At 73.3% G+C, this 45,941-nt stretch carries 32 protein-coding genes and 6 pseudogenes; 16 read left to right on the top strand and 22 right to left on the bottom strand.

Going from position 1 to position 45,941, the window contains the following annotated elements; genetic code table 11:
* Positions 1-149: 149 nt before the first annotated feature.
* The 3 genes from BJF77_RS09170 to BJF77_RS09165 form a co-directional block, all read right to left on the bottom strand.
* Positions 150-581 carry a hypothetical protein gene (locus tag BJF77_RS09170; RefSeq protein WP_075871953.1) on the bottom strand — a complete coding sequence of 144 codons (432 nt, stop codon included), beginning with the start codon at positions 579-581 and terminating at the stop codon, positions 150-152.
* Between the two features lie 6 nt (positions 582-587).
* Positions 588-683 carry an LPXTG cell wall anchor domain-containing protein gene (locus tag BJF77_RS19995; RefSeq protein WP_139318497.1) on the bottom strand — a complete coding sequence of 32 codons (96 nt, stop codon included), beginning with the start codon at positions 681-683 and terminating at the stop codon, positions 588-590.
* 406 nt (positions 684-1,089) lie between these two features.
* Complete coding sequence (locus tag BJF77_RS09165; protein ID WP_075871952.1) at positions 1,090-1,881, bottom strand: ZIP family metal transporter; 792 nt, start codon at positions 1,879-1,881, stop codon at positions 1,090-1,092.
* 700 nt (positions 1,882-2,581) lie between these two features.
* Here BJF77_RS09165 and BJF77_RS19440 point away from each other — a divergent pair.
* Positions 2,582-3,214, top strand: a complete 633-nt coding sequence (locus BJF77_RS19440) for a calcium-binding protein (protein ID WP_255396196.1) — start codon at positions 2,582-2,584, stop codon at positions 3,212-3,214.
* An 82-nt stretch (positions 3,215-3,296) separates the two neighbouring features.
* Here the strand turns inward: BJF77_RS19440 and BJF77_RS09155 are convergent, their stop codons facing one another.
* The 5 genes and pseudogenes from BJF77_RS09155 to BJF77_RS09135 form a co-directional block, all read right to left on the bottom strand.
* On the bottom strand, positions 3,297-3,659 hold the full coding sequence (locus BJF77_RS09155) for a metal-sulfur cluster assembly factor (protein WP_047802736.1): 363 nt from the start codon (positions 3,657-3,659) through the stop codon (positions 3,297-3,299).
* A 35-nt stretch (positions 3,660-3,694) separates the two neighbouring features.
* Positions 3,695-4,455 (bottom strand): annotated as a pseudogene (gene sufC / locus BJF77_RS09150) (Fe-S cluster assembly ATPase SufC).
* A gap of 41 nt (positions 4,456-4,496) precedes the next feature.
* On the bottom strand, positions 4,497-5,696 hold the full coding sequence (sufD, locus tag BJF77_RS09145; RefSeq protein WP_047802769.1) for a Fe-S cluster assembly protein SufD: 1,200 nt from the start codon (positions 5,694-5,696) through the stop codon (positions 4,497-4,499).
* A gap of 166 nt (positions 5,697-5,862) precedes the next feature.
* Complete coding sequence (gene sufB / locus BJF77_RS09140; RefSeq protein ID WP_047802738.1) at positions 5,863-7,317, bottom strand: Fe-S cluster assembly protein SufB; 1,455 nt, start codon at positions 7,315-7,317, stop codon at positions 5,863-5,865.
* Positions 7,310-8,101 (bottom strand): metalloregulator ArsR/SmtB family transcription factor, encoded by a 792-nt coding sequence (locus BJF77_RS09135; protein WP_075871950.1) that lies wholly within the window; start codon positions 8,099-8,101, stop codon positions 7,310-7,312. Before BJF77_RS09135 ends, sufB begins: the two co-directional genes overlap by 8 nt.
* 237 nt (positions 8,102-8,338) lie before the next feature.
* Here BJF77_RS09135 and BJF77_RS22600 point away from each other — a divergent pair.
* The 4 genes and pseudogenes from BJF77_RS22600 to BJF77_RS09120 form a co-directional block, all read left to right on the top strand.
* Positions 8,339-8,823: pseudogene (locus BJF77_RS22600) on the top strand (ATP-binding cassette domain-containing protein); the annotation flags it as partial.
* Positions 8,821-9,336 carry an AAA family ATPase gene (locus tag BJF77_RS22595; RefSeq protein WP_369821382.1) on the top strand — a complete coding sequence of 172 codons (516 nt, stop codon included), beginning with the start codon at positions 8,821-8,823 and terminating at the stop codon, positions 9,334-9,336. The pseudogene BJF77_RS22600 and the gene BJF77_RS22595, both read left to right, overlap by 3 nt.
* A complete protein-coding gene (locus tag BJF77_RS09125; RefSeq protein ID WP_075871949.1) occupies positions 9,333-10,121 on the top strand; it encodes an ABC transporter permease in 789 nt (262 codons plus the stop codon). Before BJF77_RS22595 ends, BJF77_RS09125 begins: the two co-directional genes overlap by 4 nt.
* Before the next feature lie 235 nt (positions 10,122-10,356).
* Complete coding sequence (locus BJF77_RS09120) at positions 10,357-11,382, top strand: heme A synthase (RefSeq protein WP_075871948.1); 1,026 nt, start codon at positions 10,357-10,359, stop codon at positions 11,380-11,382.
* 6 nt (positions 11,383-11,388) lie between these two features.
* On the opposite strand, the gene BJF77_RS09115 is transcribed toward BJF77_RS09120, so the two are convergent.
* Together BJF77_RS09115 and BJF77_RS09110 are read right to left on the bottom strand one after the other, a co-directional pair.
* Entirely contained in the window at positions 11,389-12,306 is a 918-nt protein-coding gene (locus tag BJF77_RS09115) for a dihydrodipicolinate synthase family protein (RefSeq protein WP_075871947.1), read from the bottom strand.
* A 64-nt stretch (positions 12,307-12,370) separates the two neighbouring features.
* Entirely contained in the window at positions 12,371-13,267 is an 897-nt protein-coding gene (locus BJF77_RS09110; protein ID WP_075871946.1) for a heme o synthase, read from the bottom strand.
* A gap of 406 nt (positions 13,268-13,673) precedes the next feature.
* Between BJF77_RS09110 and tkt the strand changes: the two are divergent.
* The 6 genes and pseudogenes from tkt (at position 13,674) to pgl (ending at position 22,352) form a co-directional block, all read left to right on the top strand.
* Positions 13,674-15,805 (top strand): annotated as a pseudogene (gene tkt / locus BJF77_RS09105) (transketolase).
* A gap of 80 nt (positions 15,806-15,885) precedes the next feature.
* Complete coding sequence (tal, locus tag BJF77_RS09100; RefSeq protein WP_075871945.1) at positions 15,886-16,992, top strand: transaldolase; 1,107 nt, start codon at positions 15,886-15,888, stop codon at positions 16,990-16,992.
* 52 nt (positions 16,993-17,044) lie between these two features.
* Positions 17,045-18,655 carry a hypothetical protein gene (locus tag BJF77_RS09095; protein WP_075871944.1) on the top strand — a complete coding sequence of 537 codons (1,611 nt, stop codon included), beginning with the start codon at positions 17,045-17,047 and terminating at the stop codon, positions 18,653-18,655.
* Between the two features lie 141 nt (positions 18,656-18,796).
* Positions 18,797-20,335 carry a glucose-6-phosphate dehydrogenase gene (zwf, locus tag BJF77_RS09090; RefSeq protein WP_075871943.1) on the top strand — a complete coding sequence of 513 codons (1,539 nt, stop codon included), beginning with the start codon at positions 18,797-18,799 and terminating at the stop codon, positions 20,333-20,335.
* Positions 20,332-21,234: pseudogene (locus BJF77_RS09085) on the top strand (glucose-6-phosphate dehydrogenase assembly protein OpcA); the annotation flags it as partial. The gene zwf and the pseudogene BJF77_RS09085, both read left to right, overlap by 4 nt.
* A gap of 209 nt (positions 21,235-21,443) precedes the next feature.
* On the top strand, positions 21,444-22,352 hold the full coding sequence (gene pgl / locus BJF77_RS09080) for a 6-phosphogluconolactonase (protein ID WP_083665051.1): 909 nt from the start codon (positions 21,444-21,446) through the stop codon (positions 22,350-22,352).
* On the opposite strand, the gene secG is transcribed toward pgl, so the two are convergent.
* The 12 genes and pseudogenes from secG to BJF77_RS09020 all read right to left on the bottom strand — a co-directional run bounded on the left by secG (position 22,324) and on the right by BJF77_RS09020 (position 37,471).
* The gene (secG, locus tag BJF77_RS09075; protein ID WP_047805031.1) at positions 22,324-22,578 is read right to left on the bottom strand and encodes a preprotein translocase subunit SecG; all 255 of its coding nucleotides are present in this window, start codon (positions 22,576-22,578) and stop codon (positions 22,324-22,326) included. The genes pgl and secG overlap by 29 nt on opposite strands.
* Before the next feature lie 70 nt (positions 22,579-22,648).
* Positions 22,649-23,464 (bottom strand): triose-phosphate isomerase, encoded by an 816-nt coding sequence (gene tpiA / locus BJF77_RS09070; protein WP_075871942.1) that lies wholly within the window; start codon positions 23,462-23,464, stop codon positions 22,649-22,651.
* Between the two features lie 121 nt (positions 23,465-23,585).
* Positions 23,586-24,808, bottom strand: a pseudogene (pgk, locus tag BJF77_RS09065) (phosphoglycerate kinase).
* Between the two features lie 39 nt (positions 24,809-24,847).
* A complete protein-coding gene (gap, locus tag BJF77_RS09060) occupies positions 24,848-25,852 on the bottom strand; it encodes a type I glyceraldehyde-3-phosphate dehydrogenase (RefSeq protein WP_075871941.1) in 1,005 nt (334 codons plus the stop codon).
* Positions 25,853-26,097: 245 nt separating this feature from the next.
* A complete protein-coding gene (whiA, locus tag BJF77_RS09055; RefSeq protein WP_047805027.1) occupies positions 26,098-27,078 on the bottom strand; it encodes a DNA-binding protein WhiA in 981 nt (326 codons plus the stop codon).
* Between the two features lie 46 nt (positions 27,079-27,124).
* Positions 27,125-28,192: a uridine diphosphate-N-acetylglucosamine-binding protein YvcK gene (gene yvcK, locus BJF77_RS09050; protein ID WP_075871940.1), complete on the bottom strand. Its 1,068-nt coding sequence runs from the start codon at positions 28,190-28,192 to the stop codon at positions 27,125-27,127.
* Between the two features lie 31 nt (positions 28,193-28,223).
* The gene (gene rapZ, locus BJF77_RS09045; protein ID WP_075871939.1) at positions 28,224-29,147 is read right to left on the bottom strand and encodes an RNase adapter RapZ; all 924 of its coding nucleotides are present in this window, start codon (positions 29,145-29,147) and stop codon (positions 28,224-28,226) included.
* 191 nt (positions 29,148-29,338) lie between these two features.
* Positions 29,339-31,396 (bottom strand): excinuclease ABC subunit UvrC, encoded by a 2,058-nt coding sequence (uvrC, locus tag BJF77_RS09040; protein ID WP_047805024.1) that lies wholly within the window; start codon positions 31,394-31,396, stop codon positions 29,339-29,341.
* 192 nt (positions 31,397-31,588) lie between these two features.
* Positions 31,589-32,104: pseudogene (locus BJF77_RS21615) on the bottom strand (HAD hydrolase-like protein); the annotation flags it as partial.
* Positions 32,101-35,100: an excinuclease ABC subunit UvrA gene (gene uvrA, locus BJF77_RS09030; protein WP_238986132.1), complete on the bottom strand. Its 3,000-nt coding sequence runs from the start codon at positions 35,098-35,100 to the stop codon at positions 32,101-32,103. The gene uvrA and the pseudogene BJF77_RS21615, both read right to left, overlap by 4 nt.
* A gap of 44 nt (positions 35,101-35,144) precedes the next feature.
* A complete protein-coding gene (locus BJF77_RS09025; protein ID WP_075871938.1) occupies positions 35,145-36,881 on the bottom strand; it encodes an MDR family MFS transporter in 1,737 nt (578 codons plus the stop codon).
* The gene (locus BJF77_RS09020; protein WP_053005189.1) at positions 36,878-37,471 is read right to left on the bottom strand and encodes a MarR family winged helix-turn-helix transcriptional regulator; all 594 of its coding nucleotides are present in this window, start codon (positions 37,469-37,471) and stop codon (positions 36,878-36,880) included. Before BJF77_RS09020 ends, BJF77_RS09025 begins: the two co-directional genes overlap by 4 nt.
* Before the next feature lie 282 nt (positions 37,472-37,753).
* On the opposite strand from BJF77_RS09020, the gene BJF77_RS09015 reads away from it, so the two are divergent.
* The 5 genes from BJF77_RS09015 to BJF77_RS08995 all read left to right on the top strand — a co-directional run.
* Entirely contained in the window at positions 37,754-38,413 is a 660-nt protein-coding gene (locus BJF77_RS09015; protein WP_047805021.1) for an MBL fold metallo-hydrolase, read from the top strand.
* Positions 38,407-39,393, top strand: a complete 987-nt coding sequence (locus BJF77_RS09010; protein WP_369821381.1) for a bile acid:sodium symporter family protein — start codon at positions 38,407-38,409, stop codon at positions 39,391-39,393. Before BJF77_RS09015 ends, BJF77_RS09010 begins: the two co-directional genes overlap by 7 nt.
* A 52-nt stretch (positions 39,394-39,445) precedes the next feature.
* Entirely contained in the window at positions 39,446-41,644 is a 2,199-nt protein-coding gene (locus BJF77_RS09005; protein WP_083665048.1) for a glycosyltransferase, read from the top strand.
* Positions 41,641-42,939: a glycosyltransferase gene (locus tag BJF77_RS22325; protein ID WP_075871937.1), complete on the top strand. Its 1,299-nt coding sequence runs from the start codon at positions 41,641-41,643 to the stop codon at positions 42,937-42,939. The genes BJF77_RS09005 and BJF77_RS22325 overlap by 4 nt, the downstream gene beginning before the upstream one ends.
* A gap of 7 nt (positions 42,940-42,946) precedes the next feature.
* A partial coding sequence (locus tag BJF77_RS08995) for a DUF3376 domain-containing protein (protein WP_075871936.1) occupies positions 42,947-45,941 on the top strand: 2,995 nt, incomplete at its 3' end.

Here is a 45,941-nt window from a genome sequence, read left to right as displayed (position 1 = left end):
CGACTTCATGGGGGACTCGGCGTTTTGGAGGGACGGTCCAGTGGTGAACTGGGTGGCAGTACACCCGGACCGGGTTGCCGAACTGCGTGGACCGGCGGCCGGCGTCGGGTCCGACGTCGGCTGCCGGTGTGCGGGTCTCGACGAGCCGGTCAGGTCCGGGGACGCTCATCGGCGTCGGTGCTGCTCCCGGGCGCGACGGATCGCTGGTCCCGGAGGCTGTCGTCGAGGCGGGAGTCGTCCTGCCCGGGCGCCTCGCGCTCCCGGCGGCCGGCACCCTCGTGCGACCCCTGGGACCACTCGTCGCGTTCGGCGCGGTCGGTGTGGTCGGCCTGGTCGGTGCGCTCCCCGTCCGGGTCCAGTGTGGCGGCCTCCCGCCGGTGGGCCTCCGCCTCCTCGCGTGCGCGGTCGGCCTCCTCGGCCCGCCGCCGGGCCTCCTGCTCGATCCGGTCCGCCTCGATCCGGGCCTTCTCGGCCTCGGCCCGAGCCGCCTCCGCGTCCGCCTTCTGCTCCCGGGCGGCCAGGCTCTCCTCCTCGCTGCGGGCCCGCAGGTCGGCGGCGCGCTCCCGGTTCCGGCGCTCCACGGCGGTCTAGTGGTCCCGCTTCTTCTTGCCGACCCCCACCAGCGCGAGCACGACGAGTGCCAGCACCACGATCGCCAGCACGATCCAGATCCACGGTTCCATCGGACGGTCCTCCTCGGTCGACGCGGGATGTCCCCGGATGCGGGATCCTCACGCTCACGTGCCAGCCCGGCGGGCCTGCTACCCGTCAGTTCAGCACCGGTGCCCTGTCCTGTCCACGACCGCGGAGGCCCGCCACACCGCCTGATGCAGGCTTGCCCGGACGATCAGGAGTTCCCCGCGTGAGGGGCGGACATCGTCCCAGGTCGGAGGCGGCAGTTCCAGAGATAACGCACGGCCCCGGCCGCTGAGCCCAGCGTGTGCACCGACGCACGGACTCCGCGCACCCGGCGCGAGTCGGATTGTGTCGACTTCCTGCCCGGCAGTCGATCGGCCGCCGGCGCCGTGCACCGTCCGCCGCGCCCGGACGGGTGGAGGAGGTGTTTCGGGTGGCGGTAAGCGTGGCGGCTCAGGCCAGCGAGAGCGCGAAGGACAGTGCGAAGCCGGCCGCCGTGCTCAGCGCCACCGCGGGACCGCCGTGCTCGTAGGCCTCGGGCATGAGGGTGTCGGCCAGGGAGGCGATCACGGCGCCGGCGGCGAAGGCCAGCGGCAGGGAGATGGTCTGGGGATCGCTCCCGGCCAGGGGCCCCGCGCCGAGCAGCACGGCCAGCACGAGCAGCACCCCGCAGACCGTCCAGAGCAGCACGGCCCGGCCTCTCGACATGCCCTGCTCCCGCATCGAGGCGGCTCCCACGAGGGACTCGGGCAGATTGGAGACAAAGATCGCGGCGAGCAGGGCCAGCCCCCCGGTGCCCTCGGTGAGGGAGACGCCCAGGGCCACGTTCTCGGGCACCCCGTCCAGGGTGACGGCGGCGAGCAGGGCCAGGCCGGCCGCACCGCCGGCCGACGCCGCCGTGGGCGCCTCGTCGTCGGCGGCGGCGTCCGGGTCCAGTTTGGCGCTGCCCTGCTGCCGCTCCGCATCCCGGGACCGGGGCCCGGGCTGGGCCCAACGGTCCAGCAGGGCGCTGAGCACGGTGAAGACCACGGCCCCGGCGAACAGCCCGCCCACCGCCAGACCGATGCCCCCGCGCTCGTAGGCGTCCTCGAACAGCTCGAAGGCCAGGGCGGTGATCAGCGCCCCGGCGGCGAAGGAGAGCAGGATGGCGAGAAGACGCTTCGGCAGCTCGAACCGCACCCCGACCAGCGCGCCGATCACCAGGGCGCTGGAGGCGACGAGCCCGAACATCAGGGTCTGGACCATGACCGCAGTGTAGGAGCAGGCCGCGCCGGAGGGGCGGTATGCCGCAACGTTTCCCCGCCCGCGCCCGCGGGACGCCGGAATCGACGCCCGAGGCGGTGGCCCCGCGTGCCCTCGCGGACGGAGCGGGGACCGCAGCCGCTGCACGGCGCTGCGGGCGTCGGCCCTGGTGGGAGACTGTTTCGACCTTGATCTGTGACAGAAGCTTTACTTTTCATGGGTTGGAACCGAGCTAGCCTGTAAGCACCGAATTGCGGAACCGAGGCCCCTTCGGAAAAGCTTTCGACGCCGACGCGCACACGATATTCCGGAGAATACGAGCGGCTCGGCCTTGTTGATGCGGCGATGTGGACCCATCGACCACACTGACACCCTTATCCCTTGTCAGACCCGCATTCGTATTTCCCTGTCCCAATACGGACATCACCCTCGGACCGGGTGATCAAGGCAATCCAGCACGCCCCGCAATGCGGAAGGAGAAGCCAGCAGGAATAGTCCCGGACGGCGTCGGTCATCGACGTCGGTCCTTTTCTTACCAAGAGCACGGAGAATTGTCATGAGCAGCATTCTTGACTCGCATGCGCACGCCCCCACGCAGGGAAGCCGGCCTCCTCGCGGGGTCGGAGCTCGGCGGATCGTCCGGCGGAGGTCGGCGAGCATCCTCTCGGCCGGCGCACTGGCCGGGGCCTCCCTCTTCGTGGGCGTGGCACCGGCACACGCCGACACCGGCGTGCGGATCGACAACGGGGTCCTGGAAGTCACTGGCGACGCACAGTCCAACGACGTGAGAGTCACGGTGGTCCTGAGGCAGGGCGTCGAGCGCTACAGGATTGCGGTGCCGGGAAGCACCGTGAACCCGGGATCAGGGTGCAGGTCCGACGGTACGGCTGCCGTGACCTGTCGGACCTCCGGTGTGTCCTCGATCGATGTGAATGCGGGCAACGGCAACGACAGTGTCACCCTGGACGTGACGGTTCCGACCACGGTGCGGGGAGGCAACGGCAACGACACCGTCAACGGCAACGACCGGTTCGACGGCGGCGCCGGCAACGACCGCCTGAACGGGGCCAGCGGCAACGACACGCTCAACGGCGGCAACGGCAACGACGTCCTGACCGGGGGCGCCGGCGCCGACACCTTCAACGGAGGCAACGGCAACGACACCGTCAACGGAGGCAACGGCAACGACTCCGCCAACGGCGGCAACGGCAACGACACCCTCAACGGCCAGAACGGCAACGACCGTCTGATCGGCGGTCCCGGCACCGACACCGCGAACGGCGGCAACGGCACGGATCGGTGTGAGGCCGAGACGGAGGTGAACTGCGAGAACTGATCCGGCGTGGCCGGACGGACGACGGCGCCCCGCCCACCTCGTGCGAGGTGGGCGGGGCGCCGTGGTCGTGCCCGGAGGCCGATCAGATGTTGAAGCCCAGGGCCCGCATCTGGTCGCGGCCGTCCTCGGTGATCCGGTCGGGACCCCACGGCGGCATCCAGACCCAGTTGACCCGCCACTCGTCCAGCAGCGGGCCGAGGTTCTGCTCGACCTGCTCCTCGATGACGTCCTGCAGCGGGCAGGCCGCGGTCGTGAGGGTCATGTCGAGGATCAGGGCGCCGTCCTCGGCCCACCGGGAGCCGTAGAGCAGGCCCAGGTCGACGATGTTGACGCCGAGCTCGGGGTCGATGACGTTCTTGAGCGCCTCCTCGACCTCCTCCGTGGAGAGCCGGCCCGCGGGAGCCTCGGAGGTGTCGACGGGGGTCTCAGCAGGGGTGTCGGCCATCGCTGGCCTCCTTTCGGTGCTGGTCGGCGCGGCGCTTACTTGGCGGGAGCGAGGTAGCGGTCGTAGCCTCGTTCTCGAGCCGCTCGGCGAGCTCGGGACCGCCCTCGTCGACGACGCGGCCGTCGGCGAACACGTGCACGAACTGCGGCTTGATGTAGCGCAGGATCCGCGTGTAGTGGGTGATCAGCATGACGCCCATGTCGTTGGTCTCCAGGGCGCGGTTGACGCCCTCGGAGACGACCTTCAGCGCGTCGACGTCGAGGCCGGAGTCGGTCTCGTCGAGCAGGGCCATCCGGGGCTTGAGCAGCTCGAGCTGGAGGATCTCGTGGCGCTTCTTCTCACCGCCGGAGAAGCCCTCGTTGACGTTGCGCTGGATCATGTCCGGGCTGATCTTCAGCTGCTCCATGGCGGCCTTGACGTCCTTCGTCCACGTGCGCAGGGAAGGGGCCTCGCCGTCGATCGCGGTCTTGGCGGTGCGCAGGAAGTTGGAGGTCGTCACGCCCGGGATCTCCACGGGGTACTGCATGGCCAGGAAGAGCCCGGCACGGGCGCGCTCGTCCACGGACATCTCCAGGACGTCCTCGCCGTCCAGGAGGACCTGGCCGGAGTCGACGACGTACTTGGGGTGCCCGGCGATGGTCGAGGCCAGCGTGGACTTGCCGGACCCGTTGGGGCCCATGATCGCGTGCACCTCACCGGAGTTGATGGTGAGGTTCACGCCCTTGAGGATCGGCTTGGTGGTCTCGTCGTCGAGCACGACGGACGCGTGCAGGTCCTTGATCTCGAGAGTTGCCATGGATGGTTCTCCTGTGGTCGGGAAGAGTGTGGGAAAAGAGCTCAGTGGTTGGCGGAGGCGAGCTCGTCCTGGACGGCCTCGCGCAGCCGCTCCTCGATGTCCGGGACACCGATCTGCTGGAGGATCTCGAACAGGAAGCCGCGCACCACGAGCCGGCGCGCCTCGTCCTCGGGGATGCCCCGGGACATGAGGTAGTACAGGTGCTCGTCGTCCAGCTGCCCGGTGGTGGAGGCGTGGCCGGCCCCGGCGATCAGGCCGGTCTCGATCTCCAGGTTGGGCACGGAGTCCATGCGCGGCCCGTCGCCCAGGATCAGGTTCCGGTTCAGCTCGTAGGTGTCGGTGCCCTCCGCGGTGGCGCGGATCAGGACGTCGCCGACCCACACGCCGTGCGCGTTCTCGCCCTGCAGCGCGGACTTGTAGGTCACCCGCGAGGTGCAGTGCGGCTGGGAGTGGTCCACGAACAGCCGGGACTCCAGGTGCTGGCCGGCGTCCACGAACGTGAGGCCGTACATCTCCACGGAGCCGCCGGGGGCGTCGAAGCGGGTGGACGGGGTCACGCGCACCAGGTCACCGCCGAGGGAGACGAGCACGTGCTTGAAGGAGGCCGACCGGCCCAGGCGCGCCTGCTGGGAGGAGGCGTGCACGGCCTCGTCGTCCCACTCCTGGAGGGTCACCACGGTGAGGTTGGCCGAGTCGGCCACGCGGAACTCGACGTTCTGCGAGAGCACCGCGCTGCCGTGGTGGCGCAGCACCACGAGCGCCTTGGAGAAGGGCTGGGCGTCGATCACCAGGTGCTGGGCCGCCGGGGTGGCGTCCGTGCCGTGGATGTCCACGAGGACGGGCGCGGCGATCTCGGCCTCCTGCGGCACCGTGAGCACGGTGGCCTCGGTGACGCTGCTCCACGCGTTGGCGGAGACCCGGTCCTCGGGGATGCCGGCGCTGCCGATCCGGGCGTCGTCGCGGCCGACGGTCTCCACGCGCACGGCGTCGGAGTCCACGGTCACCGCCGGCGCCGGGCCGGTGAGGGCGTCGGCGTGCAGGCCCTTGAGGCGCTTGACCGGGGTGAACCGGAAGTCCTCCTCCTTGCCCGTGATCTTCGGGAAGTCCGCGACGTCGTAGGACGTCTGCCGCCCGGCACGGGAGGAGTCCGGGCCCTCGGCGCTGCCGCCGCGGGCGGACTCCCGCACGAGGGTGTCGTTCTCGACCTTGTCGCGGGCGAGCCGCTCGCCCTCCTGGTCCATGCCCGGGATGGCGACGCGCCCGTCCCCGGTGGGGACCCCGTCGACCTTCTCGCCCAGGTTGTCGTAGACGTCCTTGGCCGTGCCGACGGCCTTGTCGGCCACCGCGGTGGCGGCGGAGGCGGCGGCCTCCGCCGCGTTGCGAATCGTTTCGTTCAGCTTGGACATGTCAGCCAACGGATCCTTCCATCTGCAGTTCGATGAGGCGGTTGAGTTCGAGCGCGTACTCCATGGGGAGCTCACGGGCGATCGGCTCCACGAAGCCGCGCACGATCATCGCCATGGCCTCGTCTTCGGCCAGGCCTCGCTGCATGAGGTAGAACAGCTGCTCCTCGGAGACCCGCGAGACGGTCGCCTCGTGGCCCATGGACACGTCGTCCTCGCGGATGTCGACGTAGGGGTAGGTGTCCGAGCGGGAGATCGTGTCGACCAGCAGGGCGTCGCAGACCACGTTGGACCTCGAGCCCTTGGCGCCCTCGCGGACCTGCACGAGACCGCGGTAGGCGGCGCGGCCGCCGTTGCGGGCCACGGACTTCGAGACGATCGACGAGGAGGTGTTCGGCGCGATGTGCACCATCTTCGAGCCGGTGTCCTGGTGCTGGCCCTCGCCGGCGAAGGCGATCGAGAGGGTCTCGCCGCGGGCGTGCTCCCCGGTCATGTAGACGGCCGGGTACTTCTGGGTCACCTTCGAGCCGATGTTGCCGTCGATCCACTCCATGGTGGCGCCCTCGTGGGCGATCGCGCGCTTGGTCACCAGGTTGTACACGTTGTTCGACCAGTTCTGGATGGTCGTGTAGCGCACCCGGGCGTTCTTCTTGACGATGATCTCGACCACGGCGGAGTGCAGCGAGTCGGAGTTGTAGATCGGCGCCGTGCAGCCCTCGATGTAGTGGACGTAGGAGTCCTCGTCCGCGATGATCAGCGTCCGCTCGAACTGGCCCATGTTCTCGGTGTTGATGCGGAAGTAGGCCTGCAGCGGGATCTCCACGTGCACGCCCTTGGGGACGTAGACGAAGGAGCCGCCGGACCACACGGCGGTGTTCAGCGAGGCGAACTTGTTGTCGCCCACCGGGATGACCGTGCCGAAGTACTCCTCGAAGAACTCCGGGTGCTCCTTGAGGGCGGTGTCGGTGTCCATGAAGATGACACCCTGCTCCTCGAGGTCCTCGCGGATCTGGTGGTAGACCACCTCGGACTCGTACTGGGCGGCGACGCCGGCCACGAGCCGGCCGCGCTCGGCCTCGGGGATGCCGAGCTTCTCGTAGGTGTTGCGGATGTCCTCGGGCAGGTCCTCCCAGGTCTGGGCCTGCTTCTCCGTGGAGCGCACGAAGTACTTGATGTTGTCGAAGTCGATGCCGGAGAGGTCCGCGCCCCAGGCGGGCATGGGCTTGCGGTCGAAGAACTTCAAGCCCTTCAGCCGCAGGTCGGTCATCCACTGCGGCTCGCTCTTCTTGGCCGAGATGTCCCGGACGACCTCCTCGTTGACGCCGCGGCGCGCGGAGGCGCCGGCGACGTCGGAGTCCGCCCAGCCGTACTCGTAGGTGCCGATGCCCTCGAGCTCCGGGTTCTTCTCCAGGATGTCGGCGATGACAGTGTCGTTGCCGCTGGCGATCTGTTCAGTCATGACGGCCTTCCTCTGTTGTCTGGTCTGTGGGGTGGTCCGTGGTCGTCCGGGCCGCGGCGGGTCCGGGCCGTGCGAGGGGCACGTGCGTGGTGCACACGTGCGCGCCGGCGGCCTGCGTGGAGAGCCGGCGGACGTCCGTGCCGAGCAGCCGGGCGATGAGCTCGGTCTCCAGCTCGCAGAACTGCGGGTAGCGGGCGGCCAGCTCCCGGACGGGGCAGTGGCCCTGGCACAGCTGCGCGGAGACGATGGTGCGCTGGTCCCCGCGCCCCACGGCGACCTCGTTCGTGGAGGCGGCGAAGCCGTCCTGGCTCAGCAGGCGCACGAGCACGGGCAGGCGGTCGGCGACCTCCGGCCCGGCGGCCTCGACCTCGGGGCGGTAGGCGGCCTCGAGCCGGTCCACGCGCTCCTGGATGAACTCGCGCACGGCATCGGGACCGGCGACGCGCCGGATGGCCTCCAGGGCGTCGGTGGCGATCTCGAGGTAGTCGTCGCCGAGCTTCGCGTGACCCTCGGGAGCCACGACGTAGCGGCGGGCGGGGCGGCCGGCGCCGCCGGTGCGGCGGCGGACCATGGTGACCTCGATGTAGTGCTGCTGCTCGAGGGCGTCGAGGTGGCGCCGCACGGCCGCCGGGGTGAGCTCGAGCATGTCGCCGAGGTCGGCGGCCGAGACCGGTCCGTGCTCCAGGACGGCCCCCAGCACGCGGGAGCGGGTGTTCTCCTCCTGCTCCGCCCGCGGTCCGCCGGAGGAGCGGGACAGGCTCCGGGCGTCCGTGGTGTGGGTCATGGGTGAACCGTGCGCTCCTGATCGGAGGTGGGGTGGAAGGTGGTGTGCTGCGCGGTGCGCCCCGCGCGGGGGCTCACTGAATACACAACCTCAGTATGTCGTTATTCATTCCGGTGCGGCCAGTAAGTTCAGCCTTACCCGGACCCGCCCCGGAAATCCCGACCTATTCATAATAACCCGCCGGGGCGGCGGGACCAAGGGGAACGGGGCGGCGGCGCGCCCCACTACACTGGTCCGGTGCCCGCCCACAGTCCCCCCGCGTCCTCGCCCGCGCTGGCGATCGAGCGCCTCGTCAAACAGTTCCCCGCCCGCCGACGACGCCCCCGCCGGGGTCCGGAGCAGGGGGCGGACGCGGTGCACGCCGTCGACGGCCTCTCCCTGACCGCCCGGCACGGCGAGATCACGGCGCTGCTCGGGCCCAACGGCGCGGGCAAGACCACCACCCTGGAGTGCGCCCAGGGCCTGCAGCGGCCCTCGGCGGGCGCGTCCGGCTGCTCGGGCAGGACCCGTGGCAGGCCGGTCCGGAACTGCGCGCCCGGGTGGGCGTCATGCTCCAGGAGGGCGGACTGCCGCAGGCGGTGCGCCCGCTGGAGCTGCTGCGGCACGTCGCCTCCCTCTACCGCAGCCCGCGGGACATGGACGCGCTCTTGGAGCGGCTCGGCATCAACGGCTTCGACCGCACGGTGGTCCGCCGCCTCTCCGGCGGCCAGCGCCAGCGGGTGGCCCTGGCGGCCGCTCTGGCGGGCAATCCGGAGGTCCTGTTCCTGGACGAGCCCTCGGCCGGGATGGACCCGCAGTCCCGCAACATCGTCTTCGACCTCGTGCAGCAGCTGCGCCGCGAAGGCGTGTGCATCATCCTGACCACGCACCTGCTCGACGACGCCCAGCGGCTGGCCGACCAGGTCTACATCGTCGACCACGGCCGGGTCATGGCCCAGGGCTCCGTGGCCGAGCTGGTGGCCCCCGGCGCGGACGCCCCGGCCGTGCTGGCCCTGACCCTGACCCCCGAACAGTCCGGGGCCGGTCCCTTCCCGTGGGAGGGACCCGGGTTCGAGGACGTGCACGCGAACCGCTCCGACCGCACGGTCACGCTCACCGGCCGGCTCACCCCGGGACAGCTCGAGACGGTGACCCGCTGGTTCACGGCCACCGGGACCCTGCCCGAGTCCCTGTCCCTGCAGCCCCGCACCCTCGAGGACGTCTTCCTCGACATCTCCGGACGGGAGATCCGATGACCGCACCCGCCCAGCCCCGCGCCACGCCCCCGCGCTCGGACCCAGCCCCCCTGGCCCGGCGGGTCGCCGCGCAGTCCCGCTACGAGGCCCTGACCATGCTGCGCAACGGCGAACAGCTGCTGCTGCTGGTGATCCTGCCGCTGATGGCGCTCGTGGCGCTGACCCTCACCGACCTGCTGGACGCCGACGTCCCGCGGGGGCTCACCCGCGTGGACGTGGCGGTGCCGGGCGTGCTCACCCTGTGCGTGCTCTCCAACGCGTTCTCCGGCCAGGGCATCCAGACCGGCTTCGACCGCCGCTACGGCGTGCTGCGCTTCCTCTCGACCACGCCCCTGGGCCGCGGCGGGCTGATCACCGGCAAGCTGGTGGCGATCGTGGCCGTGCTGGCGGTGCAGTACGTGCTCGTCGGGGCCCTCGGCGCCGCCCTGGGGTGGCGCCCGGACCCGGTGGCGGTGCTCGTCTCCGTGCCGGTGCTGCTGCTCGGCGCCGCCGCCTTCACCGGGCTGGGCCTGCTGCTGGCCGGCACCGTACGCGCCGAGGCGACCCTGGCCGTGACCAACCTCGTCTGGGTGGTGCTCGCGGCGGTCGGCGGGACCCTGTTCCCCTCCCGCACGCTGCCGCCGGCGCTGTCCTGGCTGGTGGACCTGCTGCCCTCCGGGGCGCTGGGCACCGCGATGCGGGAGATCTTCCTCACGGGTGGGCCCACGCTGCTGCCGCTGCTGGTGCTCGCCGTCTGGGCCGCCGCCGCGTGGGTCGCCGCGGTGCGCTGGTTCCGCTGGAGCTGACCGCCGGTCCGGTCCCGGACGGGACGGCGCGCCGCCCAGCGGCGCGGAAGGCCCGGCGAGCGGGACGGCCGGGGTGCCGCCGGGCTGCCGCCCGGGATGCCGGGGAGCCGCCGCCCCGTTGCCCGGGGGCGCCGCTCCCCCGTCCGTGCGCTTCCCGCCCGTGCGCGGAGCGGGGCGAAGGCGGATAAACTGGGACGGCAATCGCGCCCGCCGCCCTCCGTCCGGAAGTGAAGCCATGACCCCCGCCAGCGACCCCACCGACGCCGACGTCCGAGCGGACGGCAGGTTCCTGATGCCGACCCGGATCACCCCGTGGGTGCGGTGGATGGCGGTGGCCTCCCTGCTGGCCAACTCGCTGCTGATCCTCACCGGCGGGCTGGTGCGGCTCACCGGCTCCGGCCTGGGCTGCCCCACCTGGCCCCGCTGCACGGACGAGTCCTGGACGAACACCGCCGAGATGGGCCTGCACGGGGTGATCGAGTTCGGCAACCGGCTGCTCACCTTCGTGCTCGCGCTCGTGGCGGTCCTGACGTTCCTGGCCGTGCTGCGGCTGGGCCACCGGCACTGGGACCTGATGCTCATCGCCCTGGTGCTCGGTCTGGCCATCCCGCTGCAGGCCGTGGTCGGAGGAGTGGTCGTCCACACCGGCCTGAACCCGTGGCTCGTGGGCATCCACTACCTGATCTCCAGCGCGATGATCGCCCTGTCCGCCGTTCTGGTGAACCGGACCCGCAGACGCTCCCTGCCGGCCGTCCGCGACGCCGAGCGCCCCGGCCAGGCCCTGAGCCAGCGGCGCCTGATCCGCGCCCTCGTGGTGACCCTCGGTGTGCTCACCGCCCTGATCCTCTACCTGGGGACCCTGGTCACCGGCACCGGTCCGCACAGCGGGGACGACTCCAGCGCCCGGCACGCCTTCGACGCGTACCTGATCACCCGGGCCCACGCGGTGCCGGTGTACCTGATCGTCGTCACCGTGGTCGCGGGGCTGATGCTGGCGCGGCGCCGGCGGTGGCCCGTGCCCGTGGCATCGGCGCTGCACGTGATGCTGGCCGTGCTCGTGCTGCAGGCGCTGATCGGCTACTACCAGTACTTCAACGGCCTGCCGATCGTGGCGGTGGCCCTGCACCTGGTGGGCTCCGCGGCGCTGGTCTGGGCCGCGGCCCGGACCGTGGAGAAGGGCTTCGCGCTCACCCGCACCCCGGACGCGGTCGTGCGCGCCGCCCCGGACCAGCCGGTCGCCGAGGCTCCCGTCCGCGGCTGAGCGGGCTCAGGCCCGCTCGTCGGGGGCCTCGTCGAGCAGCTCCTCGACCGCCTGCGCCAGCCGCTGACGGCTGGCCGAGGGAATGGGCAGCAGCGGCCGCCGGGGCGGGGCCGTGCTCACCCCGCAGACCTCCGCGAGGGCGTAGAGGGAGCTGAGCGGGCGTTCCTGGCGCAGGATCTCCAGCAGCGGGGCCAGAGCGGCCTGCCACATGCGCACGGCCTCCTCGTCGCCCTCGACCACCGCGGCGCGGAAGGCGGCGTACTGGCGCGGCAGCACCGCCGCGATCCCCGAGTGCCACCCGGCGGCGTCCGGCGCCGCCTCGTGCAGCAGCCGCTCCCCGCTGACCCCGTGCGCGGTCCCCGGCTCGGCGAGCTCCGCGAACCGGGCCCGCCGCTCGGCGTACTCGCACGGGGTGCCGGCGGTGTCCTTGAAGGCGTTCACGTTCTCCAGCCAGGACAGCTCGGCCGCGAGCTCCACCGGGTAGCTGAAGCCCGTCGTCGTCGGGTTGTTGTAGACGCACAGCGGCAGGGACACGGCCGCGGCCACCGTCTCCACCTGGTCGGCGATCTCCTGGGACACGAGGGGGATGTAGGACAGGGGGTTGAGCACCAGCCCGTCCGCCCCGCCGTTCTCGGCGGCGTAGGCCATCTCGAGGACCTCGCGGGTGGTCATGGCCGAGATCCCCGCGCCCACCGGCACCCCGGAGCCGCGGGCGGCCTCCACCGCCACGCGCACGACCTCGGCCCGCTCGTCGCCGGAGAGGTACGCGAAGCTCCCCGAGCTGCCCAGCACCACCAGGGAGTCCACCCCGGAGCGGGACAGCCGGCGGACGTAGCGCTCGAGGGACTCCAGGTCCAGCCGGCCGCCCGGCTGGAAGGGGGTGATCGGATAGGCCACGAGCCCGGTGAAGGTCATGCTGAGCATGCGTCCATCCTAGGACCGCCCCGGGGACGGGCCGGTCCCGGGCGGCACGGGCGCAGCGCCGGGCTCAGAGGATGGGGCCGCCCACGAACGGGTCCACGGCCAGGGCGAGGAAGACGAACGTGATGTAGGCGATCGAGCCGTGGAACACGTACATCGCCTGCTTGTCGGTCGGCCGGCCGGCCACGGCGAGGGCGTGCAGCTTGTGGCTGTGCCGCACGAACCACGCGCCCGCGCCGAGGGCGGTCAGCGTGTAGACCCACCCGGCGCCGCCGACCGGCACCAGCAGCAGGGAGCACACCAGCGTGGCCCACGCATAGAGCACCACCTGGCTGCCCACGGTCCGGGCGCTGGAGACGGCCCCCAGCATGGGGACCCCGGCGCGGGAGTAGTCGTCGGCGTACTTCATCGACAGCGGCCAGTAGTGCGGCGGGGTCCACAGGAAGATGAACAGGAAGAGCACGAGGGCCGGCCAGTCTAGGCCGCCCGTCACCGCGGCCCAGCCGATGAGCACGGGCATGCACCCGGCCACCCCGCCCCACACGATGTTCTGGGCGGTGCGCCGCTTCAGGACGATCGAGTAGAACACGGCGTAGAGGAAGATGGCCGCGGCCCCGAGCGCGCCCGCGAGGACGTTGACGCCCACCGCCAGCCACACCACCGAGACGAGCGCCACGACCCAGGCGAACACGAGGGCCTCCCGGTCGGTGACCTCACCGGTGACGAGCGGACGCTTGGCCGTTCGCCGCATCACCCGGTCCTCCTCCCGGTCGATGTAGCAGTTGAACGCCCCGGCGGCCCCCGCGGCGAGCGTGCCGCCCACGAGGGTGTTGAGGATCAGCCAGAAGTCGGGCATGCCCTGCTGGGCGAAGATCATGGTGGGGACGGTCGCGACGAGCAGCAGCTCGATGATCCGCGGCTTCATGAGGGCCACGTAGGCCCGCAGCTTCCGGGAGAACGTCATCCGGCCCCCGGGACGGGAGGCCGCCGCACCACGCTCGTGCTCGGTGCCGAGGACCGGTCCTCCTGCGGTGCTCGACGTCTCGAGTGAGTTCACGAAATCATTGCTCCCGGTTGCGGTGGTGTCCCCCGCTCGGTGCGCGAGGAGGCCCGGCGACCGCGCGTCGCCGACACGGCGACGGTCGGCGCAGCAGCTGCGGGCGCGGAAGAAGGTCCTATACAGCATAGCGCGTGGCGCTGTCCGTTCCCGCCCCGGGAATGCCGGGAACGGGCAGATCGGCAGGCCCGTTCCGGTGGTTCCGGTCACGTCACCGAAATGCGTGTGACCTAAGCTGGACCCAGACCGCCGGTCCGGGACCGGCGTCCGCTGCGCACGGCAGCGGCTCCCAGCAGAAAGGGCTCCGATTTTCGTGACCGATCTCGATGTGAAGCTGAAGTGGACCGAGCAGGACCAGCGCGCCGTGGACACCGTCCGGGTGCTGGCCGCCGACGCGGTGGAGAAGGTGGGCAGCGGGCACCCCGGGACGGCGATGTCCCTGGCCCCGGCGGCGTACCTGCTGTTCCAGAAGGTGATGCGCCACGACCCGCGTGATGACCGGTGGACGGGGCGGGACCGGTTCATCCTCTCCCCCGGGCACACCTCCCTGACCCTGTACCTGCAGCTGTTCCTCTCCGGGTACGGCATGGAGCTCGACGACATCAAGTCGCTGCGCACCTGGGGGTCCAAGACCCCGGGGCACCCGGAGTACCGGCACACCACCGGGGTGGAGATCACCACCGGCCCGCTGGGCCAGGGCCTGGCCTCGGCGGTGGCTTCGCCTACGCCCAGCGCTACACCCGGGGCCTCTTCGACCCCGACGCCCCGGCCGGGGAGTCCCCGTTCGACCACACGGTGTACGTGATCGCCTCCGACGGCGACCTGCAGGAGGGGATCACCTCCGAGGCGTCCTCCCTGGCCGGGGTGCAGGAGCTGGGGAACCTCGTGGTGATCTACGACCAGAACCACATCTCCATCGAGGACGACACCGACGTGGCCTTCACCGAGGACGTGCTCAAGCGCTACGAGGCCTACGGGTGGGACGTGGCCCGGGTGGACTGGACGAAGTCCGGGGACTACGTCGAGGACGTCGAGGAGCTCTACGCGGCGATCCGCGCGGCCAAGGCCGAGACCTCGAAGCCCTCGATGATCGCGCTGCGCACGATCATCGGCTGGCCGGCCCCGACCAAGCAGAACACCGGCGGGATCCACGGCTCCAAGCTCGGGGCCGAGGAGGTCGCCGCCACCAAGGAGATCCTCGGCTTCGACCCGGAGCAGAACTTCCAGGTGGAGGAGGAGGTCCTGGCCCACACGCGCGGGATCCAGGACCGGATGAGCTCCTACCGCCAGGAGTGGGAGCAGAAGTTCGACGACTGGCGGGAGGCCAACCCCGAGCGGGCGGCCCTCTACGACCGGATCCGGGCCGAGGAGCTGCCCGAGAACCACCGGGAGGCGTTCCCCGTCTTCGAGGCGGGCAAGGACGTGGCGACCCGCTCGGCCTCGGGGAAGGTGCTCAACGCCATCGCCGAGACGTTCCCGGAGCTGTGGGGCGGTTCGGCCGACCTGGCCGGGTCCAACAACACCACCATCGAGTCCGCGGCCTCCTTCATCCCGGAGGCCCGCTCCACGAACAAGTGGACGGGCCACCCCTACGGGCGGGTGCTGCACTTCGGGATCCGTGAGCACGCCGCGGCGGCGATCGTCAACGGCATCACCATGTCCTCACAGACGAGGGCGTTCTCCGGGACGTTCCTGATCTTCTCGGACTACCAGCGCCCGGCCGTGCGGCTCGGGGCCCTGATGAAGGTCCCCTCGATCTACGTGTGGACCCACGACTCGATCGGTCTGGGCGAGGACGGGCCCACCCACCAGCCGGTGGAGCAGCTCTCGGCCCTGCGCGCGATCCCGGGACTGGACGTGGTCCGTCCGGCCGACGCCAACGAGACCGCAATCGCCTGGCGCACGATCCTGGAGGGGCACGAGCGCCCCGCCGGGATCGCGCTGACCCGTCAGAACGTGCCGACCTTCGCCCGCCAGGACCTCCACCCCGAGGCCGAGGGCGAGAAGTTCGCCTCCGCCGAGGGCACCGCCCGCGGCGGGTACGTGCTGGCCGACTCCGAGGGCACCCCGGACGTGGTGCTGATCGGCACCGGCTCCGAGGTGTCCCTGGCGGTGGAGGCCCGCGAGCTGCTCAAGGAGCAGGGGGTCGCCGCCCGGGTGGTCTCCATGCCGTGCCGGGAGTGGTTCGACGCCCAGGACGCCGACTACCGCGAGTCCGTGATCCCGGCCGCCGTGAAGGCCCGGGTCTCGGTGGAGGCCGGGATCGCCATGTCCTGGCGGGACCTGATCGGCGACGCCGGGCGGGCGGTGTCCCTGGAGCACTTCGGGGAGTCGGCCGACTACGAGACCCTCTACCGCGAGTTCGGCATCACCGCCGAGGCGGTGGTCGCGGCCGCCCAGGACTCCCTCACCGCCGCTCAGGAGTCCGTCTCCGCGAACCGCTGACCCGCGGCGCGCACCGACCGAGCACCTTCCGCGCAGCGCGTGCCCCGCACGCGCTGCCCCGAACACGAGGACTGACACACATGACCACCCCCACCCAGAAGCTCTCCGACGCCGGCGTCTCGATCTGGCTCGACGACCTCTCCCGCGAACGCCTGGCCTCCGGTGGGCTGCAGCGGCTGATCGACGAGAAGGACGTCGTGGGCGTGACCACCAACCCCACGATCTTCGCCGCCGCCCTCGCCGCCCACGACGCCTACGAGGACCAGGTCAAGGAGCTCGCCGCGGCCGGCACCGACGTCGACGAGGCCGTGCTGGCCATCACCACCGACGACGTCCGCGACGCCTGCGACCTGTTCGCCCCGATCGCCGAGGCCACCCAGGGCGTGGACGGGCGGGTGTCCATCGAGGTGGACCCGCGCCTGGCCCAGGACGCGGACGCGACCGCGGCCATGGCCCAGCGCCTGTCGACGACCATCGGCCGGGACAACGCGCTGATCAAGATCCCGGCCACCGAGGCCGGGCTGCCCTCGATCACCGCGACCATCGCCGAGGGGATCTCCGTGAACGTGACGCTGATCTTCTCCCTGGAGCGCTACCGAGCGGTCGTCAACGCCTACCTGCTGGGCCTGGAGCAGGCCCTGGAGAACGGCAAGGACCTGGCCGGGATCCACTCCGTGGCCTCCTTCTTCGTCTCGCGCGTGGACGCCGAGATCGACAAGCGCCTGGACGCGGTCGGCACCGAGGAGGCCGAGGGCCTGAAGGGCCGGGCCGGCCTGGCCAACGCCCGCCTCGCCTACCAGGTCTTCGAACAGTCCCTGGACACCGAGCGCTGGGCGCGCCTGGCCGCGGCCGGGGCGAACCCGCAGCGGCCGCTGTGGGCCTCGACCGGGGTGAAGGACCCGTCCCTGCCGGACACCCTGTACGTCGCCGGCCTGGTGGCCCCGAACACCGTGAACACCATGCCGGAGAAGACCCTCGAGGCGACCTTCGACCACGCCGAGATCACCGGCGACACGATCACCGGCACCTACGAGGAGTCCAACGAACTCCTGGACCGGATCGCCGGCGTGGGGATCTCCTACGACGAGGTCGTGGAGAAGCTCGAGGCCGAGGGACTGACCAAGTTCGAGGACTCCTGGGCGGAACTGCTCGAGACGGTCCGCACCGCCCTCGACAACGCCCGCTGAGCCGGAGCGTCCCACGCCCGTACCGCCCTGCCCGACCCGAAGAAGGAGACCCATGAGTTCCCTGTCCGTCCAGACCTCCGGCGCGGCCCGCGAGGCCGTCGACCGGCACGTCCCCGCGCTCGTGGGCGACGGGTTCGCCTCGAAGCTCTTCGCCCAGGACCCCACGCTGTGGGGCGCCGCGGCCGAGGAGGAGTCCGCCAAGCGGCTGGGCTGGGTGGAGGCGGCCGAGGTCTCCCGTCCGCTGGTCGCCCAGATCACCGCCCTGCGGGAGGAGTTCGCCGCCGAGGGGGTGGACCGGTTCGTGCTGGCCGGCATGGGCGGGTCCTCCCTGGCCCCCGAGGTGATCACCCGCACCGCGGGCGTCGAGCTGTTCGTGCTCGACTCCACGGACCCGGAGATGGTCGGCGCGGCCCTGGCCGACCGGCTGGAGCGGACCGCGATCGTGGTCTCCTCGAAGTCCGGCTCCACCGTGGAGACGGACTCGGCCCGCCGGGTCTTCGCCCGGGCGTTCGAGGAGGCCGGGATCGACGCCGCCTCGCGCATCGTGGTGGTCACCGACCCCGGCTCCCCCATGGAGTCCTCGGCCCGGGAGGCCGGCTACCGCCGCGTCTTCACCGCCGACCCGACCGTGGGCGGGCGCTTCTCCGCGCTCACCGCGTTCGGGCTGGTCCCCTCCGGCCTGGCCGGGGTGGACGTGGAGGCGCTGCTGGACGACGCCGACGAGGCCGCCGAGGTGCTGCGCGAGGACGCCGAGGACAACCCCGCCCTGCACCTGGGGGCGGCCCTGGGCGGCACGGAGCCCCTGCGCAACAAGCTGGTCTTCCGGGACCTCGGCTCCGGGATCGCCGGGTTCGCCGACTGGGCGGAGCAGCTGATCGCGGAGTCCACGGGCAAGGAGGGCAAGGGCGTGCTGCCCGTCGTCGTCGGCGACGGCGACGCCCCGGAGGCCGGCGCCGCCGACGTCCTCGTGGTGGAGCTCGTCGCCGAGGACGCCGAGGAGGCGCCGCAGGGCGACGTCGTCCGGGTGGCCGGGTCCCTCGGCTCGCAGCTGATGCTGTGGGAGGTCGCCACCGCGGTCGCCGGGCGTCTGCTGGGCATCAACCCGTACGACCAGCCGGACGTGGAGTCGGCCAAGAACGCGACCCGGGCGCTGCTCGCGGACAAGCCGAAGCCGACGCAGGCCGACGTCGTCGACGGGCCGGTGGAGATCCGCGGCGCGCAGGAGCTGCTCGACGGCACCCGCACGGTCGAGGACGCCCTCGGCCGGCTGCTCGCCCAGCTGCCGGAGACCGGCTACCTGTCCGTGCAGGCCTACTTCGACCGGCTGACCTGGGCGGACCTGGAGGACGTCCGCCCGCTCCTCGCCCGGGCCACGGGCCGGCCCGTCACCTTCGGGTGGGGCCCGCGGTTCCTGCACTCCACCGGCCAGTACCACAAGGGCGGCCCGGCCGAGGGCGTGTACCTGCAGATCACCGCCGCCTCGGGGACGGACCTGGACATCCCGGACAGCCCGTTCAGCTTCGGCGAGCTGATCTCCGCGCAGGCCGACGGGGACGCCCAGGTCCTCGCCGACCACGGCCGCCCGGTGCTGCGGCTGCGGCTCACCGACCGCGCCGAGGGCGTGGCGCGGCTGCGGCAGGCGGTCGAGGCCCTCGGCCGGTAGCCGGGCGGGGCGACCCGCGACGCTGTCCTAGAATGGGAGGACGCCACGGTCGGCGCGGGACGCCCCGCGCCGGCCGTTGTGCGTGGAGGAGCTCGAGGGCGGCGCCCGCCCGCGGGCCCGCAAAGACGTGAAGGAGTACCGTTGCCAGACAACAATGCCCGCAATCCTCTGCGGGACCCGAGGGACAGACGGCTCGAGCGGGTCGCCGCCCCGTCGGCGCTCGTGCTCTTCGGCGTGACCGGCGACCTCGCGAAGAAGAAGCTGCTGCCGGCGATGTACGACCTCGTGAACCGGGGGCTGCTGCCGCCGTCGTTCGCGCTCGTCGGGTTCGGCCGCCGCGACTGGTCCCACGAGCAGTTCCGCGAGGTCGTGCGGGAGTCCGTCGAGGCCCACGCCCGCACCCCCTTCCAGGAGGACGTGTGGCGCCAGTTCTCCTCCGGGGTGCGGTTCGTGCGCGGGGAGTTCGACGAGGACAAGGCCTACGAGGCGCTCAAGGCGACCCTCAAGGAGCTCGACGTCCACGCCGGGACGCGCGGCAACCACGCCTTCTACCTCTCCATCCCGCCCAAGGCGTTCGAGACGGTGTGCCAGCAGCTCGCCGACCACGGGCTCGCCCAGCACGAGAACGCCGCCGGGTGGCGCCGCGTGGTGATCGAGAAGCCCTTCGGCCACGACCTCGCCTCCGCGTCCGAGCTCAACGCCATCGTCGAGCGGGTGTTCCCGGCCGACTCGGTGTTCCGCATCGACCACTACCTGGGCAAGGAGACGGTGCAGAACATCCTGGCCCTGCGCTTCGCCAACCAGATGTTCGAGCCGCTGTGGAACTCCCGGTACGTGGACCACGTGCAGATCACCATGGCCGAGGACATCGGCATCGGCTCCCGCGCGGGCTACTACGACGGCGTGGGCGCGGCCCGCGACGTCATTCAGAACCACCTCCTGCAGCTGCTGGCCCTGACCACCATGGAGGAGCCGCTGTCCTTCCAGGCCCACCACATGCGCGCGGAGAAGGCCAAGGTGCTCGCCTCCGTCGTGGTCCCGGAGGACCTGGCGGCGGCCTCGGCGCTCGGCCAGTACGAGGCCGGGCTGCAGGGCGGGCAGCGCGTGCGGGCCTTCCACCAGGAGCAGGACATCCCGGACGACTCCCGCACCGAGACCTACGCGGCGCTGCGCCTGGAGATCAACAACCGCCGCTGGGCGGGCGTGCCGTTCTACCTGCGCGCCGGCAAGCGCCTGGGCCGGCGCGTCACCGAGATCGCGGTGCAGTTCAAGAACTCCCCCAACCTGCTGTTCGGGGACAACGGGCACGAGGCGCTCGGGCAGAACGTCATCGTGATCCGGATCCAGCCCGACGAGGGCGTGACCATCCGGCTGGGCTCCAAGGTGCCCGGGACGCAGTCGGAGATCCGCGACGTCACCATGGACTTCGGCTACGGCCACTCGTTCACGGAGTCCAGCCCCGAGGCCTACGAGCGCCTCATCCTCGACGTGCTGCTCGGGGAACCCCCGTTGTTCCCGGACCACGAGGAGGTCGAGCTGTCCTGGCGCATCCTCGACCCCTTCGAGGAGTGCTGGACGGAGCAGGAGATCAAGCCGGAGCCGTATGCGCCGGGGTCCTGGGGACCCGACGCCGCCGACGAGCTGCTGGCCCGCGACGGACGCGTCTGGAGGCGACCGTGATCGTTTCGATGGAGAACACCACCACCTCGGCCATCGACAAGAAGCTGAGCCAGCTGAGGGACCAGCACGGCGTCGTGACGCTGGGCCGGGTGCTCACGCTCGTGATCCTCGCCCAGGCCGGGCACTCGGAGGCCGCGCTGGAGGCCGCGAACTTCGCCAGCCACGAGCATCCCTGCCGGATCCTCGTGCACGTGGCGCACTCCTCGTCGGAGGAGACCCGGCTGGACGCCCAGCTGCGCATGGGCGGGGACGCCGGGGCCTCGGAGGTGATCGTGCTGCACGGCTACGGCGAGCTGGCCGAGCCCACCGAGACCCTGTTCTCGGCGCTGCTGCTGCCGGACGCGCCCATCGTCGCCTGGTGGCCGCACACCGTGCCGCCGCCCTCGCCGCACACCTCCTCGATCGCCGGGATCGCCCACCGCCGGATCATGGACTCCGCGCGCAGCGACGACGCCTACGAGACCCTCGCGGAGCTGCACCGGCGGTACGTCCCGGGCGACACCGACCTCGCCTGGACGCGGGTCACCAACTGGCGGATCCAGCTCGCGGCGGTCCTCGACCAGGCCGACCCCGCGCCCGTGCGCGAGGTCGTCGTCGAGGGCTGCGGCCGCTCCCCCAGCGTGGTGCTGCTCGGCACCTGGCTGGGCACCCGGCTCGACGCCGAGGTGACCTTCGTGAACAACCCCGGTCCCCGCCGCCTGGACCGCGTCACGCTGGTGCGGGACGACGGCGAGATCGTGCTCGAGCGGCCCGGGCGCACGGTCGCCTGGCTCCGCCAGCCGGGCCAGCCGGACCAGCAGATCGCCATGCCGGTGCGGGACCTCAACGCCTGCATCGCCGAGGAGCTGCGCCGCCTGGACCCGGACGAGGTGTACGGCGAGGTGCTGACCACCGGGCTGCGCGACGTCCGGGTCGCCCAGATCGTCGACACCGCCGGGGAGCTGGCGCCCGGGGCGGCGCGGTTCCTGGCCGAGCACGGCGGCGGCCGGGCCGACGGGGAACAGCCGGCGGCCCCGGCCGGGGCCGCCCCGGCGGACCCCGGGACCGCTGTCCCGGCGTCCGAGCCGGTCGCGCAGGCCGCATCCACCGCCCCCGGGGAGGACCGCGCGTGAGCCCCGCAGCCGAGACGGTCCCCCACCCGGACAAGGACACGCTGGCCGCGGAGAGCGCCGAGCGGGCCCTGGCCGTCCTCGCGGAGGCGCAGCAGGAGCGCGGGGAGGCCACGGTCGTCCTGACGGGCGGGAGCATGGGCGCCGCCGTGCTCGCCGCGCTCGGCGCCTCGCCCCGCCGCACCGAGGTCGACTGGTCGCGGGTGAACGTCTGGTGGTCGGACGAACGGTTCGTGGCCGAGGACAGCCCCGAGCGCAACTGCGTCCAGGCCGTGGAGGCCCTCGGCGGCGCCCTGACCCTGAACCCGGACCGGGTGCACTACATGGGCAGCGCCGACGAGTTCGCCACGGCGGAGGAGGCCGCCCTCGACTACCGTCGCGAGCTCGCCGCCGCGGCCGACGCGGAGCAGCGCGCGGAGGCCTTCCCCGTCTTCGACCTCTCCCTGCTGGGCCTGGGGCCGGACGGCCACGTGGCGTCCCTGTTCCCCGGCCTGCGGCACGTCCACGAGAGCGGGGCCACCGTGGTCGCGGTGCACGGCTCCCCCAAGCCCCCGCCGGACCGGATCAGCATGACCCTGCCGCTCGTCAACGCGGCGCGGCGGGTCTGGTTCCTGGTGGCCGGGGCGGACAAGGCCGAGGCCGTCGCGGCCGTGCGGGCCGGCGCCCCGCTGGAGCGCACGCCCGGCGCCGGGGTCCGCGGGACCGAGGAGACGCTGCTGCTCGTGGCCCGGGACGCGCTCGGGCGGCTCGAGCGGCGGCCGCCGCCACCCAGTAAAGCGACCCGGCCCCGGGTTCCCCGGCCGATCACGGAACGTCGTGGTCGGCCGGGAACCCGGGGCCGGTTGCGTGCGGAGCGCGCTCAGCCGGTGCGGAACCGGGTCAGGCGGCGACCTCGGCGAAGCGCATGACCAGCGCGTAGGCAGCGATGGACAGCGCCCACACCACGGCGGTGCCGGTGGTGAGCCGGATGAGGTTCTTCTGGGCCACCCCGGAGGTGTTGAGCGACTGGGTCATCCCGCCGCCGAACATGTCGGAGAGCCCGCCGCCCTTGCCCTTGTTCAGGAGCACGAGCAGGACGGCCAGGAGGCTGGTGATCACGATGATCGCCAGGAGCACGGTCTGCAGAATTTCCACTGGGGCCTTCCCTCGGGGTGTCCGTCGAGCAGCCGCGCCGGGCGGGGCGCGGACGGTCAGGGGGTCGTGATCAGTCGGTCACGAGGTGTTGCTCGAACCTGGCAATGCTAGCAAACTCCTGCGCGTCGAGGCTGGCGCCGCCGACCAGCACGCCGTCCACGTCCTTGCCCTGCAGGATCGCCCCGGCGTTGGCGGCCTTCGCCGACCCGCCGTAGAGGATGCGGGTCTTCGCGGCGGTCGCCTCGTCGTAGAGCCCGGCGAGCTCCGCGCGGATGGCCGCGGCCATCTCCTGGGCGTCGCCGGGGCCGGCGACCTCGCCGGTGCCGATCGCCCAGACCGGCTCGTAGGCCACGACGAGCTCGGCCACCCGCTCCGCGTCGAGTCCGGCGATGGAGCCGCGCAGCTGCTCGAGGGTGAACGCGACATGGTCCCCGGCCTGGCGGACCTCGAGGCCCTCGCCCACGCACAGCACCGGGACGAGGCCGTGGCGGTGGGCGGCGCCGATCTTGGCGTTGCACTGCTCGTCGGTCTCGCCGTGGATCGTGCGGCGCTCCGAGTGGCCCACGAGCACGTAGGTGCAGCCGAGCTTGGCCAGGAACTGCCCGGAGATGTCGCCGGTGTAGGCGCCGGAGTCCTTGTCGGAGAGGTCCTGGGCGCCGTAGACCACGCGCAGGTCGTCGCCGTCGACGAGGCTCTGCACCGAGCGCAGGTCGGTGAACGGCGGGAAGACCGCCACCTCGGCGCGGGAGTAGTCGTGCTTGGCGTCGTCCAGGGTCCACGCGAGCTTCTGCAGCAGCGTGATGGCCTGGGCGTGGTCCATGTTCATCTTCCAGTTGCCCGCGATCAGCGGCGTGCGGTCGAACTGTCCGTTGGTCTGCGAAGTCATCGGGGAACTCCTGTCCGCGGCGGGTGCGCCGCTCGTCGTGCGGGTCGGCAGTGGTGCGCTGGGCCGGAAGGGCACCCAGGCCGTGCGGGCCGGGGTGCCCTTCCGCGGTGGTGCGTGCGGGTCAGGCGCCGAGGGCGACGACCCCGGGCAGCTCCTTGCCCTCGATGAACTCGAGGGAGGCTCCGCCGCCGGTGGAGATGTGGCCGAACTGGTCGTCGCGGAAGCCCAGGTTGCGCACCGCCGAGGCGGAGTCTCCGCCGCCGATCACGCTCATGGCGTCCGCGGCGACGATGGCCTCGGCGACCTCCCGGGTGCCGGCGGCGAACGCGTCCATCTCGAACACGCCCATGGGGCCGTTCCAGAAGATGGTGCGCGCGGCCTTGATCCGCTCGGCGAACAGCGCCGCCGAGGCGGGGCCGATGTCCAGGCCGAGGCCGGAGGCCCCGATCTCGCCGCCCACGATGTCCTCCACGGGACGGGTCTCGTGCGCCGCGTCGGCGGCGAACGCCGCCGCGTACACGACGTCCACGGGCAGCACGATCTCCGTGCCGGCGGCGGCGGCCTTCTCGAGGTAGCCCTTGACGGTCTCGATCTGGTCCTCCTCCAGCAGCGACCCGCCGACGCGGTGGCCCTGGGCCGCCAGGAACGTGAAGACCATCCCTCCGCCGATGAGCAGGGAGTCGGCCTTGCCGATGAGGTTCTCGATCACGGCGAGCTTGTCGGAGACCTTGGAGCCGCCCATGACGACCACGAACGGCCGCTCCGGGTCCTGGACGACCTTCGTGAGCACGTCGAGCTCCCGCTTGACCAGGTCGCCTGGTAGGCCGGGAGCCGGTGGGCGATGTCGAAGACGGAGGCGTGCTTGCGGTGCACCGCCCCGAACGCGTCGTCCACGTAGGCCCCGCCCTCACCCGTCAGGGCGGCGAGCTCGTCCGCGAAGGCGCCGCGCTCGGCGTCGTCCTTCGAGGTCTCCCGGGGGTCGAAGCGCACGTTCTCGAGCACCAGCACCTCGCCGTCGGCCAGGGCTCCGGCCTTGTCCCGGGCGTCCGGGCCGACGACGTCGGTGGCGACCCGCACCGGCACGTCGGCCAGGTCGGCCAGGCGCTGCCCGGCGGGGGCGATCGAGTACTTCGGGTCGACCTCCCCCTTCGGGCGGCCCAGGTGCGCCATCACGATGACGCGGGCCCCGGCGTGGGCGAGCTTCTCGATGACCGGCAGCGAGGCGCGGACGCGTCCGTCGTCGGTCACCGCGAAGCCGTCCAGCGGGACGTTGAGGTCCGAGCGGACCAGGACGCGGCGTCCGGCGACGCCGTCGGCGATCAGTTCGTCAAGTGCATGAGCCATGCCACTCACCCTACCCCGGGGCCGCCGCGCCGCCGCCGCTCAGAGCTGGTCGCCGACGTGCTGGACGACGTTGACGAGCCGGGAGGTGTAGCCCCACTCGTTGTCGTACCAGGCGATGACCTTGACCTGGTTGTCGATGACCTTCGTCAGCGGGGCGTCGAAGATCGTGGAGATGCTGTCGCCCTGGATGTCCGAGGAGACGATGGGGTCCTCGGTGTACTTGACGATGCCCTTCATGGGGCCCTCGGCGGCCTCCTTCATGGCGGCGTTGACGGCCTCGACGGAGACCTCCTGGGACGCCTCGAAGGTCAGGTCGACCACGGAGCCGGTGGGCACCGGGACGCGCACGGCGAAGCCGTCCAGCTTGCCCTTGAGCTCCGGCAGCACCAGGCCGACGGCGGCGGCAGCGCCGGTGGTGGTGGGCACCATGTTCAGGGCGGCGGCGCGGGCCCGGCGCAGGTCCGAGTGCGGGCCGTCCTGCAGGTTCTGGTCCGCGGTGTAGGCGTGGATGGTGGTCATCAGGCCGCGCTCGATGCCGAACGCGTCGTTGAGCACCTTGGCCATCGGGGCGAGGCAGTTGGTGGTGCAGGAGGCCGCCGAGACGATGTTCATCGACGCGGAGTCGTAGGAGTCCAGGTTCACGCCCGGCACGAAGGTGCCGTCGATATCCTTGCCCGGTGCGGACAGGACGACCTTCTTGGCGCCGCCGTCCAGGTGGGCCTTGGCCTTGCTGCCGTTGGTGAAGCGGCCGGTGGACTCGACGACGACGTCCACGCCCAGGTCGCCCCAGGGCAGCTTCGCGGGGTCCGGCTCGGCGAGGAACGTGATCTGCTGGCCGTCGACGGTCATGCCGTCGCCGTTCAGGGCGACCTCACCGGGGTAGCGGCCCATGATGGAGTCGTACTTGAAGAGGTGGACCAGGGTCTCCGGGTCCGTGAGGTCGTTGACCGCCACGACCTCGATGTTGTTGCCCTGCTCGCGCGCCGCGCGGAGGAAGTTGCGTCCGATGCGTCCGAAGCCGTTGATTCCCACTCGAATGGTCACTGGGTTCTCCTGTGTTGGTCGGGATCTGGATCGATGAACCGCGTCTATTCTACGTGGTTATCGATGGGTTGTCTTGGGGTCATGAAAGATTCAACCCAAATTCATTCCAAAACCCACACAAAACCACATTCTGGTGTCCAGGGCATCGGAAACCCACGGAGAGGCAGATCGAGCCCGGACCGCACCACGCCGGGGCGGGCGGGTCTCCCCCGCCGGCCCCGGCGGTGCAGCATCTCGGACGGCGCTCAGGACGGCATGGCGTCCGCGGCCACCCCCGCGTCCGTGCCCGGGATCCCCAGCTCCTCGGCCCGGCGGTCCGCCATGGCCAGCAGCCGGCGGATCCGGCCGGCGACCGCGTCCTTGGTCAGCGGGGGGTCGGCCAGCCGGCCGAGCTCGTCCAGGCTCGCCTGCTTGTTGGACAGCCGCAGCTCCCCCGCCTGCCGCAGGTGCTCGGGGACCTCGTCGCCGAGGATCTCCAGCGCCCGCTCCACCCGGGCGCCGGCGGCGACGGCGGCCTGGGCGGAGCGGCGGAGGTTGGCGTCGTCGAAGTTGGCGAGCCGGTTGGCGGTGGCCCGGACCTCCTTGCGCATCCGGCGGTCCTCCCACTGCAGCAGCGTCTGGTGGGCGCCCATCCGGGTGAGCAGCGCCGCGATCGCGTCACCGTCGCGCACGACCACCCGGTCCACCCCCCGGACCTCGCGGGCCTTCGCGAGCACCCCGAGCCGGCGGGCCGCGCCCACCAGCGCCAGGGCGGCCTCGGGCCCGGGGCAGGTGAACTCCATCGCGGCGGAGCGGCCGGGCTCCGTGAGGGAGCCGTGGGCGAGGAAGGCGCCGCGCAGCACGGCCTCGGCGTCGGCCACGGCCCCGTTGACCACGGCCGGCGGCAGCCCGCGCACCGGGCGCCCGCGCGAGTCCAGCAGCCCGGTGCGCCGGGCGAGGGCCTCACCGTCCTGGACGACGCGCACCACGTACGAGCTGCCGCGGCGCAGTCCGCCGCCGGAGACGACCACGATCTCGCTCTCGTGGCCGAAGACCTCGGCGATCGCCCGGCGCGCCCGGCGCGCCGTGGCGCCGAGGTCGACCTCCGCCTCGACGACGATGCGTCCCGAGACGATGTGCAGTCCGCCCGCGAAGCGCAGCAGGGCCGACAGCTCGGCGCGCCGTTCCGAGGACTTCTTGATCTCGAGGCGGGACAGTTCTTCCTTGACCGATGACGTCAGGGCCACGCGGTTCCTTTCCTGGGGACTCTGGATGTGGGGCGGTGCGGGCGGCTCAGCGGTGGCGCTCGAAGATCTCCTGGTAGGCGGCCGCGAGCCGGAGGGTGTTGTGCACGGCGGTGCCGGGGTGGGCCCGGACGTCGGCGTAGAAGACCTCGGCGCCCAGGGACGCGGCGACCTCCTCGAGGTCGGCACCGTCCTCGGTGGCGGAGGGGTCGGCCAGCACGACGTCGAGGGTCAGGTCGGGGCAGTAGGCGTGCAGGACCCGCAGGTGGTCGGCCGCGGTCTTGCCCTGGGTCTCGGTGTCCGGGGACAGGTTCAGCGTGACGCAGCGGCGGGCCGCGGAGTCGCAGATGGCCCGGCGCAGCTCCGGCAGCAGCAGGTGCGGCAGCACGGAGGTGTGCCAGGATCCCGGTCCCAGGATCACCCAGTCCGCGAGCCCGACCGCCTCCACGGCCTGCGGGCACGCCGGGGCGTCGGGCGGGACGAGGCGCACGTTGCCCACGTCGGCCTGCTTGGCGAGCACCGCCTGCCCCGTGATCGTGCGGACCGCGCCCGGGTCCGCCGGGCGGCCGGGGGTCCCGGCGCCGGGCACGTCCCCGGCGATGACCAGCGGCTGCGTGGACATCGGCAGCACCCGGCCGCGGGCGCCCAGCAGGGCACCGGCCCACTCGAGGCCGGCCACCGGGTCCCCCAGCAGCTCCCACAGCGTGACGATCAGCAGGTTGCCCAGGGCGTGGTTGTCCAGGGTCGTGGCCCGGCCCAAGGCGCTGCTGAAGCGGTGCTGCATGACGTCGCGCCACGTCCGGCCCCACTCCGAGTCGTCGCACAGGGCGGCGAGGGCCATCCGCAGGTCCCCCGGGGGCAGGACACCGAGCTCGTCGCGCAGCCGGCCGGAGGAGCCGCCGTCGTCGGCGACCGTCACGACGGCGGTGAGCAGCGGGGTGATGCGCCGCAGTGCGGCGAGGTTGGCCGAGAGCCCGTGCCCGCCGCCGAGGGCCACCACGGAGGGGCTCTCGTCGCCGGGGCGCCGCCCGGACGGGTCCGGGGTGTGGTGCGGGTCGGCCTCGGCGCGGCTGCTCAGCGGCAGCCGGGGGAACGCGCCGGTGGGGGGAATGGTCATCGAGGGTCCAAAGGGGGTCAGGGCTGGCCGGTCACTCCCGGCCCACGTCCCGGTGCTGGATGTTGACGGTCACGAGCGGCAGCTTGGCGAGCCTGCGGGCCACCTCCTCGCTGACGGCCACGGAGCGGTGCTTCCCGCCCGTGCAGCCGATCGCGATGGTGGCGTAGTGCTTGTTCTCCGTACGGTACCCCGCGAAGACCGGCTCCAGCATCGAGACGAAGCGGTCCACGAACTGCCGGGGCCCCTCGTCCTGGAAGACGTAGTCCCGCACCTCGGGGTCCTTGCCGGTGCGGGGCCGCAGGGACGGGACCCAGTGCGGGTTCGGGATGAAGCGGACGTCGGCCACGTAGTTCGCGTCCGCCGGGACCCCGTACTTGAAGCCGAAGCTGAGCACGGTCAGGCGCAGCACCACGGGCCCGTTGGTGGAGAAGAGGTCGGCCACGGCCTTGGACAGGGCGTGCACGTTGAACCCGGAGGTGTCCAGCACTACGTCGGCCGACTCCCGCAGGTCCGTCAGCAGGGCCCGCTCCGCCCGGATCCCGTCCAGGATCCGGCCGCCGGCCTGGAGGGGGTGGGGCCGGCGCTGGTGCTCGTAGCGCGAGACCAGCACCTCGTCGGCCGCGTCCAGGAACAGCACGGAGAAGTCGACGTCGGAGGCCTCCAGGGCCGCGAGCGTCTCCTTCATGTCGTTGAACAGCGCCTTGCCGCGGACGTCGATCACCACGGCCAGCTTCGGCAGGGCCTGCGGGGTGCGGGAGACGAGGTCCGCGAGGGTGTGCAGCATCTGCGGCGGCAGGTTGTCGACCACGTACCAGCCGAGGTCCTCCAGGGCGTTGGCGGCGGTGCTGCGCCCGGCCCCGGACATGCCGGTGACGATGAGCAGCTCCGAGCTCGTGGGCTTGGCGTGGTCCGTTCCGTCCGCGGCCGTGTCCGTGCCGGCGGTGTGCTCGCTCATGTCCGATCCGTCTCCCGTCGTCCTGCCTCGGCCTGCCCTCACGTGTTCTGCTCCGGACCGTCCCGTCCCGTGCCGTCCGGCCGCGGGCCGCCCCGCCCGGGACGGTGGCCCGCCGCCCGTGCCCGCGGCGGTCCGTTCCAGCCTAACCGGGTTCGCGGCCCGGGCCGGCCGTCACGACGCGGGGCGGCGGCTCAGGAGAGCACCTCGCCCGTGGTCATGTTCACGGCCGGGGCGGCGTCCTCCTGCTGGGACTGCAGGGCGGCGGCGACCTTCTCCGACAGCGCCCGACCGAACCCCGGCACCTGCTCGATCTCCTCCACCCGGGCCGCTCTGAGCTTCTTGACCGACCCGAAGTGCTTGAGCAGGGCCTTCTGCTTGGCCGGCCCCACCCCGGGCAGCTCGTCCAGCACGGAGACGGTCATCGCGGAGGAGCGCTTCTTGCGGTGGAAGGTGATGGCGAAGCGGTGGGCCTCGTCGCGGATGCGCTGGAGCAGGAACAGGCCCTGGCTGGCCCGCGGCAGGATCACCGGGAACTCGTCGTCCGGGACCCACACCTCTTCCAGCCGCTTGGCGAGGCCGACCACGTGGACGTCGTCGATGCCGAGGTCGGCCAGCGCCCGGGCCGCGGCGGCGACCTGCGGCGGGCCGCCGTCGACCACCACGAGGCTGGGCGGGTACGCGAACCGCGCCCGCTCCGGCGCCTCGGCACCGGCCTCGACCTGCCCGGTGCGGGGACCGGCGGCCTCCCGCTGGGCCTTCTCCTCGAGGTGGCGGCGGAAGCGGCGGGAGATGACGTCGTACATCGAGGCGGTGTCGTCCCGGGCCGCCTCCCCGGTGATGGAGAACTTCCGGTAGTCCGCCTTGCGCGGCAGCCCGTCCTCGAACACGACCATGGACGCGACCACGTTGGTGCCCTGCACGTGCGAGATGTCGTAGCACTCGATGCGCATCAGCGGCACCGGGATGCCCAGCGCCTCCTGCAGCTCCTGCAGCGAGGCGGAGCGGGTGGTGATGTCCCCGGCGCGCTTGGACTTGTGCAGCTTCAGCGCCTGCCGGGCGTTCTCCCGCACCGTCTCCATCAGGTGGGCCTTCTCGCCCCGCTGCGGGACCGCGATGGTGACCCGGGAGCCGCGCAGCCCGGAGAGCCACTCCTCGAGCCGGTCGGCGCTGTCGGCGGGCTCGGAGAGCAGCACGGTGCGCGGGATGGCGTCCTCGCGGTAGGCGAGCTCGGCGGCGGGCCGGTGCTTGGAGCCGCGCGGCTCCGGCGGCGCGGCGGCCGCGGCGATCGCGGCGCTCTCGGAGGCCTCCGCGGCCGTCTCCCCGTAGACCTGCTCGAGCAGCTGCTCCAGCAGCCGTCCGCCGTCGGCCTCCTCGACCTTCTCGGTGACCCAGCCGCGCTGGCCGCGGATGCGGCCACCGCGCACGTGGAAGACCTGCACGGCGGCCTCGAGCTCGTCCTCGGCGAGGGCGAAGAAGTCCGCGTCCGTGCTGTCGGAGAGCACCACGGCGTTGCGCTCGAAGGCCTTCTCCAGGGCGGCGATGTCGTCGCGGCGGGCGGCGGCGGTCTCGAAGTCCATGTCCGCGGCGGCCTCCTGCATCTGCCGCTGCAGCTCCTTGACGAACGGGGTGGCCTGGCCGGCCATGAAGCGGCACAGGTCCTCGGCGAGGGCGTAGTGGTCCTCCTCCGAGATCCGGCCGACGCAGGGCGCGGAGCACTTGTCGATGTAGCCGAGCAGGCAGGGGCGCCCGGACTGCTCGGCGCGCCGGTAGACGCCCTTGGAGCACGTGCGGACCGGGAAGACGCGCAGGAGGGCGTCGAGCGTCTCCCGGATCGCCCAGGCCTGGGAGTAGGGGCCGAAGTAGCGGTTGCCCTTCTTCTTCTCCCCCCGCACCACCTGGGCGCGCGGGACCGTCTCGGACATGGTCACGGCGAGGTAGGGGTAGGACTTGTCGTCCCGGTAGGCGATGTTGAACCTGGGCTTGAACTCCTTGATCCACGTGTACTCGAGCTGCAGGGACTCCAGCTCGCTGCCCACCACGGTCCACTCCACCCCGGCCGCGGTGGTGACCATGGCGCGGGTCTTGGGGCTGAGCGTGTGCGGGGGCGCGAAGTACGAGCTGAGCCGGTTGCGCAGGTTCTTCGCCTTGCCCACGTAGACCACGCGCCCGTACTCGTCCCGGAAGCGGTAGACGCCCGGGTCGGTCGGGATGTCCTGGCGGGCGGGGCGGTAGCTCTCCGGATCGGCCACGGTCCGGGCCCCCTCAGCGGCCCGTCGGCGCGGGCTGGGTGTACCGGTCCAGCAGCTCCCCGAGCTCGGCGGCGTCCCCGGCCACGGCGGCGAAGCCGGTCCCGAGCTCGTCCTCGCCGGCGAAGCCCCAGCGCACGCCAGGCAGTCGATCCCGTGGGCGAGCGCGCCCTCGGCGTCGTAGCGGCGGTCCCCGACCATCACCGTGCGGGCCGGGTCCGGGGCGTCCACGCCGAGCCGGCGCAGGGCCTCGCCGATGATCGCGGGCTTGTCGTGGACCGCTCCGTCGCGCGGGGCGGCCGCGGCGTCGTCGGCGGCCCCCGAGACGGTCTCGAACCAGCGGCCGAGGCCGAACCGCTCCACGGCCAGCTCCGCGGTGGGCTCGGGCTTCTGGGTGGCCACGGCCATCCGCACCCCCGCGCCGTGCAGCTGCGCGAGCAGGTCCTCCACCCCGGGGTAGACCCGGGTCTGCGCCAGGCCCTCGGTGCGGTACCGGGCCCGGTAGGTGGTCACCACGCGCGCGATCTCCTCCTCCGGGACGTCGGTGAACGCCCGCAGGGACCAGCCCACGGGCGGGCCCACGAAGCGGTGCAGGTCCTCGGGCACGGCGTGCCCGTGCTCGGCGAGCGCCCGGGCGATGCCCCCGGTGATCGCCCCGGCCGGGTCCAGGAGCGTGCCGTCGAGGTCCCAGAGCACCACGGGGGCGGTCATCGGAGGGCTCCCGCGGTCTGCTCGCCGAGGATCTCGGCGAGGAACCGCCCGGTGTGGCTGTCCGCGTTGCGGGCCACCTGCTCGGGGGTGCCCTCGGCGATCACCCGGCCGCCGCCGGAGCCGCCGTCGGGCCCGAGGTCCACCACCCAGTCGGCGGACTTGATGACGTCGAGGTTGTGCTCGATGGTCATCACCGTGTTGCCCTTCTCGACCAGGCCCTGCAGCACGAGCAGCAGCTTGCGGATGTCCTCGAAGTGCAGCCCGGTGGTGGGCTCGTCGAGCACGTAGATCGAGCGGCCGTTGGAGCGCTTCTGCAGCTCGGCGGCCAGCTTCACGCGCTGGGCCTCGCCGCCGGACAGGGTGGTGGCGGGCTGGCCGAGGCGGACGTAGCCGAGGCCCACGTCCACGAGGGTGTTCAGGTGCCGGGCGATCGGGCCGAACGCCTTGAAGAACTCCGCGGCCTCCTCGATGGGCATCTCCAGCACCTCGGCGATGGTCCGGCCCTTGTAGTGCACCTCGAGGGTCTCCCGGTTGTACCGGGCGCCCTTGCACACCTCGCACGGGACGTAGACGTCGGGCAGGAAGTTCATCTCGATCTTGATCGTGCCGTCGCCGGAGCACGCCTCGCAGCGCCCGCCCTTGACGTTGAAGGAGAACCGGCCGGCCTGGTAGCCGCGCACCTTCGCCTCGGGGGTCTCGGCGAAGAGCTTGCGGATGTGGTCGAACACCCCGGTGTAGGTCGCCGGGTTGGAGCGCGGGGTCCGCCCGATGGGGCTCTGGTCCACGTGCACCACCTTGTCCAGCTGGTCCACGCCGTCGATCCGCTTGTGCCGGCCCGGGACCTGCTTGGCGCCGTTGAGCTTGTTGGCCAGGGACGTGTAGAGGATGTCGTTGACCAGGGTGGACTTCCCGGACCCGGACACCCCGGTGACGGCGGTGAGCACGCCGAGCGGGAACGCCACGTCGATGCCCTGGAGGTTGTTCTCGCGCGCGCCCACGACCTTGAGCATGCGCTTGCGGTCCACCGGCCGCCGCCGGGCGGGCACGCCGATGGCCTTGCGCCCGGAGAGGTAGTCGGCGGTGATGGAGCGCTCGTTGGCGAGCAGCTCGTCGTAGGTCCCGGAGTGCACCACCCGGCCGCCGTGCTCGCCGGCGCCGGGGCCGACGTCCACGATCCAGTCGGCCTCGCGGATGGTGTCCTCGTCGTGCTCGACCACGATGAGGGTGTTGCCCATGTCCCGCAGCTTGGTGAGGGTCTCGATGAGCCGGCGGTTGTCCCGCTGGTGCAGGCCGATGGAGGGCTCGTCGAGGACGTAGAGCACGCCCACGAGCCCGGCGCCGATCTGCGTGGCCAGGCGGATGCGCTGGGCCTCGCCGCCGGAGAGCGTCGCGGCGGCGCGCTCCAGGTTGAGGTAGTCCAGGCCCACGTCCACGAGGAACGTCAGGCGGGCCTGGATCTCCCGGAGCACCTGGTCGCCGATCTTCGCGTCCCGGGCGCTCAGCTGCAGGTCGCGGAAGAACTCGTGGGCCTCGCGCATGGGCATGCGGGTGGTCTCGGCGATGTTCTTCCCGCCGACCGTCACGGCGAGCATGGTCGGGTTCAGCCGCGCGCCGTCGCAGGCGGGGCAGGCGACCTGGCGCATGTACTGCTCGTAGCGGTCCTTGGCGTGGTCGGACTCGGTCTCGGCGTGCTTGCGCTTGATGTAGCCGATCACGCCCTCGAAGCCCTGGGTGTAGCGGCGCTCCCGGCCGAAGCGGTTCCGGTAGGCCACGGTGACCTGGTAGTCCTTGCCCTCGAGGATCGCCTTGCGCGCCTTGGCGGGCAGCTTGCCCCAGGGGGTGACGAGGTCGAAGCCGACCTCCTGGCCGAGCCCGGCGAGCAGCCGGTTCCAGTACTCGCTGGTGGCCTTGCCCAGCGACCACGGGGCAATGGCGCCCTCCACCAGGGAGAGGTCGGCGTTCGGGACCACCAGGTCCTCGTCGACCTCGAGCCGGGAGCCGATGCCGTCGCACTCCGGGCACGCCCCGAAGGGGGCGTTGAAGGAGAAGGAGCGGGGCTCGATCTCGTCGGCCTGCAGCGGGTGCTCGTTGGGGCAGGCGAGGTTCTCGGAGAACGGCCGGCGCAGCTCCAGCGGGTGGGCGATCTCCTCGTCGGAGCGGGGCACGAGCTCGACGACGACGCGGCCCTCGGCGAGGCCCAGCGCCGTCTCGACCGAGTCGGTCAGGCGCTGGCGGATGCCCTCCTTGACCACGAGGCGGTCGACGACGACCTCGATGGTGTGCTTGTACTGCTTCTTGAGCTTGGGCGGGTCCGAGAGCTGGACGGTCTCCCCGTCCACGGTGGCGCGCGAGAAGCCCTTCGTGGAGAGTTCCTGGAAGAGGTCGGCGAACTCGCCCTTGCGCTCGCGCACCACCGGGGCGAGGACCTGGAAGCGGGTCTTCTCCGGCATCTCCAGCAGCTGGTCCACGATCTGCTGCGGGGTCTGCTTCTCGATCCTCTCCCCGCACACGGGACAGTGCGGCTGACCGATGCGCGCCCACAGCAGGCGCATGTAGTCGTAGATCTCGGTGATCGTCCCGACGGTGGAGCGCGGGTTGCGGGAGGTGGACTTCTGGTCGATGGACACCGCCGGGGACAGTCCCTCGATGAAGTCGACGTCGGGCTTGTCCACCCGGCCCAGGAACATCCGGGCGTAGGAGGACAGGGACTCCACGTACCGGCGCTGGCCCTCGGCGAAGATCGTGTCGAATGCCAGCGAGGACTTCCCGGAGCCGGACAGGCCGGTGAACACGACCATCGCGTCCCGGGGCACGGTCAGCGAGACGTTGTCGAGGTTGTGCTCGCGCGCCCCCTGGACCACGATCTCGGTGAGATCGGACTTGTGGGTGGCCCTGGACACGGCGGCGGAGGCGGCGCCCGCGCCGGGCTCGGAGGGCTCGTCGGCGGGGTTCAGGACCAGGGTGGACGTGGGGATCGGCTCAGACACGCCCTCCACTCTAGTACCGGGCCCGGACATGACCACGGGCTCCGTGGGCCGCTTCACACCCGGTCCACGGGGCCGGTGGAGGTGTCCTCGTGCACACGGTCCGGAACGCCGTCTCCGCCGGCGTCCGGGTCCGCGACGGAGTCGTCCCCCGAGGACCGCCCGGTCCCGGCCTCGCGCTGCCGGCGCCGGACCTCCCGGGCGTCGAGGGTGCGGGTGACGACCTTGAGCTGGCCGGTCTCCGGGTCCACCTCGACGATGTCCACGGTGCGGCGCAGCGGGACCTCCTTGATCAGGAGCACGGCCAGCAGCGTGACGAGGGAGGCGATGGCGGCCACGAGGAAGACCAGACCGGTGCCCGTGCCGTAGGCCTCGCGCACGATGCCCTCCACCGAGGCGGGCAGCGAGTCCAGGTCCATCGTGGAGGAGTCCACGGCGGCGGGGTCCCCGCCCTGAACCCGGGTGCGGGCGGTGAGCTCCGCGGCCAGGTGGGAGCTCATCAGCGCGCCGAAGACCGCGACCGCCACGGCTCCGCCCATGGTGCGGAAGAACGCGACCGAGGAGGACGCCGCCCCCATGTCCTTGAGCCCCACCGTGTTCTGCACGACCAGGACCAAGTTCTGGTTCAGCGCGCCGATGCCCAGGCCCACGAGCAGGATGAAGGCGCTCACGGCCCACAGCGGGGTGTCGTGCGTGAGCGTGGAGGCGAGGAACAGGCCCGTGGACATCAGCACCGCGGCCACGACCAGGATGATCTTCCACCGCCCGTAGCGGGTGATCAGCTGCCCGGCGACCGTGGCGCCCACGAGCGAGCCGAAGACCTGCGGGAGCATGAGCACCCCGGCCATGGTGGGGCTGAAGCCCTGGCCCAGCTGGAAGTACTGGCCCAGGTAGGTGGTCGAGGCGAACATCGCCCCGCCGGTGGCGATCGCCGCGAGGATGGCGAGCGCCGTGGTGCGCTCCGTGACCACCCGGATGGGCACCACCGGCTCCGCGGCGCGCTGCTCGACGAGGACGAACAGGACGGTCCCGACGAGCGCGGTCGCCAGGAGGGCAGCGGAGGTCCCGGAGACCCACGCGAACATGCCCGGCTGACCGGCCAGGGAGACCCACAGCAGCAGCGCGGAGGCCGAGACGATCAGCAGGGCGATGCCCAGCCAGTCGATGCTCACCCGCCGCGGCGCCTGGGGCGGGATCTGCAGGGTGCGGTGGACCAGCACCGCGGCGAGGACCGCCAGCGGGGCCGGGATCAGGAACACCCAGCGCCAGCCGAAGAGGTCGACGATGAGCCCGCCCAGCAGCGGGCCGGCGGAGGTGGCCACGGCCATGACGGCGCCCATGTAGCCGGCGTAGCGGCCGCGCTCGCGGGGCGGGATGATCGTGCCCATGATGGTCATCGCCAGGGCCATGATGCCGCCCATGGCGATGCCCTGGACCACGCGGGCCAGGATGAGGAACTCGATGGTCGGGGACAGCCCGGCCATCGCGGAGCCGAGGACGAAGATCACGATGGACAGCTGCAGCAGCTTCTTCTTGTCGAAGAGGTCGGCGAGCTTGCCCCACACGGGTGTCGTGGCGGCGTTGGCCAGCAGGGTGCCGGTGACCGTCCAGGACAGGGAGGTCTGGTCCCCGCCGAGGTCGGCCATGATCACCGGCAGGGCCGTGCCGATGATGGTGAGGGTGACCATCGCCATGAAGAACACGGAGAGGATGCCGGTGAGGGCGCGGAGCACGTCCCGGTGGGACGCGCCGGTCCCTCCGCCCGGTGCGGCGGCTGGCTGGGGTGCGGTCACCTCGCGGTCTCCTCCTCGTGGTCCCGGTGCTGCGGGGGCCGTGGGCTCCCCGGGTGCTCTGCGTGCTCCCCCTCGTGCTCCTCGTCGGCGGTGGCCGGTCCGGTGCGCGGGGGTCTCCGGGCCTCCCGGCAGGAGGTGGTGCGCTCCGCGCCGAGGGAGTCCAGGAAGACGGTGGTGATCTCGTTGATGGCGCCGCGGCTGGCGCGGGCCTGGTCCTCGTCCCAGCCCTCGAGCCGTGCCGCCAGGCGCTGGGCGTCCTGCTCCACGACGGCGCGGACCTGCTCACGGCCGCGCTCCGTGATGGCCACGAGCGCGGCGCGGCCGTCGTCCGGATCGGGGGTGCGCTCCACGTGGCCCTCGTCCTCCAGGACGGCCAGCTGGCGGCTCAGGCCCGAGGGGCCGAGGCCGGTGTCCGAGGCCATCACGGCGGCCCGGCGGGGCCCGTTGCTGTCGAGGTAGTAGAGCAGGGCGATCGCGGTGGGGTTGAGCCGGCGCTGGCCGGCGTCGGTCTTGGTCACGCGCTTCATGACCCGCTGCAGCTCCAGCAGGTCGCGCACCAGCTCCACGGCGGTGTCGTGGGAGACGGGCAACGGGAATCCTCCGGGGCTCGGGGACGGGCGGGGCGACAACGACGACGGGGCGACCGCTCCGGTGCGGCTCCCGCCGCTCGCGGGACCGCGCCGGTGACGGTGCGGGCGCGGAGCGCTCACCGCTCCTGATGATTTGTTGCCGCACGCAACTATACGAGGGCGGGGGGTGGTCCACAAGGCCCGGCGGGGTGGGTCCGGTCACTCCCGGCCGCCGCCCCGGCCCGTCGCAGGCCCCGCAGGCCCGACTGGCGAGTCGCTGGACTCCGGCGTACCTTCGTCCTCATGATCGCATCGAAGACGGAGGTCACCGACCTCGCCGAGGTCACGATCCGCCGGATCTCCGTGAGCGAGATGGACAACAACGTCTACCTCCTCACCTCGAAGGACGAGGGCACCCAGGTGCTCATCGACGCCGCGGACGACCCCCGTGCCATCGCCGGACTCGTGGGCGCCGGCAACGGGGACTGCTCGAAGGCCTTCGGCAGCCTCCAGCTCATCATCACCACGCACTCGCACTGGGACCACGTGCGCGCCCTCGAGGAGGTCCGCTCCCGCTCCGAGGCGATGACCGCCTGCGGCGCCGACGACGAGGCCGACATCGCCGTGCCCATGGACCTGACGTTCGAGGACGGGGACACCGCCGAGTTCGACGGCTTCGACCTGGAGGTCATCGGCCTGCGCGGGCACACGCCCGGCTCGATCGCCCTGGTCTACCGCGACCCGCAGGGACCGGCGCACATCTTCTCCGGCGACTCCCTCTTCCCCGGCGGCGTCGGCAGGACCGACGGCCCGGAGGACTTCCGGCAGCTCCTCGACGACGTCACCGAGCGGATCTTCGACCGCTTCGACGACGACACGGTCGTCCATCCCGGCCACGGCAGGCCCACCACGCTGGGGGCGGAGCGCCCGCACCTCGAGGAGTGGCGGGCCCGCGGGTGGTGAACGCCGGTCCCGGCACCACCACCGAGGCCGCCGCGCCCGACCGCAGCGCCTATGTCGCCGTCCTGGTCTTCCCCGTCCTGGTGCTCGCCGGCGGACTCGTCGGCTTCCTGGCCCCAGGGACGGTGAGCGGGCTGTCCGGGTGGATCAACCCGCTGCTGGGACTGGTCATGTTCGGGATGGGCCTGACCCTGCGCCCGGTGGACTTCGCGCTGGTGGCCCGGCGTCCGCTGCCGGTGCTGCTGGGTGTGGCCGCCCAGTACGTGATCATGCCCCTGCTCGCCCTCCTCGTGGTGTTCCTGCTCCGGCTGCCGCCGGAGCTCGCCGCCGGCGTGATCCTGGTCGGCTGCGCCCCCGGCGGCACGGCCTCGAACGTCGTGGCCTACCTCGCCCGCGGGGACGTCGCACTGTCCGTCGCGATGACGTCGATCTCCACCCTGCTCGCCCCCGTGCTCACTCCCCTGCTGACCCTCTGGCTGGCCGGGCAGTACCTGCCGGTGGACGGGGCCGCCATGGCCTGGTCGATCACCAAGATCGTGCTCCTGCCGGTCGTCGCCGGTCTGGCCGTGCGGCTGCTCGTGCCGGGGCTGGTCCGGCGCGCCCTGCCCGTCCTGCCGTGGGTCTCGGTCGCGGCCATCGCCCTGATCGTGGCCATCGTCGTCTCGGCCAGCGCGGACCGGATCGTCGAGGCCGGGCTGCTCGTCCTCGCCGCCGTGGCCCTGCACAACGCCCTCGGCCTGACCCTGGGCCACCTCGTGGGTGCCGTCACGCGGCAGCCTGTCTCCGTGCGCCGCGCCACCGCGGTGGAGGTGGGCATGCAGAACTCCGGCCTGGCCGCGGGGCTCGCCGCCCAGTACATGAACCCGCTGGCGGCCCTGCCGGCGGCGGTGTTCTCGGTGTGGCACAACCTCTCCGGAGCCGTGTTCGCCCTGCTCTGCCGCCGGGCCGACGCCCGGGCCGCCCGCCGGCTCCCAGAATCCTGAGAATCACCCACTCCGGCTCCGTCGGCCCGCCGCCGTCGGTTAGCGTGAGCCCATGACCTTCGTCGCGCCCTGCGCACCGGACACCACCGCGGGGCGCACCGGCGCGCGCCCGGCCGCCGCCCTGACCGCCGTGCGGACCGCCCCCACGATCCTGGACGGCATCCGCCGCGCCGACGCCCTCGCCGCCGCCGCCCGGGAGGAGCCGGACGCGGCCCTGCCCGTGCTGGTGGAGGAGATCCGCCGGGGCGAGGACCAGCTCGCCGTGCTGGCCGCCGTCCACGCCCTGGCCGTGGTGCCCGGGTCCCGGCCGGACGCGCTGCTCACCGCCCTGCTGGACGACGGCAGAGCCTGGGTGCGGGAGCACACGGCGTGGTCCCTCGCCGGACGGCCCCCGGTCGTCCGGGCCGTGCCCGTCCTGACCCACCTCGTCGCCGGAGGCGGCTTTCCCGGCATGCTGGCCCAGCGCACCCTGCAGACCTGGGCGCCCGCCGCCGCGGATCCCGTCAGCGACGCGCTCGTCCACGCCCTGGCGGGCACCTCCGAACCCGGCGCCCGCGCCCGCCTCACCGAGACCGTGGGCCTGGTGCCCGGCTCCGGCGCCACCGGGCTGCTCAGGGCGCTGGCCGGGGACCCCGCCGAGGACCACGCGGTGCGCGGGGCCGCCCTGGAGGCCCTCGTCGAGCGGCACCACGAGGACCCGGAGGGCGTTCCCGGGCTCGGAGACCTCGCTACCGAGTGCGCGCGGGCGGGCGGGGCGCTGGCACCGGTCGCGCGACTGGCCCGGGCGGAGCTGGAGGCGGGCCCGGCCGCTCCCCCGCCGGCCGGGAGCGGCCCGACCGTGCTGCAGGCGTTCCTGCACGCGGAGATCGACCGGGACCTCACCTTCTCCGGGCGGGGGGACAACGGCGGGATCGCCACCCTGCTCGCCCAGCTCGGCGACGCCCTCGCGGCACACCGCCCCCGGCACGGCACCGGGGTGGGGCGGGTGGTCACGGTCTCCCGCGGCAGCCACGACGAGGCCCGGGCCGCGCTGCCCGGGCTGGCCGGGCCGGGGCACGTCTTCGGCGTCGTGCCGTTCCAGGGCGCCCCGGTACCCCTGGCCGAGGCCTGGCCCCGGAGGGTCGCCGCGGAGCGGGGCCTGCGGCGCGCGCTCCGGGCGGCGGGTCCCGTGGACGTCGTGCACCTGCGGATGGCCGACGTCGGCTCGCTGATCGTCGCGGCCGTGGCGGCGGAGCAGGGCATCCCGCGGGTGCTGACCATGGCCCCCGATCCGCACGCGCTGGTCGCGGCCCGCGAGGCGGCCGGCACCCTCACCCGGGAGGGCTTCGGGGCCGCCGACGCCGTGGAGCACCTGTGGTTCCGGGTGCGCCTGCTCGCCGACCTCGCCGCCGGGGCGGAGCACCTGGTGCTGTTCCCCCGCCCGGACCTCGCCCGGGACGCCCGCGAGCTGCTCGGCCTCGACCCGGACGCGCCCGGGCGGTGCACCGTGGTCCCCGAGGGCATCGACCTGGACTCGGTCGACCGGGCCGCCGCGCAGGCCGGGGCGGGTGCGGGGCGGGAGCTCGAGGAGCTCGACGCCGTCCTCGCCGGCCTCCCGGCCTCGCGGCGCGGCCTGCCGCTGGTCGTCACGGTCGGGCGCCTGCACCGGGTCAAGGGCACGGCGCACCTGGTCGAGGCCTGGGCCGCCGACGAGCAGCTGCGCGCCCGCTGCAACCTGCTCGTCGTCGGCGGGAACCTCGCCCACCCCTCGGCCGACGAGCGCGAGCAGCTGGAGCGCATCGACGCCGCCGTGCCCCTCGCGCAGGCCGCCGCCCGCGGCCTGCTCCTGGCCGGGCACCGGCCCCACGGCACGGTGGCCGTCTGGCTCGCCGCGGTGCGCCGGGGCCGGCCCGGGCTCGCCGCCGCCCGGGGCGCCTACGTGTGCGCCAGCGTCAAGGAGGAGTTCGGGGTCGCACTCGTCGAGGCGTTGGCGAGCGGGCTGCCCGTGGTGGCCCCCGCGGCCGGCGGCCCCGCGACCTTCGTGCAGGAGGGCCTGACCGGCGTCCTCGTCGACACCCGCGACCCCGCCGCCCTGTCCCGGGGCGCCGCCCGTGCCCTGGACCTCGCCGCCGCCTCCGGCGCCGAGGACGCGGCGGCGGCCGCCTACGCCACCGTGCGCGAACGGTTCAGCATCGAAGGCATGGCGCAGGCCCTCACCGTCGTCTACGGCCGCGTCGCGGCCCCCGCCACCGACAGGAGCCCCACCCCGTGACCCTGCTCGTCATCAGCCCGGACTACGCGTCCCACCTCTTCCCCCTCGCCACCCTGGCCACAGCCTGGCGCGACGCCGGGCAGCGGGTGGTCGTGGCCACAGGCCCGGCCACCGCGCCCCTGGCCCGGGACTTCGGCTACGACGTGGAGCTGCTGCCGCTGGGGCGCGGGTCCAACCCCGGGGTGATCCGGGCGGAGGAGCAGCCGGCCGGGGAGGACGACGCGCTGCGCGGGTTCTTCGCCGCGACCCGGCGCGGGCCCGTGGAGACCCTGTCCTTCCAGGCCCGGGCCCGCCGCGACGACCTGCTGTGGGACCCGCTGGGCACGGCCCGGCGCGTGCAGGCCGTGGTGGAGCGGGTGCGCCCGGACCGGGTGCTCGTGGACCACCTGGCCTTCAGCGCCCGCCTGGCGCTCACCGGCAGCGGCGTCCGGCACGCCGACGTGGTGCTGGGCCACCCCTCCGCCCTGACCGTGGCGGACGAGGTGTACGGGCACCCGCCGGCCTGGCCCGGCCGACTGCGCCCGTCCCCCGCGGAGCTGGCGACCCTGCACCGGCTGTGCTCGGTTGTGCGGGACGAGTTCACGCAGCAGTGGAACGACGCGCTGCAGCAGCTCGCCCCGGGCGCGCCCGCGAGCGCGGACGCGTTCGCGGAGACCGGCGACGACCTGCTGCTCAACTACCCGGGCGAGCTCCACGACGACTCCCGGACCCGCCGGCTGCCCGAGCACACGTTCCTGGGTTCGGCCGTGCGGGAGGAGAGCGAGGACCCCGAGGTGGCCGCGTGGCTGGCCGCCTCGGACCGCCCGGTCGTCTACGTCAGCCTCGGCAGCTTCCTCTCGGTGCGCGGGGACGTGCTCGCCCGGGTGGCCGAGGCGCTGCGGGGCCTCGACGTCCGGGTGGCCCTGGCCGCCGGCGCCACGCCGCCCGCCGCCCTGGGACCGGTGCCGGCGGACTGGCTCGTGCGCGGCTCCCTGCCCCAGGTGACCCTGCTGCGCCGGGCGCGCGCGGCGATCTCGCACGGCGGCAACAACAGCGTCACCGAGGCGCTCACCGCCGGGGTGCCCTTGCTGCTGCTGCCCCTGTCCACGGACCAGTTCGCCGGAGCGGCCGCCCTGGAGACGGCAGGACTGGGCACCGTGCTGGACCCCAACGCGGTCACCGCCGCCGAGATCCGGGAGGCCACGGCCGCGCTGCTCGACGACGGGCACGGGGGCCGGGAGCTGCTCGAGGAGCTGCGGCACGGGCTCGCCCGCCGTCCGGGCCCCCAACGGGCGTTCGCGGCCCTTGCCGGGTGAGCGGGCCGTGCCGGCCGAACGGGCCGGGGCGCAACCGGGGGCGGGCGCACCGGGTGCCGGGCTGCGGCTGAGCGTCCTGCCGCCGGACCGGCGCCTGGCCGAGGCCGCGGAGGGACGGCCGCCCGCCTTCGGGCGCACGCTCCGGTTCGCCCTGGCCATGCGCGGCGGGGTCAGCCTGGCGGTGTGGATCGGCGGGGCGGTCGCGGAGCTGGACCTGCTGCGCCGGATCCGGATCCACCGGGACCCGGCGGGCGGGCTGCACGCCCTGCTGCTGCAGCCCGCGGGCGAGTCCGACCCGCACACGGCCGAGCGCGCCCGGGTCTACGCCGGGCTGCTCGCGGACGCGGGCTACGACCGGGTGGAGTTCGACCTCCTCGCCGGGGCCAGTGCCGGCGGGCTGAACAGCGTGGTGCACGCCGTGGCCCAGCGCGCCGGCACGGGGCTGGGCGCCCTGGGCCTGCTGTGGCAGGAGCACGCGGCGCTGGGCCGGCTGCTGCGCCCCCTGGGGCGGGCACCGGTCGATTCACTGCTCCAGGGCGACGCGTACCTGTGGCCGCGCGTGCACGAGCTGCTCGCCGCCGTGCACGGGGACCCGCGGCACCACCCCGACCTGGTCGCCGAGCACGTGTCCGTGGACCTGTCCGCCACCGTGCTGGACAGCGACCCCTCCGGCCACAGCGGCGCGGCGGAGGGCCGCGGCGGGTTCCACTTCTCGTCCCCGGAACCGGGCCGCCCCGCCCCGCCGCTGGGCAATGACATCCCCGCCCGTCCCGCGGCGGCCGGGAAGCCCTCTCCGGAGACGCCCGAGGAGGCCGGCCACCGCGCCGCCTCCCTGGCCCGGCTGGCCTACGCGGCCCGCGCGACGTCCTCGTTCCCCGGCGCGTTCGAACCCGCCGCCGTGTGGTCGGCGCCGACCGCGGGGCGGCTCGGCGGGTTCCCCCGCCCGGACCTCAGCCACGCCTTCTCGGCCCACCGCGACCCGGAGCAGCTGCCCTTCCGGGTGGTCGACGGCGGGGTCTTCGACAACATCCCCATCGACCGGGCCGTGGCGGCCGCCGGCACCCGGACCTCGCTGCGCCACGCCGACCGCTGCCTGCTCTACCTGGACCCGGACCCGCCCGCCGCGCGGCCGGTGCGCGCCGGCGACCTGGACCTGCCGCGCCTGGTGCGCACGCTCTGGGCCACGGTCACCCGGCTGCGCCGGCGGGAGACGGGCGAGGACGAGGTCCTGGCCCTCTCCGACCGCCGGGACGACCGGCTGCTGGCCGACGGGCGGCTGCACCCGCTCGCCGCGCTGCCCGTCGCCTGGGACCCGGCCGCGCGGGAGGACCGGCGCCGGGCGTACGTGCGCTACCGGGCCCGGGCGGACGCCGCGCTGCTGGCCCGCCTGCTGACCCGGCCCGCGCAGTGGCAGCTGGCCTCCACGCTCCCCCGGCGCCGGGAGGCGCACGCCCGGGACGCGGCCGAGGTCGAGCCGCTGCGGCAGGAGCTCGCCGGGCGCTACGACGCCCTGTCCCGCGGCCCGTTGACGGCCCCGGAGGCCACGGCCGTGCTGCTCGGCCCGCAGGCGCTGGCCGACGCGGCGTCCTGCGTGCTCGCGTGGGTGCGCTTCCTCGAGTCGCTGCTGCTCGCCCCAGGGGTGGGCCCCGTGGCCGGCCCGGTCCCGTCCGCCGGCTTCGACCCGGCGCCCGCCCGGGCGAGCGCGTACCGGGTGCTGGCCGCTGCCGGCCACGCGCGGGACGCACTGTTCGCGGCGGTGCTGGAGGCCTGCGCGGACCCCGGGGCCCCGGTCACGGCCGCGGTCCCCGTCTGGCTGGACGCCTCCGTCCCGGCACCCGGGGCCGGGGAGGAGGCATGGCAGGAGCTCGACGCCGCGGTGGCCGCGCTGCGCGGCGCCCACGCCGCCGTCCGGGCGCAGTTGGGGACCGAGCGCTGGGCGGACGGCGGGCCCGGCGCGCCGTCCGCCCCCGGGGACGAGGAGCCCGGGGACGAGGAGCCCGACGACCCGGGGCCGAGCCGGCGCAGCATCTGGCGCGAGTCCCCCTGGTCCGCGATGCCCGTCACGGGCCCGGTGCCGTCCGCCGCGGACCTGCCCCCGCTGTTCGCGGCGGCCGGCATCCCCACGCCGGTCTCCGGCATCAGCTACGGGGAGATCCGCGGCGACGGCGCGCCCGCCCGGCCCGAGGACCTGGGACCGCTGCCCCCCGCCTGGGCGCGGCGGCGGCTGCAGCGCGCCCTCGACGCGGCGGGGCTCCCCGGCGCCGGCGACGACGAGCTGCGCGGGATCCTGGCCTCCGACGCCGAGCGGCTGCCCGCGCGGGACAAGCTCGCCGGCGCCGGGCTGTTCAACTTCCGCGGCTTCCTCGCCGCCGACTGGCGCGCCAACGACTGGTGGTGGGGCCGCCTCGACGCCGCGGCCGGTGCGGCGTCGTTCCTCCGCGGGCTGCCCGCACGGTCCGGGCCCGGCGTCGACCCCCGTGCGGGCACCGAGGCGCCGGCCGGCGCGGACCCGGCAGCGCAGCGGCCGGCGCAGGAGGCCGCCGCGCTGCAGCGGAGCCTGCTGGACGAGCTCGGCGGCGGGGACCGGCAGCACGCCCTGACGACCCTGGAGGCCGGGGCGGACGGCTTGGCCCGGCTCGCCCCGGGCTACCGGGTCTCGCTGGCCTCGCGCGGGCTGCGGGTGCTCGGCCGGGCCCTGGCCGGGACCCCGGACCTGCCACGCGGGGTGTGGGAGCTGCTGCTGTTCCTGGTGCAGCCCGTCCTCGTGCTCCTCCCCCTGCTGCTCGCCCCGGTCCGCGCCGCGCTCGGGTTCGTGGCGGCCGCCGTGGCCCTCGGGCTGCTCGCCGCGCCGGACCCGGCCGGCCGCGCCGGCGAGCTCGTCCTCGTCGGCACCGGCGCCGTGCTGCTGGCCTCCGCCCTGGCGCGCACGGTGCACCGGGCGCACCGGGGTGGTCCGCGTCCTGCGGCGGCCGGTGGTGCACCGCCGCGGCGCTCGCCGAGCG

Source organism: Kocuria sp. CNJ-770 (genome assembly GCF_001942375.1).
Lineage (GTDB): Bacteria > Actinomycetota > Actinomycetes > Actinomycetales > Micrococcaceae > Kocuria > Kocuria oceani.
This window is presented reverse-complemented; position numbering and strand designations above follow the sequence as displayed.

Coding starts and splice junctions, on each gene's coding strand:
- BJF77_RS09135 (WP_075871950.1), bottom strand. CDS start 8,101: ATGACCCACACCACGGACGCCCGGAGCCTGTCCCGCTCCTCCGGCGGA.
- BJF77_RS19995 (WP_139318497.1), bottom strand. CDS start 683: ATGGAACCGTGGATCTGGATCGTGCTGGCGATCGTGGTGCTGGCACTC.
- rapZ (WP_075871939.1), bottom strand. CDS start 29,147: ATGAGCGAGCACACCGCCGGCACGGACACGGCCGCGGACGGAACGGAC.
- sufD (WP_047802769.1), bottom strand. CDS start 5,696: ATGGACCAGGAGGGCGAGCGGCTCGCCCGCGACAAGGTCGAGAACGAC.
- tal (WP_075871945.1), top strand. CDS start 15,886: ATGACCACCCCCACCCAGAAGCTCTCCGACGCCGGCGTCTCGATCTGG.
- sufB (WP_047802738.1), bottom strand. CDS start 7,317: ATGACTGAACAGATCGCCAGCGGCAACGACACTGTCATCGCCGACATC.
- BJF77_RS09005 (WP_083665048.1), top strand. CDS start 39,446: ATGACCTTCGTCGCGCCCTGCGCACCGGACACCACCGCGGGGCGCACC.
- yvcK (WP_075871940.1), bottom strand. CDS start 28,192: ATGACCATTCCCCCCACCGGCGCGTTCCCCCGGCTGCCGCTGAGCAGC.
- BJF77_RS09110 (WP_075871946.1), bottom strand. CDS start 13,267: ATGACGTTCTCCCGGAAGCTGCGGGCCTACGTGGCCCTCATGAAGCCG.
- BJF77_RS09015 (WP_047805021.1), top strand. CDS start 37,754: ATGATCGCATCGAAGACGGAGGTCACCGACCTCGCCGAGGTCACGATC.
- BJF77_RS09165 (WP_075871952.1), bottom strand. CDS start 1,881: ATGGTCCAGACCCTGATGTTCGGGCTCGTCGCCTCCAGCGCCCTGGTG.
- tpiA (WP_075871942.1), bottom strand. CDS start 23,464: ATGACTTCGCAGACCAACGGACAGTTCGACCGCACGCCGCTGATCGCG.
- BJF77_RS09155 (WP_047802736.1), bottom strand. CDS start 3,659: ATGGCCGACACCCCTGCTGAGACCCCCGTCGACACCTCCGAGGCTCCC.
- BJF77_RS09095 (WP_075871944.1), top strand. CDS start 17,045: ATGAGTTCCCTGTCCGTCCAGACCTCCGGCGCGGCCCGCGAGGCCGTC.
- BJF77_RS09125 (WP_075871949.1), top strand. CDS start 9,333: ATGACCGCACCCGCCCAGCCCCGCGCCACGCCCCCGCGCTCGGACCCA.
- BJF77_RS09120 (WP_075871948.1), top strand. CDS start 10,357: ATGACCCCCGCCAGCGACCCCACCGACGCCGACGTCCGAGCGGACGGC.
- BJF77_RS09115 (WP_075871947.1), bottom strand. CDS start 12,306: ATGCTCAGCATGACCTTCACCGGGCTCGTGGCCTATCCGATCACCCCC.